General features: G+C 71.0%; 41 protein-coding genes. 17 read left to right on the forward strand and 24 right to left on the reverse strand.

Annotated features, from left to right (window positions below; genetic code table 11):
- From E1193_RS03720 to E1193_RS03740, 5 genes are all read left to right on the forward strand, one after another.
- A partial coding sequence (locus E1193_RS03720) for an arabinan endo-1,5-alpha-L-arabinosidase (RefSeq protein WP_207922544.1) occupies window positions 1-887 on the forward strand: 887 nt, incomplete at its 5' end.
- A gap of 265 nt (window positions 888-1,152) precedes the next feature.
- Window positions 1,153-2,556, forward strand: a complete 1,404-nt coding sequence (locus E1193_RS03725) for an RICIN domain-containing protein (protein ID WP_243707265.1) — start codon at window positions 1,153-1,155, stop codon at window positions 2,554-2,556.
- 63 nt (window positions 2,557-2,619) lie between these two features.
- A complete protein-coding gene (locus tag E1193_RS31700) occupies window positions 2,620-4,161 on the forward strand; it encodes a family 43 glycosylhydrolase (protein ID WP_207922545.1) in 1,542 nt (513 codons plus the stop codon).
- Between the two features lie 9 nt (window positions 4,162-4,170).
- The gene (locus E1193_RS03735) at window positions 4,171-5,763 is read left to right on the forward strand and encodes an RICIN domain-containing protein (protein ID WP_132180267.1); all 1,593 of its coding nucleotides are present in this window, start codon (window positions 4,171-4,173) and stop codon (window positions 5,761-5,763) included.
- Between the two features lie 229 nt (window positions 5,764-5,992).
- Window positions 5,993-7,330, forward strand: a complete 1,338-nt coding sequence (locus tag E1193_RS03740) for a S8 family peptidase (RefSeq protein WP_132180269.1) — start codon at window positions 5,993-5,995, stop codon at window positions 7,328-7,330.
- 208 nt (window positions 7,331-7,538) lie between these two features.
- Here the strand turns inward: E1193_RS03740 and E1193_RS03745 are convergent, their stop codons facing one another.
- The 12 genes from E1193_RS03745 to E1193_RS03800 form a co-directional block, all read right to left on the reverse strand.
- Window positions 7,539-8,366, reverse strand: coding sequence for an SAM-dependent methyltransferase (locus E1193_RS03745; protein WP_132180271.1), 828 nt, complete (start codon window positions 8,364-8,366; stop codon window positions 7,539-7,541).
- 201 nt (window positions 8,367-8,567) lie between these two features.
- Window positions 8,568-8,894 (reverse strand): hydroxyisourate hydrolase, encoded by a 327-nt coding sequence (gene uraH / locus E1193_RS03750; protein WP_132180273.1) that lies wholly within the window; start codon window positions 8,892-8,894, stop codon window positions 8,568-8,570.
- A complete protein-coding gene (gene uraD / locus E1193_RS03755) occupies window positions 8,891-9,403 on the reverse strand; it encodes a 2-oxo-4-hydroxy-4-carboxy-5-ureidoimidazoline decarboxylase (RefSeq protein WP_132180275.1) in 513 nt (170 codons plus the stop codon). The genes uraH and uraD overlap by 4 nt, the downstream gene beginning before the upstream one ends.
- Window positions 9,400-10,827, reverse strand: a complete 1,428-nt coding sequence (gene guaD / locus E1193_RS03760) for a guanine deaminase (RefSeq protein WP_132180277.1) — start codon at window positions 10,825-10,827, stop codon at window positions 9,400-9,402. Before guaD ends, uraD begins: the two co-directional genes overlap by 4 nt.
- Entirely contained in the window at window positions 10,824-11,675 is an 852-nt protein-coding gene (gene xdhC, locus E1193_RS03765; protein ID WP_132180279.1) for a xanthine dehydrogenase accessory protein XdhC, read from the reverse strand. The genes guaD and xdhC overlap by 4 nt, the downstream gene beginning before the upstream one ends.
- Complete coding sequence (gene xdhB, locus E1193_RS03770; protein ID WP_132180281.1) at window positions 11,668-14,097, reverse strand: xanthine dehydrogenase molybdopterin binding subunit; 2,430 nt, start codon at window positions 14,095-14,097, stop codon at window positions 11,668-11,670. Before xdhB ends, xdhC begins: the two co-directional genes overlap by 8 nt.
- A complete protein-coding gene (locus E1193_RS03775; protein WP_132180283.1) occupies window positions 14,081-15,604 on the reverse strand; it encodes an FAD binding domain-containing protein in 1,524 nt (507 codons plus the stop codon). The genes xdhB and E1193_RS03775 overlap by 17 nt, the downstream gene beginning before the upstream one ends.
- On the reverse strand, window positions 15,601-16,938 hold the full coding sequence (gene allB, locus E1193_RS03780; protein ID WP_132180285.1) for an allantoinase AllB: 1,338 nt from the start codon (window positions 16,936-16,938) through the stop codon (window positions 15,601-15,603). The genes E1193_RS03775 and allB overlap by 4 nt, the downstream gene beginning before the upstream one ends.
- Before the next feature lie 82 nt (window positions 16,939-17,020).
- Window positions 17,021-17,938, reverse strand: a complete 918-nt coding sequence (gene pucL, locus E1193_RS03785; protein ID WP_243707266.1) for a factor-independent urate hydroxylase — start codon at window positions 17,936-17,938, stop codon at window positions 17,021-17,023.
- 135 nt (window positions 17,939-18,073) lie between these two features.
- A complete protein-coding gene (locus E1193_RS03790; protein WP_132180287.1) occupies window positions 18,074-24,715 on the reverse strand; it encodes a non-ribosomal peptide synthetase in 6,642 nt (2,213 codons plus the stop codon).
- Window positions 24,716-24,828: 113 nt separating this feature from the next.
- Window positions 24,829-25,596, reverse strand: a complete 768-nt coding sequence (locus E1193_RS03795) for a thioesterase domain-containing protein (protein WP_132180289.1) — start codon at window positions 25,594-25,596, stop codon at window positions 24,829-24,831.
- Entirely contained in the window at window positions 25,586-26,920 is a 1,335-nt protein-coding gene (locus E1193_RS03800; protein ID WP_279433290.1) for an MFS transporter, read from the reverse strand. Before E1193_RS03800 ends, E1193_RS03795 begins: the two co-directional genes overlap by 11 nt.
- Before the next feature lie 188 nt (window positions 26,921-27,108).
- Here E1193_RS03800 and E1193_RS03805 point away from each other — a divergent pair, with 188 nt between their 5' ends.
- Window positions 27,109-31,347: a non-ribosomal peptide synthetase gene (locus tag E1193_RS03805; RefSeq protein WP_132180293.1), complete on the forward strand. Its 4,239-nt coding sequence runs from the start codon at window positions 27,109-27,111 to the stop codon at window positions 31,345-31,347.
- Window positions 31,347-32,678, forward strand: coding sequence for a condensation domain-containing protein (locus E1193_RS03810; RefSeq protein WP_132180295.1), 1,332 nt, complete (start codon window positions 31,347-31,349; stop codon window positions 32,676-32,678). The genes E1193_RS03805 and E1193_RS03810 overlap by 1 nt, the downstream gene beginning before the upstream one ends.
- Before the next feature lie 92 nt (window positions 32,679-32,770).
- Here the strand turns inward: E1193_RS03810 and E1193_RS03815 are convergent, their stop codons facing one another.
- Window positions 32,771-33,391 (reverse strand): helix-turn-helix domain-containing protein, encoded by a 621-nt coding sequence (locus E1193_RS03815; RefSeq protein WP_132180297.1) that lies wholly within the window; start codon window positions 33,389-33,391, stop codon window positions 32,771-32,773.
- A gap of 163 nt (window positions 33,392-33,554) precedes the next feature.
- Here E1193_RS03815 and E1193_RS03820 point away from each other — a divergent pair, with 163 nt between their 5' ends.
- Window positions 33,555-34,904, forward strand: a complete 1,350-nt coding sequence (locus E1193_RS03820; RefSeq protein WP_132180299.1) for a radical SAM protein — start codon at window positions 33,555-33,557, stop codon at window positions 34,902-34,904.
- On the opposite strand, the gene E1193_RS03825 is transcribed toward E1193_RS03820, so the two are convergent.
- Window positions 34,842-36,050 (reverse strand): MFS transporter, encoded by a 1,209-nt coding sequence (locus E1193_RS03825; RefSeq protein WP_165945623.1) that lies wholly within the window; start codon window positions 36,048-36,050, stop codon window positions 34,842-34,844. The two genes, E1193_RS03820 and E1193_RS03825, sit on opposite strands and share 63 nt — an antisense overlap.
- Before the next feature lie 161 nt (window positions 36,051-36,211).
- Here E1193_RS03825 and E1193_RS33650 point away from each other — a divergent pair, with 161 nt between their 5' ends.
- Both E1193_RS33650 and E1193_RS03830 read left to right on the forward strand, forming a co-directional pair.
- Window positions 36,212-36,340 carry a hypothetical protein gene (locus tag E1193_RS33650; RefSeq protein ID WP_279433291.1) on the forward strand — a complete coding sequence of 43 codons (129 nt, stop codon included), beginning with the start codon at window positions 36,212-36,214 and terminating at the stop codon, window positions 36,338-36,340.
- 441 nt (window positions 36,341-36,781) lie between these two features.
- Complete coding sequence (locus E1193_RS03830) at window positions 36,782-38,116, forward strand: NB-ARC domain-containing protein (protein ID WP_243707267.1); 1,335 nt, start codon at window positions 36,782-36,784, stop codon at window positions 38,114-38,116.
- Window positions 38,117-38,140: 24 nt separating this feature from the next.
- On the opposite strand, the gene E1193_RS03835 is transcribed toward E1193_RS03830, so the two are convergent.
- The 7 genes from E1193_RS03835 to E1193_RS03865 all read right to left on the reverse strand — a co-directional run bounded on the left by E1193_RS03835 (window position 38,141) and on the right by E1193_RS03865 (window position 46,771).
- Window positions 38,141-38,329, reverse strand: a complete 189-nt coding sequence (locus tag E1193_RS03835; protein WP_243707268.1) for an MbtH family protein — start codon at window positions 38,327-38,329, stop codon at window positions 38,141-38,143.
- A gap of 40 nt (window positions 38,330-38,369) precedes the next feature.
- Window positions 38,370-40,190, reverse strand: a complete 1,821-nt coding sequence (locus E1193_RS03840; protein WP_132180307.1) for a carbamoyltransferase C-terminal domain-containing protein — start codon at window positions 40,188-40,190, stop codon at window positions 38,370-38,372.
- A 10-nt stretch (window positions 40,191-40,200) separates the two neighbouring features.
- Window positions 40,201-41,679, reverse strand: coding sequence for an amidophosphoribosyltransferase (gene purF, locus E1193_RS03845; RefSeq protein ID WP_132180309.1), 1,479 nt, complete (start codon window positions 41,677-41,679; stop codon window positions 40,201-40,203).
- Between the two features lie 50 nt (window positions 41,680-41,729).
- Window positions 41,730-43,040, reverse strand: coding sequence for a Zn-dependent hydrolase (locus tag E1193_RS03850; protein WP_165945625.1), 1,311 nt, complete (start codon window positions 43,038-43,040; stop codon window positions 41,730-41,732).
- Complete coding sequence (locus tag E1193_RS03855; protein WP_243707269.1) at window positions 43,037-43,717, reverse strand: response regulator transcription factor; 681 nt, start codon at window positions 43,715-43,717, stop codon at window positions 43,037-43,039. The genes E1193_RS03850 and E1193_RS03855 overlap by 4 nt, the downstream gene beginning before the upstream one ends.
- 273 nt (window positions 43,718-43,990) lie before the next feature.
- Window positions 43,991-46,213 carry an ATP-dependent RecD-like DNA helicase gene (locus E1193_RS03860; RefSeq protein WP_132180315.1) on the reverse strand — a complete coding sequence of 741 codons (2,223 nt, stop codon included), beginning with the start codon at window positions 46,211-46,213 and terminating at the stop codon, window positions 43,991-43,993.
- Window positions 46,214-46,363: 150 nt separating this feature from the next.
- A complete protein-coding gene (locus E1193_RS03865; protein WP_132180317.1) occupies window positions 46,364-46,771 on the reverse strand; it encodes a RidA family protein in 408 nt (135 codons plus the stop codon).
- Window positions 46,772-46,840: 69 nt separating this feature from the next.
- Here E1193_RS03865 and E1193_RS03870 point away from each other — a divergent pair, with 69 nt between their 5' ends.
- Window positions 46,841-47,497, forward strand: coding sequence for a TetR/AcrR family transcriptional regulator (locus tag E1193_RS03870; RefSeq protein ID WP_132180319.1), 657 nt, complete (start codon window positions 46,841-46,843; stop codon window positions 47,495-47,497).
- A gap of 109 nt (window positions 47,498-47,606) precedes the next feature.
- Here the strand turns inward: E1193_RS03870 and E1193_RS03875 are convergent, their stop codons facing one another.
- The gene (locus tag E1193_RS03875; protein ID WP_132180321.1) at window positions 47,607-50,963 is read right to left on the reverse strand and encodes a S8 family serine peptidase; all 3,357 of its coding nucleotides are present in this window, start codon (window positions 50,961-50,963) and stop codon (window positions 47,607-47,609) included.
- A gap of 254 nt (window positions 50,964-51,217) precedes the next feature.
- On the opposite strand from E1193_RS03875, the gene E1193_RS03880 reads away from it, so the two are divergent.
- The 3 genes from E1193_RS03880 to E1193_RS03890 all read left to right on the forward strand — a co-directional run bounded on the left by E1193_RS03880 (window position 51,218) and on the right by E1193_RS03890 (window position 54,644).
- A complete protein-coding gene (locus E1193_RS03880) occupies window positions 51,218-51,565 on the forward strand; it encodes a hypothetical protein (RefSeq protein ID WP_132180323.1) in 348 nt (115 codons plus the stop codon).
- Window positions 51,566-52,113: 548 nt separating this feature from the next.
- Window positions 52,114-53,349 (forward strand): S8 family peptidase, encoded by a 1,236-nt coding sequence (locus E1193_RS03885; protein WP_132180325.1) that lies wholly within the window; start codon window positions 52,114-52,116, stop codon window positions 53,347-53,349.
- A 71-nt stretch (window positions 53,350-53,420) separates the two neighbouring features.
- Window positions 53,421-54,644 (forward strand): S8 family peptidase, encoded by a 1,224-nt coding sequence (locus tag E1193_RS03890; protein WP_132180327.1) that lies wholly within the window; start codon window positions 53,421-53,423, stop codon window positions 54,642-54,644.
- A gap of 227 nt (window positions 54,645-54,871) precedes the next feature.
- Here E1193_RS03890 and E1193_RS03895 read toward each other — a convergent pair whose 3' ends face one another.
- Window positions 54,872-55,087: a hypothetical protein gene (locus E1193_RS03895; protein ID WP_132180329.1), complete on the reverse strand. Its 216-nt coding sequence runs from the start codon at window positions 55,085-55,087 to the stop codon at window positions 54,872-54,874.
- 185 nt (window positions 55,088-55,272) lie between these two features.
- A complete protein-coding gene (locus E1193_RS03900) occupies window positions 55,273-55,650 on the reverse strand; it encodes a hypothetical protein (RefSeq protein ID WP_207922546.1) in 378 nt (125 codons plus the stop codon).
- A 41-nt stretch (window positions 55,651-55,691) separates the two neighbouring features.
- Here E1193_RS03900 and E1193_RS03905 point away from each other — a divergent pair, with 41 nt between their 5' ends.
- The 3 genes from E1193_RS03905 to E1193_RS03915 all read left to right on the forward strand — a co-directional run bounded on the left by E1193_RS03905 (window position 55,692) and on the right by E1193_RS03915 (window position 57,378).
- Window positions 55,692-56,225 (forward strand): TetR/AcrR family transcriptional regulator, encoded by a 534-nt coding sequence (locus E1193_RS03905; RefSeq protein ID WP_132180331.1) that lies wholly within the window; start codon window positions 55,692-55,694, stop codon window positions 56,223-56,225.
- Between the two features lie 364 nt (window positions 56,226-56,589).
- Window positions 56,590-56,721: a hypothetical protein gene (locus tag E1193_RS33655; protein ID WP_279433292.1), complete on the forward strand. Its 132-nt coding sequence runs from the start codon at window positions 56,590-56,592 to the stop codon at window positions 56,719-56,721.
- A 207-nt stretch (window positions 56,722-56,928) separates the two neighbouring features.
- Window positions 56,929-57,378: a hypothetical protein gene (locus E1193_RS03915; RefSeq protein WP_132180333.1), complete on the forward strand. Its 450-nt coding sequence runs from the start codon at window positions 56,929-56,931 to the stop codon at window positions 57,376-57,378.
- Window positions 57,379-57,671 lie beyond the last annotated feature (293 nt).

Genomic DNA, 57,671 nt, shown 5'->3' on the forward strand with positions numbered 1-57,671 from the left:
CCCCTGCCTCCTACCCCCAGCCGAGCCGGGTGTCCGGCGACATCGGCTTGCACGACCCGACCGTGGTCACCCGCCCGGAGGGCGGATACCTCGTCGCGCACACCGGGGGCAACATCGCACTGAAAACCTCCACCGACCGGGTGACCTTCCGCAACGCGGGCGCGGTCTTTCCCGGCGGCGCGCCCTGGACCACCACCTACACCGGTGGTTCGCGCGACCTGTGGGCACCGGACCTGTCGTACCACAATGGTCGTTACTACCTCTACTATTCGGCGTCAACCTTTCGCTCGAACCGCTCGGCGATCTTTCTCGCGACCAGCACCACCGGAGCCTCCGGCAGTTGGACCAATGAGGGCCTGGTCATCGAGTCCCGCACCTCGGACACGTTCAACGCGATCGACCCGAACCTCGTCGTCGACGACCAGGGCCGCTGGTGGTTGAGCTTCGGATCGTTCTGGTCCGGGATCAAGCTGGTGCAGCTCGACCCCGCCACCGGGCGGCGGCTCGGCACCACGATGCACAGCCTCGCCAACTACGTGCCCGGCATCGAGGCGCCCGTCATGACCAAGCGCGGCGCCTGGTACTACCTGTACGTCTCGTTCGACCGCTGCTGCCAGGGCGCCAGCAGCACCTACCGCGTGATGGTCGGTCGCTCCGCCAGCCCGACCGGGCCGTTCGTCGACCGCGCCGGCCGGGGCATGCTTGCCGGCGGCGGCACCCAGATCCTGGCCTCGCACGGCAGTGTCCATGGACCCGGCCACCCAGCCGTCCTCGCCGACCGCGACGGCGACCACCTCTTCTACCACTACTACGCCAACAACGGCGCATCGTTGCTCGGCATCAACCGGATCGGCTACGACGCCGCCGGCTGGCCCTACGTCTACTGACCAGCATGGCGCCGATCGATTCACGAATACCTCGCCGGCGACGACGTCCGCGAGCGGCGAGCCAGGCCGTCGACCCGGAAGCCACCCCACACCCATCCTTGACCGTCTATATGACAAATGCCATACTGCCCCCGGTATGTTGGCGTGAACATCGCCCTTTCGACGCCCTTATCATCACAACTCGACGAGATCGGTCAATACGATGGCACCTCACCCCCGTTCCCTCCGTCGCGTTTTAATCAGCGTTCTGAGCACGCTAGCCCTGGTGCCGGTCGCCGTCGTCGCCGGCGCCCCATCGGCCGGCGCCGACACCAGCCAGTTCAAGGGTGTGAACTGGGCCGTGCCGGGCGACAACTTCGTCGAAGGTCTGCTCGTCCTCGACGGGCTGAACCAGTCGGACAGTTACACGACCGTCCGGGCCAAGGCGGACGCCGTCTACAACGGGTTCGAAAACCAACTCGGCGTCAACACCGTCCGGTTGCCGATCAACACCCACACCGTCGGTTCGTCGTGGTGGAACGCCTATCGCGGCACCATCGACGCCGCCACCGCCAGAGGGTTCAAGGTCATTCTCGCTTACTGGGAGGACGGGGCGGCGTCCGGTGGCCGAATCACCAACACGGCCGCCTTCAACTCGATGTGGAACACCGTGACGGCCCAGTACGGCTCCAACGGCCTGGTCTACTTCGAGCCGATGAACGAACCCCACGGCTACAGCGCCTCCGAGTGGACAAACCTCGCCGCCTCGTGGATAAACGCCCGGGCGTCGGTCCCGCGTGGCCGGATCCTTGTGGGCGGCAGCGGCTACAGCCAGGACCTCAGGCCGGTCTGCGCCGACAGTCGCCTCGCCGGCACGCTGCTGTCCTACCACCACTACACCTTCTTCTACGGCACCAGGGACTATGCCGGCTGGGTCCAGAGCTTCCGGGAGCGCCTGGGCAGCTGCGCCTCACGCGCGGTCACGACCGAGTTCGGCGCTCAGATGGACTTCGGCCTGAACTACCACGACGCAGGCAGCACCAACAACTTCGTCCGGTACTTCCGTGCCGTCACCGACTCCATGCGGGACCTCCGCATGGGTTCGGTCTACTGGCCCGCGATCGGCGGAAAGATCAGCGAGTACGGCTACGACCGATACTCCATGTTCGTGCTCCAAGGCAGTGGCACCAACTTGTCCCTGAGTATCCGCAACTCCACCGGCGCCGATCGGCTCAGGCACGGCTGGGGCGACGGTGGGGGTGGCACCACCGAAACGTTCACACTAACGGCCCGGCATTCGGGCAAGTGCGTCGACGTGATCAGCGCGTCCACCTCAGACGGCGCCGAGGTCGCCCAGTACGGCTGCAACGGCAACAGCAACCAGCGCTGGGAGTTCCGAAACGCCGGTAACGGCTACTACCAGATTGTGGCCCAACACTCTGGCAAGTGTCTGCACGTGGATGGCGCCTCGACCGCCAACAGCGCCAGGATCATCCAGTGGACCTGTAACAGCGGGCAGAATCAGCAATGGCAGACGCAGGACGCCGGAAGCGGCCGTGTGCGCCTGGTCGCACGCCACTCCGGCAAATGCCTGGACGTGCCGAGCAGTTCCACCGCAGACGGCACCCGCCTGATCCAATACACCTGCGGCACCGGGCAGAACCAACAGTTCACGCGAAACGCGGCATGAGCCTTCCGCCTCAGCCTGGCGGTACCAGTGATGACGTGGCAATCTCCCGGAAGGAGCTCCTCCGTGTTCCAGTTCAGGGCTGATCGCCGATACCGGTATCGCGCCGGTGAGAACCGTCGCCGGGGAATCCCTCCACAGGCCGCGATCATCGCCGGAGCGGCCACGCTGATCGCCAGCATGGCCATCGCCGACGCCACCGTGCCGGCTTCGGCGTCCACCCGCGCCCAGGAGTCGTCGGCTCAGCCGCCGACTATCCAGGACACCGGCGCGTCCGGCGCGGGGGCCTTCGCCGCGACGTTGCCGACCGGCGCCCAATCGCTGGAGTCGGTCAACCAGCCGGGCCGCTATGTGCGGCATCTGAACTCAACCGGTCAACTCGCGCCGGTGACCTCCAGCAGCGACGCCGGGACGAAGCGAGACGCCACCTTCACGGTCGTGAACGGCCTGGCATCACCGGCCTGCTATTCGTTCCAGGCCAGGGATGGGCGGTTCCTGCGGCACCGCGACTTCCGGCTGCGGGTGGATGCCAACACCGGCGATACGACGTTCCGGGGTGATGCCACCTTCTGCCCAACGGCGGGGTCGGTTGCCGGGTCGGTGTCGCTGGTGTCGTACAACTACCCGAGCCGGCGGGTCCGGCACCGCGATGCCGCGCTCTGGTTGGACACCTACCAGTCCACGGCCCAGTTCCAGGCGGACAGTTCGTTCCGCGTTGTCGCGCCCTGGACGCCCAAGACGACCAGGGGGCCGGTCATCCCGGGGCTGTTCGCCGACCCGCACATCACGACCTTCAACGGCCGCTACTACCTGTATCCAACCACTGACGGGTACGCGAGTTGGAGCGGCACGTACCTCAAGTCGTTTTCCTCCGCCGACTTGGTGAACTGGACCGACCACGGGGTGATCTTCGACTACGGGCCGGACGTGTCGTGGGCGGACAACTCGGCCTGGGCGCCGGCCGTCGCGGCCAAAAACGGAAAGTACTTCCTGTACTTCTCCGGCGGGCTGGCCAGTGGCAACACCGCCAAGCAACTCGGCGTGGCCGTGTCCGACTCTCCGAGCGGGCCGTTCCGCGACGCGTTGGGGCGGCCGTTGATCCGTAGCGGTCAGTATTCCGGGCAGGCGATCGACCCGATGGTGTTCACCGACGACGACGGACGGTCGTATCTGTACTGGGGACAGGGCGCAGCGCGGGTGGTGCCACTGAACGATGACATGGTTTCGTTCGATTCTGCCCGAGTGCGGGTCATCACCCCGTCCGGGTACAACGAGGCGCCGTTCGTGTTCAAACGCAACGGCACCTACTACTTCATGTGGTCGGAGGGCGACACCCGTAGCGAGGACTACCGGGTCGCGTACGCCACCGGGTCCTCGCCACTGGGGCCGTGGACCAAACGTGGTGTCGTGCTGCAGAAGCGGCTCGACGTCGGCATCAAGGGCACCGGCCACCATTCGGTGGTCCGGGTACCGGGCACCGACACCTGGCACGTCGCCTACCACCGGTTCGCCGTTCCGGCCGGTAACGGCACCAATCGAGAAACCACCATCGACCGCATGGAATTCAACACCGACGGCACCATCCGCCCGATCGTGCCCACCTTGTAGGAGGCGCACATGTCCAGATTCCTCACCCGGCTGGGCGCACCGGTCACGGCCGTCCGCCTGCTGACCAGGCCGGGTCCCGACGCCGGTCCGCTGATTGCTCCCCGCCCGCGGTTCCGCCCCCGGGGCCTCGTCACCCTCGCCGTGGCGGCGCTGGTGGCCACTGCTGGCGCGCTCGTGGCGACCTCCGCCGCGGAGGCGGCGGTGATCGACCCCTCGGCTTACTACCAGGTCGTGGCGCGGCACAGCGGCAAGGCGGTCGAGATTGCCGGCCAGTCGAGTGCCGACGGCGCGGGCGTGCAGCAGTGGGCCCGCTCCGACCGGACCAGCCAGCAGTTCCAGTTCGTCGACGCGGGCGGCGGCTACTACAAGCTGCGCGCACGACACAGCGGCAAGGTCGTCGACGTGGCGGGCGGCTCCACGGCGGACGGCGCCGACGTCGTGCAGTACCCCGACAACGGCGGCACCAACCAGCAGTTCCGGGTCGTGGACACCAGCGACGGTTACGTCAAGCTGATCAACCGCAACAGTGGAAAGGCGCTCGACGTCTGGTCCCGCTCCACCGCCGACGGCGCGCGGGTCTCGCAGTACACCGACACCGGCGGCACCAACCAGCAGTGGCTGCTGGTCCGGGTCGGCGGCGGCCCGCCGAGCCCGAGTCCCGCCTACGCCGGCTACCTGTTCAGCTACATGCTCGGCGAAGGCTCCGCCAACGGTGAGCAGGTGTACTTCGCTCTCAGCCAGGGCAACGACCCCACCCGCTGGCGGCAGCTCAACGGCGGCCGGCCGGTGATGACCTCCACCGTCGGCACCCGCGGGGTGCGCGACCCGTTCATCATCCGCTCACCGCAGGGCGACCGATTCTTCCAGATCGCCACCGACCTGCGTATCTACGGCAACGGCAACTGGGACGCCGCGCAGCGCACCGGCAGCAAGTCCATCGTGGTCTGGGAGTCCACCGACCTGGTGAACTGGAGTGCTCCGCGACTGGTGCGGGTCTCGCCGGACACCGCTGGCAACACCTGGGCGCCCGAGGCGTACTTCGACGAAACCCTCGGTCAGTACGTCGTCTACTGGGCTTCCAAGCTGTACGCCACCAACGACCCCAACCACACCGGCACCACCTACAACCGGATGATGTACGCGACCACCAGCGACTTCCGCACCTTCAGCGCCCCGCAGGTGTGGGTCGACAAGGGCTACTCGACCATCGACTCCACGATGATCAAGCACAACGGCACGTACTACCGGTTCACCAAGGACGAGCGCAGCGCCTCCCAGTCGACGTGCGGCAAGTTCATTCTCGCGGAAACGTCGACCACCATTCTGAACCGCAACTACTCCTACCTGCGCGATTGCATCGGCCGCGGCTCTCTCTCGCAGGGCGAGGGGCCGCTGGTGTTCAAGTCGAACACCGAGCAACGGTGGTACCTGTTCATCGACGAGTACGGCGGTCGCGGGTACATCCCGTTCACCACCACCGATCTCAACAGCGGGCAGTGGAGCATGGTTTCCAGCTACACCCTGCCCGGCCGCCCGCGCCACGGCACAGTACTGCCGGTCACCCAGGCCGAGTACGACCGCATTTCGCAGCGGTGGGGCTAGCTGGTGTCCCTGCTCCTCGACCGGCGGCACCCGGCCCGCACCGACCCGCTCCCGTACCGGTCGGGCTAGGGACGCACGTCCCGTCGGTGGCTGCCGCGGATGAAGCCGCAGCCACCGGCGGGGCTCTGCCCGTCGCGCCCCGCCGGCGGATAGTTTCGCCTACCATCGATGTCTCCGTCGGCTGCGGGACGACGGGGACCGCAACGGGGATCGGCCGGGAAGGCAACAGATGAAGTCTCCACAGGTCAACTCGCACCGGAACACCACGTCGCGTCGGTTCGGCGCGCTGGCTGTGGCCGTCGCGGTCGCGGCGGCGTCACTGGTCGGCGTCGGCACGCCGGCGGCGGCCGAGCCGGCCGCGATCCTCGGCGCAGGCGAGCCGGGTGCGGTGCCGGGCTACTACCTCGTGGTGTTGAAGGACAGCGTCGTGCTCAGGGACAGCGGCGTGCTCACGCGGGACGGCCAGGTGCCGCGCGGCGCGCTGTCCGTCCCGGCCCGCCGGGCGGCCGCAGAGGCGGTGGACCGGACGGCGCGGGCACTGGCCGACCGGTACGGCGCGACGGTGGGGCACCGGTACAGCGCGGCGTTGCGCGGCTTCACTGTTCGGGCCAGCGAGGCGGCGGCCAGGCGCATCGCCACCGACGCGTCGGTGGCCTTCGTGGAGCAGAACCGCCGGGTACGGCTGAACGACGCCTCGACGCCCGCCACCACGCTGGGCACCCAGCCGAATCCACCGTCATGGGGGCTGGACCGGGTGGATCAGCGCAACCTGCCGCTGGACAACTCGTTCAGCTACCCGTCCTCGGGCGGCCAGGGCGTGCACGCCTACGTGATCGACTCCGGTATCCGCTTCACCCATCAAGACTTCGGAGGCCGTGTCGTCAACGGCATCGACGTGGTCGACGGCGGAACCGCCGACGACTGCTACGGGCACGGCAGCCACGTCGCCGGCACCCTGGCCGGCACGACGTACGGGGTGGCCAAGAACGTCACCCTTGTCGCGGTACGCGTCTGGGCGTGCGACGCCACCGGTGACATCGCCACGACCACCCAGGCGATCGACTGGGTCACCGCGAACGCCCAGCGTCCCGCCGTGACGAACATGAGCTTCGGCTGGCCGACATCATTCAGCTCAGGCGCGTTCGAGGCCGCGACCAACGGGTTGATCGATTCGGGGGTGACCGTCGTCGCCTCTGCCGGCAACGACGCCGGGGACGCCTGCGCCAAGACGCCGGCGTTCATCCCGGCGGCGCTCACCGTCGGGAACACCTGGTCCGACGACGGTGCTGCCTGGCTGAGCAACCACGGCCCGTGCGTGGACCTGTTCGCCCCCGGCCAGAACATCGTCTCCGCCGGATACGCCAACGACACCGCCGTGGCCGTCAAGAGCGGCACCTCGATGGCGGCACCGCACGTGGCCGGTGCCGCCGCGCTGATCCTGGCCGCGAATCCCACCTGGACCCCGGCGCAGGTGCACGCCCAGGTGCTCGGGAACGCCACTTCGGGCGTCGTGTTCAACACTCGGCCCAACACGACCAGCCGCCTGCTGTACGTGCCGTCCTCCTGAGGCCTCGGCGATCCCGGCGGGCGCCGGTAGGGATTGCCCAGGCCGCGATGGTGCCGACAGCCCACTGCCCGCTGGTCCTCGTGGCCGTCCGCGGAGAACCTGCCGTCGGCAGAGAGTCGGCTATGGTGGTGGTTGACCGTTTGGGTGCGGTAGCGGCCACCGGGAGGGGCTGGCCCTCCGCGAAAGCCCCGCTCGTTCGGAACCGGCTTCAGGTCTTGCGGGCGACGAGCCCGACAAAGGTCTGGTAGGTGTCGGTCTGCCTCGGGGTACCCTCGCCCGGCTCCGGCCGCCACTCGGCCAGCGGCACCAGACCCGGCTCCACCACCTCCAAGCCTTCGACGAAGGACAGGATCTCCTCGTCGGTGCGCCATCGGCCGGTGCCGAGCGACTGGTTGAAGATTCGTTCTACCTCCTGCGCCTTCCGGGAGGCGTCCGGGTGCCGCTCGCCGGGGTCGCGGAAGTGGGAGATTGCCACGTAGCTGCCGGAAGGAAGCGCCTCGCTCAGAGTCGCCGCCACCGCTTTCGGATCTTCGTCGTCCCGGAGGTGGTGCAGGATCGCGAAGAGCAGCAGCCCGATTGGACGGTCGAAGTCCAGGAACTTACGAACGTCCGGATGTTCCAGAATGGCCTGCGGCGATCGGACGTCCGCCTGGATCACCGTGGCCGTCCCGGCATGGGCCAGCAGCGCCCGCCCGTGCGCCAACACGATCGGGTCGTAGTCGACGTAGACCACCCGTGCCCGCGGGTCGTGACGGGTGGCCACCTCGTGCACGTTGCCCTGCGTCGGCAGGCCCGAGCCGAGATCGAGGAACTGGCAGATCCCCTCTTCGGCGACGAGGAAACGAACCACCCGGCGCAGGAAGGCCCGGTTCGCCTGGGCGGCCTGCGGACCGTCCGGCGTGATTTTGAGCGCGTGCTCGGCGACTTCGCGGTCGGCCGCGAAGTTGTCCTTGCCGCCGAGCATGAAGTCGTAGACCCGGGCCACGCTCGGCACGTTCATGTCGACGTCGGGCGCAGCCCCCTGCTGACTCGTCACTGTTCGTCTCCCCGTCCACACCGGAACGTCATCGTCCGCGCCGCCTCGAGTCGCGGTTGGACAGAGTGTAGCGATGCGCCGGCACAATTCTGCAGACACCTGTCGTTGGCGGTTGAATCGCCCACCAACCGCTGCGACGGCGAGCCCTCGACCAGAGATGCGCTACGAAGGATCGGGTTCGGAACCTCCGCCGTCCACCGTTCAGCTCCCCCGGTAGGTCGAGTAGCCGAACGGGCTGAGCAACAGCGGTACGTGGTGGTGCACCGCGTCGTCGTCGATCTCGAAGGTGACCACCACCTCCGGGTAGAAGGTGGGCACGTTGCGCTCCGCGAAGTACTGCCCGGTGTCGAACCGGAGCCGGTGCGTACCCGAGCCGGATATCCGGAGATTACTCACACGCCCGTCGGTGTCGGTACAGGCTTGGGTGACGTGTTGCCACGCATCGCCGAGACGGCGCTCGACCACCACCTGCACCTCCGACGCCGGCTGGCCCCTGCTGGCGTCCAGAACGTGAGTCGACAGGCTCATCGGTCCTCCGATCGTAGGAGCTTGCCCAGCCGCAGTCGATTGATCTTGGCAAGTTCGGCCAGCGAGACGGTCCGCTCCGCAACCGGGTCGTTCGTCAGCCGCACGCGGCAGATGTCAAGCAGATCCGTCGCCGGCAGCCCGGTCGCGCAGACCAGGTAGAGATGCCCGAAGCGCTGCTCGTACGCTGCGTTGGCAGCCGCGAGTTCTGCCCGCAGTTGCTCGTCCGCACCGGCGACGCCCGCCTGCTCCTGTCGCGACCACTGTTCGCCGTGGATTGGTACTCGCTCGCCGATTCGTGGGTGACCGGCCAACGCCTCGGTGAAGCCGGCCGGGTCGAGGGACATGGTGGCCGCGTCAGAGGCCACACCCAGCGCGTCCTGGTCGGCGTAAGGCCGTCCGGCAACGATCGCCGCCACCCAAACCCGGGCCGAGCAACATCGACACAGCGCCGACCGGAGATGGTCGTCGTCAGGAGCGGTGTTCAAGTGCTCCAGCGTCCAGATCGTCATCGGTTCAGACCACCATCGATTCCGGGCCGACGGAGGCGGCGCCTTCGCCCACCGCCTTCTGCACGGCGCGTTCGCTCGCCGCTCTGTCGTGTCCATGGTTGGAGACGAGTCCGAGGATGGGAAGGAAGAGCACGACCGACACGACCTGCCACCGGCACCCCATCGATCCACACCTGCGCCAGATCATGCGGTGTGGCCAGGGCGAACACCTTCGCAAGAGCCTCCTCCGGTCCATTCGAGTGGCGCATGCCGATGGCCAGCGGCGTGCCCGAGCGGGGTCGTATCCAGATCGCGTCGAACCGCTGGGCGACGCCCAGGTCGCCGATCTGGTCCCGCAGGCCCAATGCCTGCGCCCCCGCCGTGGTGGCCAGGTGCAACAGGTGCGTCGCGGTGAGCGGCACACCCTCCGCGCCGCGCAACCGTTGCATGAGGTACGCCTGAAGCCCCTCCTTGAAGAGGGAAAAGCCGGTGCCGGCACCCACGTCAGAGCCCAGCGCCACGTGCACGCCGTAGGCGAGGTGGCGGTCGAGTGGGAACAGGCCGCTGCCCAGTGCCGCGTTACTCGTCGGGCAGTGCGCCACACTGGCGCTGGCCTCGGCCAGTAGCTTGAGCTCGGTGTCGGCCGGATGCACGTTGTGCGCGAAGACACTGTGGCGGCCGACCAGTCCGTGCCGGCCATAGCAGTCGAGGTAGGTGTCCGCGCCGGACAACTGCCGAACCGTGGCGACCTCGTCAAGGTTTTCGTTGAGGTGTGCGGTGATCCAGCTGCCCGCCACGTCCCGGTGCAACTGCCCGCAGGCGGCGAGCAACTCGTCGCTGCACGACAGCGCGAATCGGGGTGTCACCGTGTACCTGCTGCGTCCGACGCCATGCCAGCGTTGTGCCAGCGCGCGGCCCTCGTCGTAGCTGCGCTGGGCGGATGTGTGCAGTTCCGGGCGCAGCATCCGGTCACCGACGACGAGGCCGCTGGTGATCCGCAGGCCGTACCCGGCGGCTGCCTGAAACAGCGCGTCCACCGCCGGGGCGAAATGAGAACCGAAGACCAGAGCCGTGGTCGTGCCCGCGCCGAGCAGGGCGGAGACGAACTCGGCGGCCACTGCGCGGGCGTAACCGACCTCGGCTGTCCGGGCCTCCTCGGGCAACGCGCAGCGTTCCAGCCACTCCAACAACGGCATCCCCAACGCCCCGATGACCCGAACCTGAGGGAAATGCACATGGGTGTCCACCAGGCCGGGCAACAGGATGCCGGCGGAGAGCTCGACCACCTGCGCCTCAGGATGCCGGGAGCGCAGCTCGGCGAAGGCGTCCCGTTCGACGATACGGCCGTTGTCGACCAGCAGACCCGCGTCACCGTCGTACCGCAGCGCACCGCCACGGAACGGGTCGTTCGGGGTGTCGATGACCTGAGCGCGGTAGAGGGTCATCGCTCGGCGTCCACGGATGCGGGGACGCCGACGGCGGTTCGGGCTTGTTCGATCCTGCACAGCAGGTCGGCGGCGACGCTGACGGCGATCGTCGCGGGCTCTTTGCCGCGGATGTCGGCGAGCCCGATCGGCGTGGTGACGCGGGTGAACGCCGTGGCGTCATGACCTTGGGCGGCGAGCTTGGCACGGAATCGGGCCCACTTGCCTGCCGAGCCGATGAGGCCGACAGAGCCGAAGTCGCCGCCGCGGAGGACCGCGTCGCAGAGGGCGAAGTCCTCGGCATGGTCGTGCGTCATGATCAGGACATGGGTGCCCGCGGGTAGCTCACCGAGCACGATCTCCGGCAGCACCGCCACCCGGTGGATGTGCACCTGCGCCACCGCGTCGGCGAGAACCGCCAGCCGGTCGTCGGCGAGCTGCTCCGGACGGGTGTCTATGAGGTGGAGATCGATGTCGTGCCGGGCCAGGACGCGGGCCAGTTCCAAGCCCACGTGCCCGACACCGAACAGCGCCACCGCCGGCACCACGGGCAAGGGTTCGAGCAGCACCGTCACCACACCGCCGCAGCACTGCACCCCGTGCTCGTACGGCGCCTTGTCCGACAGCGAGAGTGTGATCAGCTCCGGCGTGGCGCCTCCTGCGGTGAGCAGCGCGCGGGCCCGGTCGATCGCGACGGCCTCCATGTTGCCGCCACCGATCGAGCCCCAGGCTTGCGTCGCTCCCACCACGAGCTTGGCGCCGGCCGCTCGCGGCGCATGGCCACGCGCCGCCGCAAGTGTGACAAGCACGCCCGGCTCGCGGGCGTCACGCAGGTGGGTCACCGCGGAGAGCCAGTTCCGCTCAGGCACGGCTCACCGCCGGGTCGATCCGCCCCAAGTCCGGAGGCATGGCGGGTGTTTCCACCCCCGGCCGCAGGTCAGCCCCTGCCGCGCCGCCGCGCCCGTCACCGGCGCGCGCCCGCTCGATCGCCCAGAACACGGCCTCGGGTGTGGCTGGTGAGGCGAGGTCGACGCTGGTGCTGGCGGTCCCGAACGCCGCCGTGGCCTGGCGCAGCGCCTCGCGCACGGAGAAGGCGAGCATCAGCGGGGGTTCGCCCACCGCCTTGGAGCCATAGACCACCTGATCCTCCGCCGCATCGGTCAGCAGCATGACATTGAAGATCTCCGGCATTTCCGAGAAGCTGGGCAACTTGTACGTACTGGCCGCCTGCGTGTGCAGCCGCCCGCGCGCCGCTCCGGGCCCGGTGTCCCACCGCAGGTCCTCCAGGGTCAGCCAACCCGCGCCCTGCACGAACCCACCCTCGATCTGGCCGATGTCGATGAGCGGCGACAGACTGTCCCCGACATCGTGCGCGATGTCCACCCGCCGGGTCCGGTGCGCGCCGGTGAAACCGTCCACCTCGACCTCGGCGGCCGCCACCCCGTACGCGAAGTACTTGAACGGCGAGCCCTGCATCACCGACGAGTCCCAGTGCAGCCCCTCGGTACGGTAGAAGCCTGCAGCGAACAGCTGAACCCGCTGGAAGTAGGCGGCTCGGACCAACTCGTCCCACTCGATCCCCGCGGCGGCTCCGATGCCGCGTGCCACGCCGTCGACGATCCGAACGTCTGCCGCGCTGGTACCCAGCATCGTGGCCGCCACCGGGGCCAGGCGTACGCGGATCTGTTCGCAGGCGTGCCTGACCGCACCACCGTTGAGGTCGGCGCCGCAGCTCGCCGCAGTCGCCGAGGTGTTGGGCACCTTGTCGGTTCGGGTGGGCGCCAGCCGCACCCGGCGCAGCGGGATGCCCAGGGTGGTCGCCGCCACCTGCAACATCTTGGTGTGCAGACCTTGGCCCATCTCGGTGCCGCCGTGGTTTATCAACACCGATCCGTCCCGGTACACGTGCACGAGCGCGCCGGCCTGGTTGAACGCGGTGAGGTTGAAGGAGATGCCGAACTTGACCGGCGTGACGGCCAGACCACGTTTGGTATGCGGATGTGCGGTGTTGAAGGCGGCGATCTCCCGCTGCCGGGTGATGACGTCACCGGTGTCGAGAACCTGCCGCCAGAGCCTGTCCAGCCGATCCGGGTGCCGAACCACCTGGCCGTACGGGGTGGTCTGACCGACGCGGTAGAAGTTCCGTCGGCGCAGGTCCATCGGATCGATGCCGAGCAGGGGGGCGCACCGGCCGAGGATGTCCTCGATGACCATCATGCCCTGCGGGCCGCCGAAGCCCCGGAAGGCGGTGCTGGACGTCTTGTGGGTTCGCACGATGCGGCCGTTGAGCCGCACGTGCGGCAGCCAGTACGCGTTGTCGACGTGGCACAGCGCGCGGGCCAGCACCGGCTCGGACAGGTCGAGGCTCCAGCCGCCGTCCGCGGTCAGCGTCGCTTCGAGCGCCTGTAGCCGACCCGCCGCGTCGAATCCCACTCGCCAGTGGACGAGGAACCCGTGCCGCTTGCCCGACATGGTCAGATCCTGGGCGCGGGTGAGGCGCACCCGTACCGGGCGTCCGGTGAGCGTCGCGCCCAGCGCGGCGATGGCGGCGAAACCGTGCGGCTGCATCTCCTTGCCGCCAAAGCCGCCGCCCATGCGCAGGCACTGGACGGTGACCTCGTGGCTGGCCCGGCCAAGCACGTGCGCGACGATCTCCTGGGTCTCCGAGGGGTGTTGGGTGCTGCTCTGCACGAAGATCTGCCCGGCTTCGTCGACGTGGGCCAGCGCACAGTGCGTCTCAAGGTAGAAGTGCTCCTGCCCGGCGAACTCGAGCTCCCCACTGAACACGTGCCCGGCGTCGGCCAGCCCGGCCTCGACATCACCACGCACCAGCTGTGGGCTGGCGCCCTGGAAGCTGCCGGCGGCGATTGCCTCCCGTACCGTCACGTAGGACGGCAGCGGCTCCGCCTCGACCTCCACGGCCGCCGCGCCCAGGCGTGCCGCCTCAAACGTCTCGGCGAGCACCCAACAGACGGCGTGGCCGAAGAACATCACCTCGTCGGGGAAGAGCGGCTCGTCGTGCTTGACCCCGGCGTCGTTGACCCCAGGCACATCGGCGGCCGTGAGCACCCGGACGACGCCCGGCACGCGCAGTGCCGGTGCAATTCGCAACGCGGTGACCCGGGCATGCGCCTGCGGCACCTGCACGGGATGGGCGTGCAGCACGTCCTTGGTACGGTAGATCAGGTCGTCGGTGTACAGGGCGGTGCCGGTGACGTGCAGCGTCGCACTCTCGTGCGGCACCGGGGCGCCGACCCCGGGGCTCTCCGGTCGCTCAGACAGAGCGCTCATGTTGCGGACTCCTCTCGACGGCGCTCGCAGTGATCGCTGCGCTTGGTGTGCCCGCGCCTGCGGGCACCTCGTCCGGAGCCGAGTTCTCGGCGTACAGCTTGAGCAGACTCTGGCCGAGCATGGCGGCCCGGTACTCGGCACTGGACCGATGGTCGTCCAGGGGCGTTCCCTCGCCGCGCAGTACCCGCGCGGCGGTTGCGGCGGTGGCTGCGGACCAGGACCGGCCCTCCAGTGCCGCCTCGGTGGCCCGGGCCCGGATGGGCGTGGCCGCCACCCCACCAAGGCCGATACGTGCCCGGACGACCGTGCCGTCGACGACGTCGAGGGCGAAGCCGACGGCAACGCTGGCGATGTCGTCGAACCGTCGCTTCGCGATCTTGTGGAAGGCGACGAGGTCGGCGAGCGGCAGTGGGATCCGCACCGCGCGGATCAGCTCTTCGGGGTGACGGACGCTGCGCCGGTATCCGGTGAAGTAGTCCGCCAGCCGCACCCGACGCTCGCCGTCGGCGCTGACCAGGACGACATCGGCGGCGAGCGCGAGCAACACCGGCGGGGTGTCGCCGACCGGGGAACCGGTGCCAAGGTTGCCACCGATGGTGGCGCTGTTGCGGACAAGCCTGGACGCGAACAGGGGGAACATCTGGGCGAGCAACGGCACCCGGCCGGCGAGGCGGCGCTCGATCTCGCTGAGGGTCAGCCCGGCGCCGATCTCGACGCACTCTGGCCCGAACGTCAATTCCCGCAGCTCTGAGAGCTGGTCGATGGCGATGACCGACCCGGCGCGCGTGCCACGCAGGTTCACCTCCACGCCCCAGTCGGTCGAACCAGCCACCACGGTGGCAGCGGGCCGCTCGCGCAGCAACCGCAGCGCGTCGGGCAGCGAGGCTGGCCGGATGAACTCCCGGCCCCCGTGCTTCAGTCGGACCGGCCGGGGCGGCGCCGGAGGCGCCTGCCGGCGCTGCGCGAGCTGATCCTCGGGCGCGGGTGGCCCGAGTGCGTACGCGGCGTCGCGGATCGGCCGGTAGCCGGTACAGCGGCACAGGTTACCGCTGAGGGCGTGCAGGTCGAAGCCGTTGGGCCCGTGGTCGTGGTCGGTCACCGCGCCGTCCGGAAACGCCTCTCGGCCGGGACGGTAGTACTCGGCAGCCATGCTGCAGACGAAGCCGGGCGTGCAGTATCCACACTGGGAACCGCCGCGGACGGCCATCTCGTGCTGGACCGCGTGCAGGCGGTCCGGGCTGCCCAGGCCCTCGGCCGTGACGATCTCCTGGGCGGCGAGGGCGGCTGCGGGCACCAGACATGCGTTGATCGCCGCCCATTCCGTGGGAGATTCGACGCCGGGGCGGGCGACGAGCACGGAGCATGCGCCGCACTCACCCTCCCCACAGCCCTCCTTGCAGCCGGTGAGGCCCTGTTCGCGCAGCCATTCCAGTGCGGTGGTGTGTGGTGTGACATCCCCGAGCGGGACGTTCTGGCCGTTGACCCTGATCTCGACGGTGTCGGTCATCTGTGTCCCCTCGTCAGCAGCTTGCCGAACGGCCGGCCATCCGCACGCACACGCATCCCACGAAGCCAGGTCTGCCGAACGACGCCGACCAGCCGCCGACCCGAGTACGCCGTGACCTGGTTGCGGTGCAGCAGGCGTACCGGATCGACGACGAACTCGGCGTCCGGGGCGAGAACACACAGGTCGGCGTCGGCGCCGACGGCGATGCGACCCTTGTGCGCCAGCCCGACGCGCTCGGCCGGGCGCTGCGCCATCCACCGCGTCACCTCGGTCAGCGAGTGCCCGCGCGAGCGTGCCGCCGTCCAAACCACCGGCAGCCCCAGTTGCAGGCCCGCGATGCCGCCCCAAGCCCTGCCGAAGTCGCCCAGGTCGAGCAGCTTGAGCTCAGCCGTGCAGGGTGAGTGGTCTGAGACGACCATGTCGATGTCCCCGGCGGCGAGCGCCTGCCACAACCGGTCCCGGTTACCACCGTCCCGGATCGGCGGACAGCACTTGAACTGGGTGGCCCCGTCCGGGACGTCGGCCGCGGACAGCGTCAGATAGTGCGGGCAGGTCTCCACCGAGACATCGACGCCGGCGGCCCTGGCGGCGGCGAGTCCCGGCAGCGCGTGCGCACTGGAAAGGTGCAGCACGTGGGCCCGACCACCGGTCGCGCGGGCCACGTCGATCACCTGGTCGATCGCGCGCTGCTCGGCCAGGTGCGGGCGGGAACGCAGGAAGGCCGCGTACCCCGGCCCGGCCGTGGGCGGCGCCTGCGCGATCACCCCAGCGTCCTCGGCGTGCACGATCAGCATCGCCCCGAGGCGTGCCGTCTCGGCCATCGTCGCGGCGAAGCCCGAGGCGTCCAGCGGCGGAAACTCCGGCACCCCCGAGTCGAGCAGGAAGCACTTGAAACCGAAGACTCCAGCGTCGTGCAGGGCGGCCAGATCGGCGAGGTTGCCGGGCACCGCCCCGCCCCAGAAGCCCACGTCGACGTGCACCTGGGCGCGGGCGCAGTCCCGCTTGGCAGCCAGCGCGGCGGTCGTGGTCGTCGGCGGGATGCTGTTGAGCGGCATGTCCACGATCGTCGTGACCCCGCCCGCTGCGGCCGCCCGGGTCGCGCTGGCGTAGCCCTCCCATTCGGTACGGCCGGGTTCGTTGACGTGCACATGGGTGTCGACGAGCCCGGGCAGAAGCACCTCGTCGTCGGCGAGGGCGACCAACTCCCGGGCTTCCAGCGTCTCGTCGAACGGCGCTACGACGGCGATGCGCCCGTCGCGCACACCGACCACGCACGCCGCCTCGGCGCCATCGACGACCACGCGCCGACCGCGGAAGGCGAGGTCCAGCGTCATGATCGCGCCTCGTCGGGTCGCCCGGCGGTCCAACAGTTGGCAGGGCGGTGACACCCACAGTTGGTCATGTCGCTCTTCAGGCTCAGAGGAAGGAGGGGACGGCAAGCCAGGCGTCACCCGCGTCCGGCGCGTCGTCACGGGCCACCGTGGTCTCGATGAGCCCGTACGGTCGGTCGGCGCCGATGAACACCTCGCCGTTGTTCTCCAAGCCGAACGGGGCGAGGTCGACGAGAAAGTGGTGTCTGTTGGGTGCGGAGAAGCGGATCTCGGCGACCTCACCGCGGGCCTTGAGCACCTGCTCCCCCATCAGATAGAGAGTCTCCTGCAGGGCCCGGCTGTAGGTGGTGGCGAACGTCTCGAGCAGCGAGGCGCTGATGGTGCCGTATGCCGCGTTCCAGTCGACGTCCGTACCCGCGTAGCGCCACCGTGCGACCAGGGAAGTGGCGAGGATGCGATCGTCGGTCTCCTGCAGTGTCGTGTAGTCGTCGGTGAGGAAGCCCTTGAACTCCGAGCGGGTGGACTTGAGAAGGACCAGGTCACGCAGGCCGGACACCACCTGGATCTGCTGGTCGGCGTCCCGCCCGGAGAGCGTGACGGCACTCGTCCGCACGGCCCCGCCGCGACGGAGGAAGGCGTGGTCGTGCCCGGCCCCGCCGACGTCGATGCGGTCCCAGGCGTACTGCTCGACGCGCACCTGGACACCGGACGCCTTGGGGGTCGCCTCGATCAGCCGTCGACCGACCGCGATCGCGTAGTCCTCGACAGACGTGACGCCGTGCTTCTTGGCGTACGCGAAGGCGGTGTTCTTCTGGGTGTCCGTCGGAAGCACATCACACTGATCTCCCTCGATATGTGCTGCGGCGAAGTCACCGCGCAACGCGGTGGAGACATCGAGATCCCAGATCTCGTGTCGGGGGGTGTCCCGGTAGATGCGCACGACGCGGTTCTCCGCCTTGCCGTACTGGTTAAAGCTGAGCGAGGTGCCCATGACGTCCCTCATGTCTCGGTCGTCTTGCCGATGTCCGCTTTGGTGGTGGCCGGCCGGCGGGTGGCCACCGGGTCTCGCGGCCGTCGGGGTCGAGGTGGCCGGTGCCGCGTCGTCACCGGAGCCGGGAGCGACCTGTCAGATCACCGCTCAGCGCCGTCCGCCCGCCGCCGCCACGCGCTCCGCGAGCCCGCGCGTGGTCCGGGCCTGGTACACCGTGGCCAGCGGAAGCTCCACCGCGAAGTCGCCGTTGATCCGGGCCACGAGCTGCGCGGCGAGCAGCGAGTTGCCGCCGTACTCGAAGAAGTCGGCCGTACCGGGCGGTTCGTCGGTCTCCAGCAGTTCGGCCCACAGCTCCGCGATCGCCTGCTCCACGGCGGACGGCGGCGAGTCGGCGGCCTCACCCGCCGGATCCACGGCCGTCCTCGGGGCGGTCTCCGGCCGCACCAGCGCCGCCCGGTCCACCTTGCCGTTCGCGTTCAGCGGTATCTCGTCGATCTCGACCAGGGCACTCGGCATCAGGTGGCTGGGCAGCCGGTCGCTCAGGAACGCCCGCAGCTCCGCCGCGTCGACGGGCCGGGCCGCGACGTAGTACCCGACGAGCGCGCGCCGCTGCGGGTCGGTGCCGGTCACCGCCGCCACCGCCTGGTGGACGGCCGGGTGCTGGGCCAGCGTCGCCTCGATCTCGCCAGGCTCCACCCGGTAGCCGTTGATCTTCACCTGCTCGTCGATCCGGCCGAGGAAGTCAAGTTGCCCGCCGGGCAGCCACCGACCCAGGTCGCCGGTGCGGTACATGCGCGCGCCGGGCCGGTCGCTGAACGGGTCCGGCAGGAACCGCTCGGCGGTCAGGGCGGCGCGCCCCGCGTACCCGCGGACGACGCAGTCGCCTCCGATGTAGAGCTCGCCCGGCGCGCCCACCGGGACCGGGTTCAACGCCGCGTCCAGGACGTACATCGTCGTGTTCGGGATCGGTCGGCCGATGGGCACCAGATCCGTGGCGCCCGGCCCGTCGGCGTGGAACACACAGTTGCCCACCGACGCCTCCGTGGGACCGTACTCGTTGAGCAGCACCGTGTCGGGATCCAGCCGGCGCCACGCGGCCAGGGTGCGGGCGGGGAAGGCATCAGCCCCGACCGCCAGGGTGCCGGCCAGCCGCCGGGCCGCGCCCGGGCCGAGCGTGTCGGCGAGCAGGGCGAGGTGCCCCGGGGTGAGCTTGAGGAAGCTGAACGGCGCCAGCCGCTCCAGCCGCCGGCCCAGCGTGGTCGGATCGATGCCGTCGGGCAGCACGCACACCCGCTGTCCCATGATCAACGGTGTGTAGATGTTCGGCACGATCATGTCGAAGGCGTAGGACGAGAACACCGCCGCGCCGCCGTCACCCCGGCACGCGTACGCCTCCCTGGCCCAACCCAGGTAGTTGACCACCCCCCGGTGGGGCACGAGCACTCCCTTCGGCGTGCCCGTCGAGCCGGACGTGTACATGATGTACGCCAACCCGTCCGGGTGACCGGTGACCGCGGGAGCGGTATCCGGCTCGGCGTCGATGGCGTCGCGGTCGCGGTCCACCAGCACCGTGCCCCAGGCGCCGGTGGGCACCCGGTCGGCCAGCTCCGCCGTGGTCACCACCAGCGCGGCGCCCGCGTCGGCGAGCATGAAACGCAACCGTTCCGCCGGGTACGCCGGGTCCAACGGCAGGTAAGCCGCTCCGGACTTCAGCACACCCAGCATGCCCACGACCATGCCGGCGTCGCGGGGCAGGCACAGCGCGACGACCGTCTCCGGCCCGGCTCCGCGGGCACGCAGGTGCCGCGCGAGCCGGTTGGCCCGCCCGACGAGCTCGGCGTAAATCAGCGTCGTCCGGTCGTCGACCACCGCCACCGCGCCGGGCGTGCGCCGCGCCTGTGCGTCGACCAGTTCGTGCAGCAGGTGCTGGACGGGGTACGCGCGCGCCGGCCCGTTCCAGGCCACGAGCACCTGCCGCCGCTGCTCCGGATCGAGCGTGGCCAGGGTGTCGTGCCCGTCGTCCAGCCGGGTCATCGCCGCCAGCACGCGCAGGTACAGATCACGCATCGCCTCGGCCTGCTCGTCGGAGAGCCGCTCGGTGTAGTAGTCCAGCCGCAGCAACAGCTGGGATGAGCGCGGGTTGCGCAGGAACCCCGTGTTGAGGGCGAAGCTCGTCGGTTCCGAGCGGAACTCCGCCGTCGACTCAACCTTGTCGTCGAGAATCCCCACCCCGGCGCCCAGGACGTCAGCCAGCTGGTGGAAATGGTTGTAGAGAAACGTGTTGTCGAACACCTCCGCGCCGCCGCGGTCCCACTGGATCTGGGCGAGCGGATAGCGCCGGTGCGGCAGCAGCTCCTGCTCGGCGTCGAAGACCCGGCGCACGAGTTCGCGCCAGGTGCCCGGGGCCAGGTCGACGCGGATCGGCGGGACGTTGAGGAACATCCCCAGCACCTCGGTGCTGTCCTTCTCCTCCAGCCGCCCGTTGGCGGTCAGCCCCGCCACCACGTCGGTCCGACCGGTGGCCAGGCCCAGCACCTTCAGGTGCGCGGCGAGGAGCACGCTCTTGAGCGGCACGCGGGCAGTTGCCGCGGCGGCGAGCAGGTCGTCGCAGAGGCTGGCCGGCACCAGCGCTTCGAGCCCGCGGTGGACGGCGCTCTGGGTGGACGTGAGGCGCCAGTGCCGTACCCCGTCGACATCCTCGCCGGTGACGGAGGTGTCTCCGGCGTCGCTTGCGACGCCGGGCGGCGCCGGCCAGGCAGTCAGGAAGCCCGGCGTGAAGTCGGCCAGCTTGGCCCGCCAGAACTCGCGATCCGCCGGCGAGGTCAGGCTCTCCCGCTCGACCGCGATGAAGTCGCGGAACAGCGACGCGGGCGGCGGGTCGGCGGGCGCGTGCGGATCCTTGAGCAGTCGGAGGTACCGTTCCAAAACCTCGGACATGTTGGTGAACAGGCTCCAGCCGTCGAAGATCGCGTGATGTTCGGTCACCGTCCACTGGAACGTGCTGTCGGTGCGGGGGTGCAGCAGGTAACGCAGCAGCGGTGGGCATGCGATGTCGAAGGGGCGCCGCCGCTCCTCGTGCAGCAGCTCAAGCAACCGACGGTTCTGCTCCTCGGTAGACAAGCCGCGCAGGTCGCCGATTTCCATCTCCATTTCGGCCGCCTGGTGTACCAATTGCATGGGCTTGCTGAACCGCGCGAGGTCGAACCCGGTGCGTAGAATGTCGTGCCGCGCGACCACGTCCCGCACCGCCTGCCGGAAGACCTCTGCGTCGAACGGCGCCCGCACGTGGAAGCTGTTGACGTTGTGGTATGGCAGGGTCTCGCTGTCCAGCCGCATGTGGTAGACCATGCCGGCCTGCAGCACCGACATGGGGTACGCGTCGACGACGCCCTCCGGCAACCGCTCGCGGTCCGCGGCGGGCAGCAGGGCGAACGGCTGGCGCTCGACCGCCGCGTCGGACTCTGCCGCCGGCTGGGCGGCACCGGCCACCGCGGCGAGCTCGGTGACCGTCGGCCACCGGAACAGGTCCTGCAGGCTGATCCGCAGCCCGGCGTCCTTGGCTCGGCCGAGCACCTGCAGGCTCCGGATCGAATCGCCGCCCAGGTCGAAGAAGTTGTCCCGCGCACCGACGCGGTCCACGCCGAGCACCTCCGACCAGATCGCGGCGAGCACGGCCTCGGTGCCCGCTGCCGGCGCGACATACCGGTGCCCCAGCTCCGGCCGTGTGGTCGGCGGCTCGGGCAGCGCCTTGTGGTCCACCTTTCCGTTGCCCGTCATGGGCAGCGTGTCGAGGAACACGAACACGGCGGGCAGCATGTAGTCGGGCAGCGTGCTCGCCAGGAACTCGCGCATCTCTCCGGTGGTGAGCGCGGCGCCGGTGGCCACGTACGCGACGAGCCGTGGCGACGTGTCCTCGGCGCGCCACGCCACGACGGCCGCCCCGAGCACCTGCGGATGCCGGCGTATCGCGGCCTCCACCTCGCCGGTCTCGATGCGGAAGCCGCGGATCTTCACCTGGTCGTCGTTGCGGCCGAGGTACTCCAGCCGGCCGTCCCGCAGGCGGCGGCCGACGTCCCCGGTGCGGTAGAGACGCGCTCCCGGCTCCCCGGAGAAGCCGTCGGGCACGAACCGCTCGGCGGTCGTGGCGGGCCGGCCGTGGTAGCCGCGCGCGACACCCGCGCCGCCGACGTACAGCTCACCGGGCACGCCGGGAGGCACCGGATTGCCCGCCCGGTCAAGCACGTAGACGCGCAGGTCGGGAATGGGCACGCCGATGAGGCTGGGCCGCTCCGCGAGCGTGTGTTCGGCCAGCGGGCAGTGCGTCACGTGCACGGTCGTTTCGGTGATGCCGTACATGTTGACCAGTCGCGGAGCCGAGCTGCCGTGGCGCGCGAACCAGCGGGCCACGCTCGCCGAGTCCAGCGCCTCGCCACCGAACACCACCCAGCGCAGTGCGAGGCCACCGCCCTGCTCGCGGTCGACCTGCTCGAGCTGGCGGAACGCGGACGGCGTCTGGTTCAGCACCGTCACCCGCTCGCGCCGCAGCAGCGCGTGGAAGTCGCTGGTCGAGCGCGCCACCTGCCGCGGCACCACCACGAGGCGACCGCCGTAGGCGAGGGCGCCCCATGCCTCCCAGACGGAGAAGTCGAACGTGTAGGAGTGGAACATCGTCCACACGTCATCCGGGCCAAACCCGAACCAGTCCTGGGTGGACGAGAGCAGTCGACTCAGGTTTCCGTGCGTGACCTGCACCGCCTTTGGCCGCCCGGTGGAGCCGGAGGTGTAGATGACGTACGCGAGATCTCCCGGTCGCGGTGCGCCGGCGGCAACGCCCTCGTCCCCGTTGTCCACCCCACCGTCGTCCACGTCGTCGGCCGCGCCACCGGAGGCGTCATCGGCCACGTCGAGGAGGCGCCATGGTCCGTCCGGCACCCGATCGCGCGCGCCCTCGGTCGAGACCACCGTCCGCGCTCCGATGTCGTTCAGCATGTAGGCGAGCCGCTCGGGTGGATGCGCCGCATCCAGCGGAAGGTACGCCGCGCCCGCCCTGAAGACGGCCAGCAGCGCCACGATCATTTCGGCGCTCCGTTCCAGGCACAGCCCCACGACGGTCTCCGGACCCGCACCCGCTCGCCGGAGTCGGCTCGCCAACTGGCGCGCCCGCTGGTCCAGCTCGGCGTAGGTGACCTGGCGCTCTCCGTCGGTTACCGCGACCGCGTCCGGCGTCTCCACGGCGCGGCGCGCGACCAGCTCCGGCACGCTGGGCGCGGCGGCGACGGCGGCTGGGACGCTGCCTTCGGCGGCTGCCGCACCCGTTCCCACCGGCTCGCCGAGCACCGCCCTCCGGACGGCTTCCGGCAACATCGGCACGTCCGTGACCGGTGCCTCGGGCGCGTCCAACGCGGCCTCTAGCAGCCGCAGATAGCACGCCGCCATCTCGTCGACGGTGGCTCGGTCGAACAGGTCCGTGTTGAACTCGATCTCGATCCGTGGTGTGGGTCCCTCAAGAAGGGTCCAGGTCATCTCGAACTTGGCGGTGCCCCGCTCCACGTACACGTCGGTCAGCCGGGCATCGCCGAGCGGGTGCCCGGACGGCGCCGACTGCATGCCGAAGACGACCTGCACGAGTGGGCTGTAGCTGAGCGCCCGCTCGATGCCGAGCGCGCCGATCAGCTTCTCGAAGGGGACGTCCTGGTTGGCGTAGGCGTGCGCGGTCACGTCCCGGACCCGGGCGAGCAAGTCGGTGAACGTGGGCGCACCCGACAGGTCGGTACGCAGCGGCACGGTGTTGACCAGGATGCCCACCACGTCTTCGAGGTCGTCGAGGCCGCGGGTCGCGACGGGCGTACCCACGACCACGTCGTCGGTGCCGGCATAGCGCGAGACGAGGACGTTGAAGCCGGCCAGGTAGCCGACGAACGGGGTCACCCGGGCGGCCGCGCACGCCTGGCGCATCCGGCCCTCGATGGCCGGCGGCACCGGCAGGGTGACGGTGTGCCCGGCGAACGTCTGCATCGGTGGCCGCGGGCGGTCGGTGGGTAGGTCCAGCCGGTCCGGCGCGTTGGACAGTTGACCGCGCCAGTAGTCGACCTGCTCGTCGAGCACGCCGCTGGCCCAGCGTTCGTGCTCCCAGCGTGCCACGTCGGCGTACCGCGGGCCCGGTGCCGCCGCGGACGCCGATTGGCCCGCTCGGCACGCCCGGTACAGCTCGTCCAGATCCCGCAGGAGCACGTCGAACGACAAGCCGTCGACGGCGATGTGGTGCACGGTCAGCACCAGCAGATGGCGATCGCTGGACAGGCCCAGCAGCAGCGCGCGCACCGGCGTACCGGCGCCGAGGTCGAACGGGCGCCGCACCTCGTCCTCGGCGGCCGTCAGGGCGGCGCCCTCCCGGCGCGGGGCCGGCAGATCCCCGAGGTCCCGCGTGACGAGCGGCACGCGCCCGTCGTCGACGATCACCTGCACCGGCTCGCCGCCGCGGCTGACGTACCGACTGCGCAGCGCCTCGTGCCGAGTCGCGAGCGCGTCCAGCGCCTCGCCCAGCGCGTCGGGATCCAGCGGTCCGTCCACCCAGTACGCCGAGGCCACGTTGTACGTCGGGGTGCCCGGTTTCCACTGCTCGAAGAACCACACCCGCCGTTGGGCGAACGACAGGGGTGCCTCGATGCCGCCGGTACGGGGAATCGACTCCTCGCCGGCGGGCGCGATTCCCTGCTCCCGAAGCACGATGTCGAGCGCGTCCCGAAACTCCAGATGATCGTCGCCAACTCGGTGCGGGATAAAGCTCATGAGCCGCGCCCTCCATCACAGTCGCACGGGGTTGCAGTGACTAGAGAATATTCACGCGGTAATGCGATTTCCCCATTCTTGAGTAGGGGGAACCGTTCGCGGAAAGAACAGGGTCACGCGGCGTCCCGATGCGCGGCGGCCAGCATCCGGCCCACCGCCTGCCCGATCAGGGTGCGGGCCCGCAGGCCATGTACGAAGAAGTGGCCGCCGGACACCGGCGTGATCACGAAGTACCGGGTGGTCTGGGCCGCCCAGCCGACCATGTCCGCTCGGGACACCCACCGGTCATGCGTGCCGTGAAATGCCTGGATCGGCACGGCCAGTGGGGGTTCCGGCCGGTACTGGTAGCGTTCGGCGAGGGTCAGGTCCGCCCGGAGCGCCGGAAGGAACAGCCCCCGTGCCTCCGGATCGTCGAGGACCCGGTCTGTCACACCGTTGCGGTGCCGCAACTCGGCCACCAACCGGTCATCCGGCAGCGCGTGCACGGGCCGGGCGGGCGGCGGGGCGGTCGGCGCGGCGCACCCGGACACCAGCAGGGCGGCGGGTGCCCGGGCGCCTCTGGCCCGTAGCGCGCGGGCCAGGTCGAACGCCATGCGGGCGCCCATGCTGTGCCCGAAGAGCGCGTACGGCCGGTCGATGCGCGCTTCGATCGCGTCGGCGAGCTCCTCGACCAGCACGCGCATGTTGGTCATCGGCGGCTCGTCGAGGCGGCTCTCCCGGCCGGGCAGCCGCACCGCGAACGGCTCCACCGTCTCAGGTAGCGCGGCCGCCAGAAGCCCGTAGGCGTGCGTGCCGGCACCTGCGTAGGGGCAGGAGAACAGCCGCATCCGGGCGGCCGGGCGAGGCGCCAGGCAACGCAGCCACTTGTCGTCAGCGTTCATGATCGCCGCCGGTGCCGCTCGGCGGGAGCGTCGGGCCGGCCGAGCCGGCGCGTGCCACCGGCGCGGCGGGTTCAACCGGCAACGCGCTCTCGACCGGCCCAGCGGGCTCGCCCGGCGTGGGTCGCCCGGCCTGCGCCGCGGACTCGGGGCGCAGCCGGATGGTCAGCGGCACCAGGCTCAGGACCACCACCGCCAGCACCGCGAACAGGCGCCCCGGGGTGAGGGCCTGGGCGACGATTCCGCCGGCGAGCGCGCCTACCGGCCGGGCGCCGAAGGCCAGGAACCGGAAACCAGCAGAGACCCGCCCCAGCAACCGCGACGGCACCAGCGACTGGCGCAACGAGGTGTTCACGACCGCGGACACCGCGGTGGCGAAGCCGGACAGCAGCAGGGCGGCCCCGACCGCCACGGCGTTCGGCACCGCGAACGGGGTGACGAAGCAGATCGCCAGCGCCAGCACCGCACCGGTCAACAGGTGCCGCGGGGGCACCCGCTCGGCCAGTCGCCCGGCGGCGGCGGCTCCGGACACCGCACCCACCGCCGCGACGATGATGAGCACGCTGTACCCGAAACCGGAGAGCCCCAGCGCGGAGCCGGAGCCGACCGCGAAGACCACGAACACCGCGAAGAACGCGGTGTTGACCAGGTTGGTCACCACCGCGTACACGGTCAGGCGGGCGATCGTCCGGTTCCGCACGAGTGTTCCGATGCCTTCCCTGACGTCGGCCAGCACGCTGGTCCGGGTGGTGCGGACAACGGCGTACCGCCCGCGCACGGTGAGGAGCACGCCGGCCGCGGCCAGATAGAGCCCGGCCGGAGCGAACACGGCGACCACCGTGCCCGCGGCGACCAGCAGCGCGCCGACGGGCGCGCCGACGAAGTCGTTCATGACCATCTGGGTGCCGAACAGCCGGCCGTTGGCGCGGGGCAGCCGCTCGGGTTCGACGACCATCGGCACCAGGGCATGCGCCGCCGTCTCCGAAACGGTCTCGGCCACGCCGACGAGGAGCGCGGCCACGTAGAGAAGCGGCAGGTTGAGGCCGGTGACGGCCGCCGTCACGGCGATGCCGAGCAGGGCCACACCGCGCAGCGTCTCCGCGGCGAGCATGAGACGGCGCCGGTCGACGCGGTCGACCAGCACACCGACGAACAGCCCGAAGAGGAACCAGGGCAGGGTCTGGGCGACCCGCAGCCCGGCGATCAGGGCCGGCGAGGAGGTGACCGTCACGGCGATCAGCGGCACCGCCATCAGAAAGAGTCCGTCCGCGAGATTCGTCATCGAGGTGGCGGACCAAATACGGCTGAATTGCGATCGGGTGTCCACTGCGTCACCGCTCTCCGTATCAGTGGCTGCAAATGCTATTGGCCGCTCTCTTCGACCGTCAAGGCCCGAAGAAAAGGGGAATGGCAGCCTATCCCTGAGTAGCAGGACGGCCCACTACTCCAGCCGGGGGTGGGGCACCGACACCGGGCCTAGGCTCGCTCTCAGGCTCGTCAGACTGGAGTAGCGAGATGACTACGGGGCACGGCTTCTCCCCTATCGGCTCCTCCCGTGCCGGCTTCGCCGCCGGGAATTCCACGGTCACGCTCCGACCGACGCGTCCCGCGCCCCCTGTTCCCGGCTTCGTCCGCGGCCGCGCGGCGTCGACCGTCGGGGCCACGCTCACCGCGCGACTGGCCGGCGCCAGTCGGTCCGATGTGGACAACTTGCTCCTCAGCGCGCTTGTCGCCCTCCTGAGCCGCGCCTCCGGGACCACCGAGGTGTCGGTCGGCGTGGCCGACGGGGGCCAGGCGCGCTCGACCCAGCCGGTACGGGTGGTGGTCGACGCCGCCGGCACGCTCGAACAGGTGCTCCGGCTGGTCACCTCGGCGCGGGCCGCCGCGGCGGTCGCGCCGTGCCCGGAGGCGCGCGTCGTGGTCGTCGCCGACGCCCCCACGGCGGCGCTTGAGTCGCTTCTCGACGGCCAGGTGGACCGGGACCTCGCCATCGCCCTGGATGACGGGGCCAGCCCGTGGACGTTGCGGTGCGGCTTCGACGCGGAACGGTACGACGAACCGGCGGTGACCGCGTTCCTGACCGCGGTCCGTGCGGCGCTGACCGGCCTGGTCCGCACGCCCGGCCTGCCGGTCCACGACCTGAACGCGGCGATCGAGGCACCGACCGTCGAGGTGGCGGCCATCCAGACGGCCGCCACCGACGAGCGGACGACGGAGCTGGCGTCGGCCGAGCCCTCCGGGACGCCGCTGGGCGCAGTGGCACGCGTGGTGGCCGACGTGTGGGAGCAGGTCCTCGAAACGCCGGTACGGCGCGGTGACGACAACTTCTTCGTTCTCGGTGGCGGCTCGCTGCAAGCCCTCCAGGCGCTCGGCCGGCTGCGCGACAAGTTCGCGATCGAGCTTCCGGCCGACCTCATCTTCGGCGCACCGACCGTATCGGAGGCGGCGCGGCACGTGGAGCGGGCCCGGGAGGACCGAAGCCGGCTACGCGTCGAGCCACCTCAGCCGCGCGGTGATTCGCCCGCACCGGCCTCCTTCGCGCAGGAGCGGATCTGGTTCTTCGAAAACCTACGGCCCTCCTCCGCCCTCTACCACATGCCCTGGGCGCTGGACATCGACGGTCCGGTCGCCCCCGACATCCTGGCCGCCGCCGTACGCACGGTCGTCGCCCGGCATGAGGCGCTGCGCACGTCGTTCTCGGTGCGCGACGGCCTACCGGTGCCCGTGGTGCACGCCGCGGTCCCGGTGGAGATCGGTCACGACGACCTCAGCTTGCTGCCGGCCACCCGGCGGCGGGCCGCCGCGGACCAGCTGCTCGCCGAACGCGCGCGGCTGCCCTTCGACCTCTCCCAGCCGCCGCTGCTACGCGCCCACCTGCTGCGGCTCACCGAACGCCGCCACATCCTCCTGCTCACCCTGCACCACCTCGTCAACGACGGCTACTCCACCGATCTGCTGCTGCGGGAGCTCAGCGCCGCGTACGAGGCGCACGCGAGCGGCCGGCCGCCGGCGCTGTCCCCGGTCAGCGTCCAGTACGGCGACGTGGCCGCCTGGCAGCGCCGGGTGCTCCGCGACGACGCGCTGGCCGACGCCCTGCGGTTCTGGCAGGACGAGCTGGCCGGCGCACCGGCCGCGCTCGCGTTGCCGACCAGCCGGCCACGTCCGGCGGAACCCAGCTTCGCCGGCGAGACGCACGCGTTCCGGTTGCCCGAGCGGCTCACCTGGGAGCTGCGCCAAACCGGTCGGGAGCACGGCACGACGCTCTTCGTGGTCCTGCTCGCCGGCTTCCACGCGTTGCTGCGCCGGTACACCGGTCAGACCGACGTGGTCGTCGGCACGACGTCGGCCAACCGGGACCGCCTCGCGCTGGAGAACGTGCTGGGCCCGGTCTTCAACACCCTTGCGCTGCGCGCGAACCTGCCCGGCGACCCCACGTTCGAGGAGTTGCTGGCCCACATGGGCGACCGGGTGCGCGGCGCGCACGCCAACCAGGAGGTGCCGTTCGACCTCCTGGTGGCGCGGCTCGCCCCGGAGCGCGACCCCAGCCGGTCGCCGATCTTCCAGGTGCTGTTCGAGCTGGGCGATCCACCGGGCGGGCCGGCGCCCGACGGCCTGCGGTGGACGCCCCGTCTCGTTGACACCCGCACCGCCAAGTTGGACCTCGCGGTGACGCTGACCGACGAGGGCGACGCGCTCACCGGCCTCGTCACCCACAGCGCGGACCTGTTCGACGCCGCGTTCGCGCGCGGCCTGGTGGCGAACTTCGTCTGCCTGCTGGAAGCGGTCTGCGCCGACCCGGGCAGCCGGCTGTCCGCGCTCTCCGTCGTCTCCGCGGTGGACCGGCGGGCCATCGCGGCGGTGAACGACACGGCACACGCGTACCCTGTCGGCGCCTGCCTCCACGAGCTGGTCGAGCGCCAGGCTCGCCGGGTACCGGACCGGGTAGCGGTCCGCTGCGGGCCGGCCCAGGTCACGTTCGCCGGCCTCAACGCCCGGGCCAACCAGCTCGCCGCGCGGTTGCGCGCGCACGGCGTCGGGCCGGAGGCGCGGGTCGGGGTGTGCCTGGACCGTTCCATCGACATGGTGGTGGCCCTGCTCGCCGTCCTCAAGGCCGGTGGCGCGTACGTGCCCATCGATCCGGACTATCCGGACGAACGAAAACGGCTCATGATGTCCGCCGCAGACGCCGAGTTGCTGGTCGGGCAGCGCGTCGCAGCCGGCGGGGGGTGGCATGACGGGCCGGCCGTCTGGTTGGACTCCGGCCTCGCGGGCGAGTCCGTCGTGGACCCGCCCGGCCGGGCCCACGCCGGGAACCTCGCCTACGTCATCTTCACCTCCGGTTCCACCGGCACTCCCAAGGGGGTGCTGGTCGAACACGGCGGGTTGGTGAACTACCTGCGGTGGTGCCTGGACACGTACGTCGCCGACCGCACCGGCGGCGGCGCGGTCTTCTCCTCCTTCGCCTTCGACGCCCTGGTGCCCAGCCTGTACGCGCCGCTCATCAGCGGCCAGACGGTCCACCTGCTGCCGCCCGACATGACGCCCGGCGAACTCGGGGAGCAGTTGTCCGCGGGCGGGCCGTACGCGTTCGTCAAGCTCACGCCGAGCCACCTCGACCTGTTGGTCGAGCAGGTGGACGGCGACGCCGCGGCCCGACTGTGCGGCACACTCGTCGTGGGCGCCGACGCGTTCCGCGCCGCCAGCCTCGACCGCTGGCGCCGCCTCGCGCCGGACACGCCGGTCATCAACGAGTACGGCCCGACGGAGGCATCCGTCGCCAACTGCGCGTATCCGGTGCCGGGTCCGGTGTCGCAGGCACTCGTACCGATCGGCCGCCCGATCGCCAACACCACCATGTACGTCCTGGACGAGGCGATGCGGCCGCAACCGGTCAGCGTGGTGGGTGAGCTCTACATCGGCGGCGACTGCGTGGTGCGCGGGTACGCCGGACGGCCAGCCCTCACCGCGGAACGGTTCGTGCCCGACCCGTTCGGGGCGAAGCCCGGTGCCCGGCTCTACCGCACCGGCGATCTCGGCCGGCTCACCCCGGACGGGACCTTCGAGTTTCTCGGCCGCGTCGACGCCCAGGTTAAGATCGACGGATACCGGATCGAGCCGGGCGAGATCGAGGCCGCCCTCGTCGCGCATCCCGCGGTCCGGCAGGCGGTCGTGGTACCGCACACCGGCCCGGCGGAGCGCCGGTTCCTGGTGGCGTACGTCGTCGGCGAGCCGTCCGCCGGGGCGACCGAGCGGGAACTCCGCGAGTTCCTCGGTGGGCGGCTGCCGGAACACCTGGTGCCCGCCCGCGTCGTCGGCGTACCGGCCATCCCGCTCAACGCCAATGGAAAGCTGGACCGCACGGCGCTCCCGGCGCCGTCCGAGGTCCCGGCCGGAGCGCCGCCGGCGGCCGGTCCCGCGGACCCGCTGCAACAGTGCCTGATCGTGCTCTGGGCGGAGCTGCTCGGGCACCCCGCGGAGAACATCGGCGTGGTCGACGACTTCTTCACTCTCGGCGGGCGTTCCCTCGACGTGATCCGCCTCATCTCGCGGATCCGGGAGACGCTCGGCGTCCGCCTGTCGCCGGTGCAGGTTTTCCGGGAGCCGACCGTCGCCGCCATGGCCAAGGCGGTGGTGCGGCACGAGAGCCGGCCCGGCCGGTCCGACCAGATCGCGCGGGCGGTGCTGCGGCTGCGCGCCATGAGCCCCGCCGAGCGGCGGCGCCTGCTGCCCGCCGGCGTGCGAGAGGAGGACTGATGCGTACGGTGGCGGTGGAGTACCGGGGTGCGCGGGGCGGCACGGGGCCGAGCACCTGGGCGCAGCGCGAGCATTGGGCGACGCTGTTGGCCAACCGCCCCCACGACGCCCGGTTCAACATCGGGCTGCTCCAGCCGGTACCCGCGACCGCGTCGCTGAACGCCGTGCTGATGGCCGTTCGGCGGCTGGTCGAGCGGCACGAGACTCTGCGAACGACGTTCGAGGACGGCGCGGACGGCGCGCCCACGCAGATGGTGCACGCGGGGGGCGAGCTGGCGGTGGCGGTGGTCGAGGCGCCGGGGCCCGCCGAGCCGGACGCGCGCCGGCTCGTGGCCGAACTCGCCGCCGCGAGGTTCGAGCCGACGACCGAGCTGCCGGTACGGTTCGCCGTGGTGGTTCATGCCGGCCGGCCCGCCTGGCTGGGTACGGTGATCTCGCACCTGGCCGCCGACGCCGCGGCCGTCGACCTGCTCGAACGCGACCTGGGCGACCTGCTGGCCGACCCGGACGCGCCCGGCCCGGCGCAGGGCCGAGCCAGCCGGCCCTCGTGGCAGCCGCTGGATCAGTCCGCGTACGAGCAGTCCGAAGCCGGCCAGGCGGTGTTACGCCGCTCGTTGACAGCGTGGCGGGACGGACTGACCAAAGCACCGGCCCTCGTCACCGAGCCGACGGCCTCCGATGAGGAGCCGCGGTACCCCGCCACGATCCTGCGGGCCGCCGGGCTGGGCGAGGCCGCGAGCGGGCTCGCCGCGACGCTCGGGGTGGGCGTCTCGGCGGTCTTCATCGGCGCCACGGCCGCCGCGCTGTCGGCGGCGGCCGTGACGACGGAGTGCTCCCTGGTCGTGACCTGCGCGAACCGCATGACGCAGCGCACCGCGCGATACGTCGGCACCATCGCCCAGCAGGGCCTGCTGCGCGTGGACACCGCCAGCCCCTCCCTCTACGCGGTGGTTCGGAACACCTGGGCGGGACTCTTGCGGATCTACGAGAGCAGCCGGTACGACCCGGTGGCGCTGCGTGCGGTGCGCCGCGAGCTGACCGGCAGATCCAACGGGGACCACTACGTCAACTTCGTCGAGGAGCGGACCCCGCTGCGCCCGCGTGACGCCTTTGCCGCGCTCACCCCCGGCTGCTACGAGGTGACGGCCGGCACGCCGGTGCCCTCGACGTTCCTTGACTTCGGCCTGACGCTGCTGACCGACTCGGTCGACGCGTCGGTGCGGATGTTCGCCGACCGCCGCCGGATCCCGCCGGCGCGGGTTGAAGTGCTGCTCTCAGGCGTACGGGAGCTGCTCGACCGGGCAGCGCACGGCGACGTGGCCTGGCGGTGACCCGGGCCGAGCGCCGCGACGAGTAACACGTCCGGCACGTCGCGCCCACACCGTGAGGAACGCCTGGGCCGTGGCGTGGTGCCCCCCGGCCGCTACGTCCGGCCCATCACTGGTTTGTCGACGAACGGGAACGCGTGCGCGAACAGGAAGACCTCGGCCCGGCCCGGAGCGCCGTCGCCACCACGACTTTCGGTCCGCGTCGCGCGTGAGTGCTCCGACCACTTCTTCAGCACCTCGTCGAGTTCGGCGCCGAGCCGGCGCAGCTCCTCGGCGTCGAGGTACAGGACTGTGTCGGTGCTGTACGCCGCGCCGGCCCACTCGGAACCCCACTGGCCGGTGCCGTGGTCCTGCCACTCCCGCAGCCGCTCGACGTGCCGGGCGGTGAGCACGGCGTGCGCCGCCGCCATCGCCTCACGCGCGGCCGGGCTGTCCGGGAAATCGGCGGCGGACCAGCGCACCCCGCCCGGAATCGCGCGCCACCATCGCTCCCGGCCGTCCTGCCCCAGATCGGGAGCCTCCTCGATGTAGCCGTAGCGGGCCAGCTGCCGCAGGTGATAGCTGAGCGAGCCGGGCGCGGCCGGCACCACCTGGGAGAGCTGGGTCGCCGTCGCGGGCCCCATAGTGGCGAGCGCCTCGTATAACTGCAGCCGCGCCGGGTGCGCGATGGCCCGAAGCGTCTGCATATCAGTGATCTTCTTCGTTTCCTGAGCCACGCACCCACCCTAGTAACACAAGATAATTTGCTCAATAGCCCTATTGCAAACGTCGTTGCACATACATTGATCAACACGTATAGTTTGGAACGATTCAACTCACCCCCGCTCGCCGCCCGCCCGCCCACCTGCAGGCACCATCGCGACGCCCGGAGGATCCTTGATGACCTCTGCTCCCGCTCCGCTGCCCCTCGGCCCGACAACCCAGCGCCAAGCCCCGCCCCGCTTCTCCGCCCGCCCGGCGGGGGAGGCCACTCTGACGCGACAGCCGGCACCCCCGCCCGGCACCGAGGTGCGGCTGCTGCGGGGCCGAGACTCGTGGTGGGCGGTGCACGGCAACCGGGTGGCCCGTCTTCCGCTCGCCGCCGTCCACGGCGAGGGTCCCGCGCCCACCCTGACGCCGCAGGCCCGAGCCGCGCTCGCCGAAGGGCGGTTCTTCGCGTCACCGAACGCCGACACCTACGCGGTCACCGTGCTCACCGCCACCGCGTGCAACCTCGGCTGCTCGTACTGCTTCCAGAACACGGCGCTCCCGCCGCCCGGCAGCAGCGCACCGCCGCGCATCCGCGCCGCGACGCTCACGTCCGACCTGATCGCCCGGACCACCGCATTCGTTCAACGGCAGATGTCCCGTTTCGGGCAGGGCCAGGCCAGCCTGCTGCTGTTCGGAGGCGAACCCCTGCTCAATCCCGTGGGCGCGGTCCGCATCCTGCGGGCGTTGCAGCCGCTCAACCTCGTCGACGCCGACATCGTGACGAACGGCGTGCTACTCACCCCGCGGCTGGCCGGGCAGCTCACCGCGGCGGGGCTGCGCCGGATGCAGATCACCTTCGACGGCGCCCGCCCCGACCACGACCGGATCCGCGTCACGCGCGACGGCCGGGCCACGTACGACAAGATTCTGCGTAACGTGGCCGACGCCGTCCGCAGGACGGACCTGTCGTGGACCTTCCGGGTCAACGTCTCGCACCGCAACATCGGCGACCTCGACCGGCTGATCGAAGATTTGGCCAGCGTCACCGTGCCGGGGCGGACCAGCCTGCACCTCAGCCTGGTGGACGACGTGGGGCTCGGCTACGACAACGCGGTCGGATACACGCCCGGGCTCGCCGACCGGTTCATCGCCCTACACGCGCGGGCGATCGAGTACGGGATGACCATTCCGGTTTCCAAGCCGCTGACCGCCTGCCCGTACTGCTCGACGTTCGGCGGGGACGGCGGCGCCGTGATCAACGCCGACGGCCACCTCTACAGCTGCTGGGAGACCGCCGGCCGCGAAGGCTGGTCGGTCGGCGACGTCACCGATGGATACCTGCCCGCCGAAACCATCCGGTCCCGCTGGGTACCGTGTGACTACGACATCCTGCCGCACGGTAGCGACGAGCAGGCCCGGGAGTTCTTCGACCGGGTCGACGCCACGGCGTTGGACGGCATGTACGCGGCCGGTCGGCTAGCGGCCCCCGCACCCGGGCGCGCCCCCGCCGTCGAGCCGCGCTCCGCGCACCGACCGTAGGGTGAGCGCGACCGCCACGGTGACGGCCTCCGCCGCACCGCACACCACGAAGGCGCCGGCCAGCCCGACGGCGACGGCGAGCGCGCCAAAGAGGAGGTACGCGACGGGGGCGAGGCCGAGGGCCGAGAAGGCTGCCAGCGCCATCATCCGGCCCTGGTACTCGGGTCTCGTCCGGGCCTGAACCAGACCGATGAGCAACGCGCTCGCCGATCCAGAGCAGACACCGAGCAGGACCGCCACCACCACGGCCGCCGGCAGGCTGGAAAACCGCGGCAGCAGGGCCGTGCAGAGGCTGCCCGCGCCAACGGACAGCACTCCGGCCGCGCCCACGGCAGCCGGACGGCACACGGACAGCGCAAGCGCGCCACCGGCCGCTCCGGCCGCGAAACCGGCGACCAGCCAGCCGAGGCCGGGCGGTCCCCACCCGCGGTGGGCGGCCAGCATCGCGAGGCCGACGTTCAGGGGGCCGGCCAGCGTAAGGTTCAGGACCGCGACCACGACCAGGGTGGGCCCGACGACCGGTTCCGCCGCCGCGTAGCGAAGGCCGCGCCGCAGCAGCCGGAAGACCCCGTCGGGCGGCCCGTCGGCCCCGGGGGCGGACGCGGCTGCGACCGCCATCCGGGCTCGCAGGCTGCGCAGGACCAGCACCGCGACGGCGAAGAGGACGGCGTTCACCGCCGCGGCCAGGCTCAGCCCGCCCAAGGCGACGATGAAGCCGCCGCAGGGCGCGCCGACCACGCCCATGGCGCGCTCGAGCGTCTGCACCGTGCCGAGCCGCGCCGGCAGGTCGCCGGGCGCCACGAGCCGGGGCGGCAGCGCGGAGGCGGCCGGCAGGTGCGCCGCGTCGAGCACGCCGACCAGCAGTGCCGCGACCAGCAGCAGCCAGCCGTTCTCGCCGGCGGCCAGGACGCCCGCCGCGAGCCCGGCCATGACCACGGTGCGCAGCGTCTGGCTCATCACCACCACGCGGAGCACACCGTACCGGTCGGCGACCGCACCGCCGAACAGGACGAGGATCGTGCGCGGCAGCGTGGCGACCGCCAGCACCGCGGAGGCCCGCAGGGGATCGTCAAACCGGCTGGCCGCCCAGCCCAGAGCGACGAACCAGATCTGACCGCCGAGCAGGGAGAACCCGAATCCGACCAAATAGGTGGCGAAAGGATGGCCACGATCCGCCGGGCGCCGATCCGGCGGTCTCCGCACCTCGATCGACGCCACACTCTCACTGTAATGCACAACAACATTTCCTCAAGATTTTTGCGCGAAAAATGTTGTGTATATCGGCGGCGGGTTCGTAGGCTACCGGCATGAGGAATTCGTCTGGATGCCGAGCGCAGGACGGCCGGACACGGCGCGACACACGGGAAGGCAAGCCCGCCATGACCATCGAAATCTTCATCATCAGTGACCGCGACGTGTGCGGCATCAAGGGCTGACCGCCGCGATGGAGTAATCCGCACCGCTCCGGCGCCAGATCGGCGCCGGGGCGGTGTCTTGTGACCTGCCGGGAGCGAGCCATGACCGCCGCGCATCGACCGCAGACAGCCATTCTCGCCGAGATGTTGCGATCTCTCCGCCGGGCCGCGGGGCTCACGCAGGAGGAGGCGGCAGCGCGCTCCGGCCTCAGTTCGCGGGCTATCCGCGAGCTCGAGGGGGGTCGCAGCCGCAGGCCGCAGCGCAAGACCGTCGAACTGCTGGGCACCGCCCTCGAGTTGAACCGCCACCAGCTCGCCGAACTGATGGATACGGCCGGGCATCGCCAGCCGCTCCACCGCCGAACCGCGACCATGCCATCCGTTTCCGACACGCGTGCATCCGTATCCGACACACGCGGTCCGGATGCCGACCCTGCCGCGCCGATCGCCGGGCCGTGCGAGTTGGCCGGCGAGCCCAGCGCGTACGTCGGACAAACCGACGCCGCCACGGAGGCCAGCCAGTTCCTCACCGCGGCGAGCGCGCTCGCCGCGGTCGTCGGCTCATCCTCAGCACGGCCCGTGGTCGTGCTCGGCCAGCCCGGCGCCGGTAAGACAGCCTTCGTCACGCACGTGGCACACCGCCTCCGCGACCGCTTTCCGGACGCCCAGCTCTACATCGAGGCGCTCAGCGACAACGGTCAGCCGGCCGCGCCGGCCGAGGTGGCCGCTCGGATACTGCGCTCCCTCGGCATGCCACCCGACGCGGTCCCGGCCGCCTTCTCCGAACGCGCGGCCGCGGTCCGCGCCCACCTGGCCGCCAGGCGCGTCCTCGTCGTCGTCGACGACGTGGTGGACGAGGAACAGGTGTGCGCCCTGCTGCCGGCCTCCGGGCACTGCGCCGTGCTGATCAGCGCGCGCCGGCGGTTGGCCATGTTGGACGGCGCCGAAACGGTCGAGCTGCGTCCCCTCTCCCCGGCGCAGGGGCTGGCGTTTCTCAGCTCCCTCCTCGGACCGCAGCGGGTCATGGCGGAGCCAGCCGCCGCCGAGGCCGCCGTAGCGCTGTGCGGCGGGCTGCCGCTGGCGCTCCGCGCGTTCGCGAGTCGCCTCACCGCCCGGCCGCATCGCGCGATGCGCCCCCTGGTCGAGCGGCTGGCCGACAGGAGCGAGCAGCTGCCACTGCTCGCCTTCGGCGCCACCGGGATGGCACGCAGCATCGACCTGAGCTACCGCCTGCTACCCGACGACGCGCGGCGGCTGATGCGGATGCTGGCGGTGCTGCCCGCTGCGGCGTTCGGAAGTTGGATCGCGGCGGCGCTGCTCGACGCACCCCTTGAGGACGCCGAGGAAGCGCTCCAGCGCCTCGTGGACGCCTGCCTCGTCGAGGTGACCGCATACGGCGGCCCGGCCGGGCCGCGGTACCGGCTGCACGACCTGCCCCAGGCGTTCGCGGCCGATCTGTTGCGGGGGCGAGAGGCCCTCGACCAGGAGGAAGCCCTGCTCAGGGTGCTGGGCGGTTGGCTGGCGATCGCGCAGGAGGCCCAGCGGCAGGCGTTCGGCGCCGCCGACCAGTCACCCCACGCGTGGCTCCCCCGCGACCGGCGCGGTTCGGTCGCCACCGACGCGCTCCGCAGCGGCCCACCCTACTGGTACGCCGAAGACCGGCGGTCGCTCTCGATCGCCCTCGCCGGAGCCCACGACGGCGCGCTCGCAGCAGCGGCGCGCGACGTGGTAGAGGCGATGCGTCCGTTCCCCCACCTCCATGACCAAGGCGTCCCTGACGTCGCTAGAGCGATCTGAGGAACGCCCTGGTCATGGACCCGGTCACCCCACGCCGAGCCGTTCCCGGACGCTGCGCGGGCGCATGTCCGTCCACACGCGATCGATGTGCTCCAGGCACTCCTCGCGCGTGCCCCGCACGCCCTCGTCGCGCCAGCCGCTCGGGTTCTCCCGATGCGCCGGCCAGATCGAGTACTGATCCTCGTCATTGATGACCACCTTGAACGTCTCCACAACCCTCTCCAATCCGTGGTGGGTGCCCTCTCGCCGGCCGTCAGACCGGCGCGGCGGTATCCTGATCTACCGGCGCGCCGGCGCCGTCGTGCCCGTCCTCCTCGACCCGGCTCACCACGTGACGGCCGAGCACGAGGCGGTCGATTCGTGAGCCGAGGAAGGTGCTCAGCGCCGTCTCGGGATCGCGGATGATCGGCTGCCCGCGCAGGTTGAGCGAGGTATTGAGCAACACCGGCACACCGGTACGGGCCCCGAACTCCTCGAGCAGCTGCCAGAGCGCGTCGTTGTGACCCCGCCGCAGGACCTGGACCCGTGCCGTTCCGTCCACGTGCGTGACCGCCGGCAACGCGGCCCGGTACTCGGTGCGGGTGTGCCCGACGAAGAGCATGTGCGCATGTCGCTGGTGAGCGCCGTCGGGCAGGTCGAAGAAACGATCCGCGTCCACCTCGCGGACCACCGGCGCGAACGGGCGGAAGCCCTCGCGCTGCTTGACGATCGCGTTCAGGTGGTCCCGCATCGTGGGGTCCCGGGGGTCGGCCAGGATACTGCGGTTGCCCAACGCGCGCGGGCCAAACTCCATCCGGCCCTGGAACCACGCCACCACCTTGCGGTTGGCGATCATCTGGGCGACGTCGCGGGCGAGTTCGGCCTCGGTGCCGTACCGGCGGCTGCGGCAGTCGGGCCGGCCGGCCAGCGCCCCCGCCAGTTCCTCCGGCGCGTAGCCCGGCCCCCAGTAGGGCATGGTCATCGGTCCACGCACGTCGACCTCCGCCCGGCTCACGTGGGCGTACAGGGCCGCGCCCAGCGCCGAGCCGTCGTCTCCCGCCGCCGGCTGCACGAAGATCCGGTCGAACATCCGGCTGCGCGAGATGAGCCCGTTGGCCGTGCAGTTGAGCGCCACACCACCGGCGAGGCACAGGTTGCGCTGCCCGGTGACGGTTCGGAAATGCCGCAGCACATGCAGCAGCGCGGCCTCAACGCCCGCCTGCACGGCCGCCGCCACGTCCATGTGGCGCTGCTCCAGGGCGTCGCCCGGCTCCCGGGGCGGCCCCAACAGCTCGGTGAGGCGGCGGATCGTGCCGGCATGGCTCTCGTGCTCCAACCACGACCGGTTCTCGGCAAGTGCCGGCACCGTGTACGAGCCGTCCGGCCCGAGCCGGATCAGCCGCATGATCTCGTCGAAGTACCGGTGCGGATCCCCGTAGGGCGCGAGACCCATGACCTTGTACTCGTCCATGGCGAACTCGAAGCCGAGGTAGAGCGTCGCCGCGCCGTAGAGCGAGCCGAGCGAGTGCAGCGCGGGCACCTGGCGCAGCACCTCGACATCCCGACCGCGTCCGGTCGCGACGGTCATGCTCTCCGTCTCACCCATGCCGTCGGCCACCACGATCAACGCGTCGTCCATGCCGCTCAGGTGATAGCTGCTCGCGGCGTGGGCCAGGTGGTGCGGCACCGTCACGAACCGGCGTCCCCAGTCGACGTCCGCCCAGTGCCGGGCGAGCAACGCACGATGCACATCCGGCGCGTAGACCTGCTGGTAGCGTCGGCGGGTGAACTGGTTGAGCTCGTGCGCCGGCGACGGTCGGTAGTCGAAGCCGTGCGCCACGAGGTCCACATCCGACATGGTGAGCCCGGCCTCCCGGAGGCAGTACTCGACGGCGTTGACGGGGAACGCGCCGGTGGTCTTCACGCCGGTGAACCGCTCCTCCGCCGCGGCGGCCACCACACCCTCGTCGGTCACCAGGGCCGCGGCCGAGTCGAGACCCTGGACGATCCGGTAGGCACGCGGGTCCAGTCCGGGCAGCTCGCGCCGTTTGAAGGCCAGTCCGTCGTGCATCCCGCTGATTCCGATGACTCGCATGCCAACCCCTTCAGCTCCGGTAGTCCGAACGTAGTTCCTGCCACGGTCGCCGGTCCCCCGTCGTGAGGAGGGTCGGCGTCTTCGTCTTGGGATGGGGGCGGCCGGTGGGCGTGAGCGCCAGCGGCCGACCCGGCACGAGCCGCGTCGGTGGGGAGACCGGCACCGGGTACGCGCCGGTGAAGCACCCGACGCAACTCTCGGCGCCGCCGACAGCCTCACGCAACGCCTCGACCGAGAGGTACTCCAACGAGTCCGCCCCGACCATCCGCCCGATCTCCGCGGGCGTGCACCGGTTCGCGACCAGTTCGGTCCCCGTCTTCATGTCGACGCCGAAGAAGCACGGCCACCGGACCGGCGGCGAGGCCACCCGCACGTGCACCCGGCGCGCGCCAGCCGCCCGGAGCATCGCCACCACCTGTGTCATGGACGTCGCGCGCACGATCGAGTCATCCACCAGCACGACCGCGCGCCCCGCGACGACCTCCGCGATCGGGTTGAGCTTGAGCAGCACCGCGGCCCGGCGCACGTGCTGTTCGGGCTGGATGAAGGTGCGCCCCACGTAGTTGTTCCTCGCCAGGCCCTCGTCGTACGGGATACCGCTGGTTTCGGCGAAGCCCAGCGCGGCGGGGCGCGCGGTGTCGGGCACCGGGATGACGACGTCGCCGGTGGCGGGCGCCTCGCGGGCCAGGGCACGGCCCAACGCCCGCCGCACCTGCTGCACCCGCCGGCCACCGAGCACGGTGTCCGAACGGGCGAAGTAGACGTGCTCGAACGAACAGGCCGCAACGCGAGCCGGTGCGGCGAACCGGGTCGAGCGCGGACCACCGTCGTCGATCAGCAGCACCTCGCCGGGCGAGACCTCGCGCACCAGGGTGGCGCCGAGCAGGTCGAGGACCGGGGACTCGGAGGCGACCACCCAGCCGCCGCCCGGCAGAGCGCCGAGGCAGAGCGGCCGGAACCCGTACGGGTCCCGAGCCGCGTACAGCCGCTGCGCGTCGCAGGCCACGATGCTGTACGCACCGCTGGTGCGCGCCAGCACCGCCCGTAGCGCGGCGTCCAGTGGCCCGTCCTCGTCACCGATCTGCGCCACCAGGAGCCGGGTGTCCGCCGTGCTGTCGCCGGGTACCCCGACGCCGGCCACCGCCGTGATGTTGCCGTTGTGCGCCAGAGCGAGCGAACCGCCCGGCGGCATCCGCCCCAGGAGCGGCTGGGCGTTTTCCACCGTGGAGTCCCCGGTTGTGGAGTACCGGACGTGCCCGATTCCGAGGTGTCCGGTGAGGCGGGTCAGCGCGGCCGGCTGGAACGCGTGGCGTACCTCTCCCATGCCCACGGACCGTGCGATCCGCTCGCCGTCGGCGACGGCGATTCCGGCCGATTCCTGTCCCCGGTGTTGAAGCGCGATGAGTCCCTGGTACACGGCGGGAGCGACATCCGTACCCGGCGCCCAGATGCCGACCACGCCGCACTCCTCGCCAATGCCGTCGAGCATGGCGAAACCCCGTCCAGTCTGTGTCGAGTAGGATGCTTTCCCGTGCCGGCCTACTGGTGCCCGCGCATGACCTCCGGGTCATAGCCCAGGACCGTGTGCAGCAGCACGTTCGCGCCGGCCACGATGTCTTCCGGCGCGGTGCTCTCGGTCGCGACGTGGCTGCGTCCGCCCTGGCTCGGTACGAAGATCATGGCCATCGGCGCCAACCGTCCGACAATCTGCGCGTCGTGTCCCGCCCCGCTGGGCAGGTGGTGGTATGGCAGCCCAAGCGCGTCGCTGGCCGCGCTGATCAGCCGACGCAGTCGTCCGTCACACGCCATCGGTTGGACCACCTGGGACGGCGCCAGCTCCACGACGGTGCCGGTCTCCGCCCCGATCTTCTCAGCGACGCGGCGCAGCGCCTCGACGGCGGCGTCGAGAGACTCCTCGGCGACGTCGCGCAGGTCGGCGCGCAGCCGCACCAACCCGGGTACCACGTTCCAGGCGTCCGGCTCGACCGTACAGCATCCCACGGTGGCGACCCGCACGATGCCGTCCTCGCCGGCGATGTCGCGCACCGCCAGCACGAACTGGGCGGCCGCGACCAGGGCGTCCCGGCGCAACGCGATGGGCGTCGTGCCGGCGTGGTTGGCCTGGCCGCGCACGGTCACGTCGATGGTCACGCGACCAGTGATGGCGGTGACCACGCCGATCGGGTACCCCTCAGTTTCCAGCACTGGGCCCTGCTCGATGTGCAGTTCCAGGTACGCACCCACACTGCCGTCCGGCCACGCGGCGCGCGGCACGCGACCCGGGTCGCCTCCGGCCGCCCGCAGCAGGTCGCGCACCGGCTCGCCCCGGCTGTCGACGCCGGACAGCCAGGTCCGGTCGAACTGGCCCGCGAACGCGTGCGAGCCCCACATGCCCGGCGTGCCGAACGCGCCCTCCTCGTTCATGAACCCGATCACCGCGACGGGAAAGCCCATCTCGACCCCGTGTTCGGCGAGGACGTGCGCCACCTCGACCGCGGCGAGCACGCCGTACGCTCCGTCCAACGGACCGCCGTCCGGAACCGTGTCGAGATGCGACCCCAGGACCAGCCACGGCCGGTCGGGTCGGGCACCGAGCCGGCGTCCGATCAGGTTGCCGGCCGGGTCCACCTCTACGCCCATCCCGGCCGCCCGCAGGTACGAGGCGACCAGTTCCCGGCCCCGCGTGTCGTCCGGGGTGAACGCCAACCGGCTCACCCCGCCCGCCGGTGTGGCGCCGACCGCTCGCAGGCGCTCGATCCGGGCAAGCAGCCGCGGGCCGTCGACGCGCAGGTGCTGGCGTCGCGCGGCGACGCCGGGTGCGGGGCTGACGGGCACGCGCCCGCCGGTCACCATCGCACCAAACCATTTCGGTAGGCGAACGCGGCCGCCTGTAGCCGGTCACGCAGATGCAGCTTCCGCAGCAGCTGGGAGACGTGGTACTTCACGGTCGGTTCGCCAACGAAGAGCCGCTGCCCGATCTCCCCGTTGGACAATCCCTCCGCGACCAGGCAGAGCACCTCCTGCTCGCGCCGGGTCAGGGTGGCCGCCGCGGCCCCGACACGGCCCGGGTCGCGGCCGGAGATGCGATCGATCACCGGCCGGACGATCCGCTGGGCGAGGAACCCCTCCCCCGCCATGGTCGCTCGAATCGCGTTCACCACCTCGTCCGCGCCGCAGGAGCGCAACAGGATGCCGGACGCACCGGCCCGCAGGGCGTCGAGTGCCTCGTCGTCAAGGTCGTCGATCATCAGTACGACGGCCGGACGCCAGGCCAGCGGTGCCGCGCCCTTCCGCTCGGGGCTGGCCGCGCCCTCGCCGAGCAGCCGTCGGGCCAACGTCATACCGCCGACCCGGGAGATCGCGGCATCGGCGAGCACCACGTCGGGTCGGAGGCGCTCGGCTGTCCGGGCCGCCTCCTCGCCGGTCTCGGCTTCGCCCACCACCTCGATCGTGGGGTTTCGGTCGAGCACGGCCCGCAGGCCGATCCGGGGCAGCGCCCGGGGATCACATAGCAGTACGCGGGCCACCATTACCTCCCGTGACTCATCGTCTCGGCGACCATCCGCTTGGAGCGTTTCAAAGCACAACATCGACATCAGTGAATCACCAGGAACAGGCACCGGCACTGCGCGGGAACTCTTCCGGTGCTCCAGCGCGTCCAGCCCGCACCGGCGGCGCCACGCGGTCTGCGAGTGCCGGTATTCCTTCCGGCCGGCCACCGCCTCGAACGCGTCCGGTACGGGCTGCGCCGGCTCAGCGCGGAGCGTCGACCGCGCTTCGCGCGGGACTGCTGGGCGTGTCTACCGGCCGGCGGTGAGCCGATGGTCAAGGGCGGTGTGGCGGCGGCCGGCGCCGACGGTGCGTACGGCGGCGGCGAGGGCGCGGCGGGAGCCGACGAGGACCACGAGTTGTTTGGCGCGGGTGACGGCGGTGTAGAGCAGGTTGCGTTGCAGCATCATCCAGGCGCTGGTGGTCAGGGGGATGACGACGGCGGGGTATTCGGAGCCCTGCGAGCGGTGGATGGTCATGGCGTAGGCGTGGGCGAGCTCGTCGAGTTCGTCGAAGTCGTAGTCGATGGTCTCGTCTTCGTCGGTGCGGACCGTCAGGATCTGCTCTTCGGTCGAGAGGTGGGTGACGATGCCGAGGGTGCCGTTGAAGACGCCGGCTTGGCCCTTGTCGTAGTTGTTGCGGATCTGGGTGACCTTGTCGCCGACGCGGAACACCCGCCCGCCCATGCGCCGCTCGGGCTGCCCTTCCCGGTGCGGGGTGAGCTTCTGCTGGAGCAGCGTGTTCAGGGCGCCGGCGCCGGCGGGGCCGCGGTGCATGGGGGCGAGGACCTGCACGTCCCGGCGCGGGTCGAGCCCGAACTTGGTGGGGATGCGGGTGCAGGCGACGTCGACGGTGAGGGCGGCGGTGGCGTCGGTGTCGTCGCTGGCGAACAGGAAGAAGTCCGGCAGGCCCTGGAGAAGGGGTGGGCGGCCGGCGTTGATGCGGTGGGCGTTGGCGACCACGCCGGACTGGGCGGCCTGGCGGAAGATCTGGGTAAGCCGGACCCGGGGGATCGTGGGGGCGGCCAGCAGGTCCCGCAGGACTTCCCCGGCGCCGACGGAGGGGAGTTGGTCGACGTCGCCGACGAGCAGCAGGTGCGCGCCGGGTGGGACGGCCTTGACGAGTTTGTTGGCCAGGATGAGGTCGAGCATGGAGGCCTCGTCGACGACGAGCAGGTCGACGTCGAGGGGGTTGTCCCGGTCGTAGGAGGCGTCCCCGCCGGGCCGTAGTTGCAGCAGCCGATGCACGGTGGCGGCGGGATGCCCGGTCAGCTCGGACAGCCGTTTGGCGGCGCGTCCGGTCGGGGCGACGAGAGTGACCTTGGCTTTCTTGGCGGCGGCGAGTTCGACGATCGAGCGGACGGTGAAGCTCTTGCCGCAACCCGGCCCGCCCGTGAGCACCGCGACCTTCGAGGTCAGCGCGAGCCGGACCGCCTGCTCCTGCTCGGGGGCCAGGTCGTTGCCGGTGCGCGCCCTCAGCCAGGTCAGGGCCTTGTCCCAGTCGACGTTCGTGAAGTGGGGCAGCCGGTCGGCGCGGTCGTGCAGCAGCCGCGTCAGTGAGGAAGCGAGGGACTGCTCGGCGCGGTGCAACGGCACCAGGTACACCGCCTGCACCGGCTCCCCGCCGCTGCCGGGCAGGGTTTCGCGGACGACGCCCTCGTCGGCGACCAAATCGTCCAGGCAACGGCCGACGAGGTCGCCGGGCACGTCGAGGATCTTCGTCGCGTCGGCGACCAGCTCGGCTTCGGGCAGGTAACAGTGGCCGCTGTCGGTGGCCTCGGACAGGGTGTACTGCAGTCCGGCCATGACCCGTTGCGGGCTGTCGTGCGGAATCCCCACCGACCGGGCGATGGTGTCGGCGGTCTTGAATCCGATGCCCCACACGTCGGCGGCCAGCCGGTACGGCTCCTTCGTCACCACCTCGGTGGACGCGTCGCCGTACTGCTTGTAGATCCGCACCGCCAGGGAGGTCGAGACGCCGACGCCCTGGAGGAAGACCATCACCTCCTTGATGGCCTTCTGCTCCTCCCACGCGGCGGTGATCTTCGCGGTGCGTTTCGGACCCAGCCCCGGCACCTCGACCAGCCGCGCCGGCTCCTCCTCGATGATTCGCAGGGTGTCCAGCCCGAAGTGCGCCACGATCCGTTCGGCGAACACCGGCCCGATGCCCTTCACCAGTCCGGAGCCGAGGTAACGCTGGATGCCCTGGATCGTGGCCGGCAACACGGTGGTGTAGGAGTCGACCTCGAACTGCCGACCGTGCTTCGGATGCGACGACCAGCGCCCATGCAGCCGCAGGCTCTCCCCCGGCTGCGCGCCCAGCAGCGCACCCACCACCGTCAACAGGTCGGCGCTGCGGTCGGTGGCGACACGGGCGACGGTGTAGCCGGTCTCCTCGTTGACATAGGTCAGCCGCTCCAGCACCGCCTCGAGTGTCGCCAGGGCGGGACGAGGCGCACGGGTCACGCCAGCCATCCTGCCGCATCCCAGCGCCAGCGCCAGAAGGCAGCCCAGCCCGCCCCGCTCCAGCGGATCATCCCCGCGTTCGCCCTCGCCGGTATGACCCTGGTCGCCTCCGACCGGAACCTCACCCTCGGCGCCGGGCCACGGGGTGGGCGCAGGTGGTCAATCGATGACGGCGGTGGCCTCCACCTCGACCAGCAGGTCGGGCTCGCCCAGCGCGGCGACGCCCAGCAGGGTGATCGGCTTGACCGGGTCGACACCCAGCTTCGCGGCCGCCCTGGCCACGCCTTCACCCAGCAACGGCATCTTGTCAGCGGTCCAGTCGACGACGTAGATGGTCAGCTTCGCCACATCGTCGAACGAGCCGCCGATTCCGGCCAGGGCGGTGGCGATGTTGAGGTACGCCTGCTCGACCTGGGCCGCCAGATCCCCTTCGCCGACTGGATTCCCCTCGGCATCACGAGCCACCTGCCCGGCCAGGAACACCAGCCTCGATCCGGTGGCGATCGACAACTGCCGGTACACCTCGGGTTTCGGCAGTCCGTCCGGGTTGACCAGTTCCACGGCCACGAAGCACTCCTCACGACGGGGACATAGGATCGACTGCCTGAACATAGCATCGCTATGTATTGTGACGCGATGGTCCGAACGAAAGACCCGGTGGTCCGCACCCTGCTGATCGAGCGGGCCGCGCAGATGCTGCGAACCCGCGAACCAGTCACCCTGCGCGCGATCGTCGCCGGCACCGGCGTGTCGACCATGGCCGTCTACACGTACTTCGGCGGGATGGACGGCTTGTGGCAGGCGACGCGTCAGGAGGGATTCACCCGGCTGGCCGCCAAGCTCAAGGCGGCCCCGCAGACGGCAGACCCGGTCCGGGACCTCGCCGCGCTGGGGGCCGCGTACCTGTCCAACGCCCTGGCCAATCCCGACCTCTACCGGGTCATGTTCGACGCCGGTTTCGAACTGGGAGATCCCGCAGCGGCCGACGAGACCCTGCACTGCCTGGTACGCGACATCGACCGGGCCAAGGCCATCGGACGCTTCCGCCGCGACGTCGACTCCCTGGCCCTGGCCACCCAGAGCTGGGCGATCGGCCACGGACTGGTGTCACTGGTGTCCACCGGCCCTCTACCACGCCAGGCACTCGACCACGGCGCGCCCATGCTCACCGCCCTGTTCACCAGTTGCGGCGACGACCCAGACACCTGCCGCCGGTCGGTCGAACTCGGATGGCACCCAGAGCCGGGCCGCGAAACGGCCCCGGTAGACCAGCCGCCACCCGCCAACACCTGACATCCGCTGCGGATTCGGTCGGGCTCGTGCGACCAACAGGTGGCACCTGGCCCTCCGCCCCGCGCCCGCTGGCGGCGGGGCGGGGCGGAGGGCGCCGGTCGGACGCCGGTCAGGCGGGCGCGATGCGGTAGGCCCGCGTCACGGTCTGCTCCACGATGTTGCCGGCCCAGTCCTCGGCGCGGGCTCGCAGTGACACGAACCCGGTGGTGTTCGGGTGCGTCACGCTGGCCGTGCCGACGCCGTTCGTGGCGGACACCGTGGCACTCTGCCAGGTTGCGCCGTCGTTGACCGAGTAGTCGACGGTCAGACTGCGCAGGCTGCTGGTCGCCGCCCCCGGCTGCGCGGACGCCCTGAGCGGGATGACGAAGGTGCCGCCCGCCGGCGCGGTGCTCTGGGCGTCGAGGCTCGGACTGAACGTCACCGCCCACAACGGCAGCCGCAGCTTCGCCGTCGGGGACACCGTGTCCGAGATGAACGTCCAGGCCGCGCTCACCTTGGTCGACAGTGTCACCGGCGCCCCCCGCTCCACCGTCGCTTCCAGCCGGTACGTGGCGTGGCCGGCCGGCACGGTGAACCGTCTCCATTCGTACGCCGGGTAGGCCAGCTCACCGATGGTGACGCCGTTGCGCTTGAGCACCAGCGTCCCGTTGGTCGTCGCCGGATCCGGCAGGCCCGCGTGACCGTCGCCGTCGCCGAACAACGGCACGCTGGCGGTGATGACGTCGCCGGTGCGGGTGACCCAGTTGTCGTTGTAGATCGACGAGGTGAAGGCCGGACCGTACACCGGCCTGTTCCAGGTCTCCTGCGAGGTGGTGCCGCCGACGTACGTCTTCACGCCCGAGTTGAGGTAGTTGATACCCGGCCCGAGATAGTAGGTCGCCTCCAGGAAGGCCGAGTGCCACCGGATGCCGCCGTCGGTGTTGTACACCTCGGTGCGCGAGGACGGGAGGTTGAACGACAACCCGACGCCGGCCACGTGGCCGACCTGGGTGCCGAACAGCGTGCCGCCGGGGTGCGCGTACGCGGCCTTGGTCCCCACCGTCCCGGGAATGTGCCCGGCGTAGTGGGTTTCCACGGTGGCCAGGTCGCCAGTGGCCACCGTGCGGTTGAAGCCGGTCGGCAGACGCTGGTCGGTGAACCACGCCAGGTGGTAGACCCTGGGCGAGTTGAACGAGCCGCCGCCCGGACCGGGCCGGGCCAGGGTGAAGCCGACCTTGGAGAAGAATCCCCACACGAACTGGCTACCGAGCTGCCCGATGTAGGTCGTCCCAGAGCCGACGCGCTGGGTGAAGTGGGCGCTCTCCCCGCTGCCGTTCATCTGCACGCCAACCTCGGTCACCACCACGTTGGCCTGCGGGTCCGGCACGGCGACGCTGACCGGCTGTGCCAGCCTGGCGTCCATGACCAGGCTGCGCGCCTGGTTCATCTCCACCCGTGGCGCGGCAAGCACCGTCGTCTCCGGTCCGGCCGGGCCGCCACCGTACACCGCGCTGGTCACCAGGTACGTGCCGGCGGGCAGGCGCGGCACGGTGACCGGCCCGGGGCCGCCCACGATCCAGAATCTGCTGCCGTCGGCGCTCTGGACGAGGCCGAAGTACGACGCGGTGGGGTTGCCCACGCGGTCGAGGTGCTGCAGCGTCAGGTCGTACGCCTCCCCCGCCCGGTCCACCGCGAACGGCGTGCTGACCAGCACGCTCGGGCCGGTGGCGGTGAGGTGGCCGGTGTAGTATCCGTCCGAGGCGGTGACCCTGGTGTCCGTGGTGAGTTGTACCGACGCCTGGCCACCGGCGGGCACCTGCACCGAGCTGGCGCTGAGGGCGAACATGCCGGCCGGAGCCGCGCCGCCGCCCGGCCCCGAGGTGGTCAGCGCGAGGTTCAGGGTCAGCGGGCTGGTGCCGTGGTTGCGATAGGTGACCGTCCTGGTGAGCACCGGGTCGTCGCCGTGTGGCCACTGCTGCCGGCCGAGGCTCAGGCTGGGCGGGTCGGCGACCACCAGTTGCTGGACGCTCCGCGCGACGTCGAGTCGCCCGGCTCCCTGCGCGAAGGCCCCCAGCGTCGGGTGGCGCACGGCCGAGCCCATCAGGGCCGCCTTGATCTGCGTCGGCGACCAGGTCGGATGGCGCTGCGCGAGGATCGCCGCAGCGCCCGCCACATGCGGTGTTGCCATCGACGTGCCGCTGTTGTCGATGTACGGCGCGCCCGGCGTGCCGATCGGAGCGGTGGAGCTACGGGCCGCGGTGATGTCGACGCCGGGCGCGGTGATGTCCGGCTTCAGTGCCGCGTCCTCCGGCCGGGGGCCCCGGCTGGAGAAGTTCGCCAGGTTGTTCGAGCCGTCGACGGCTCCCACCGTCAGCGCCGCGTCCGCGCTGCCCGGCGAGCCGACCGACTCGTCCGCGCCGTTGTTGCCGGCCGCGATGACGAAGAGCGTGCCGCTGCTGGCGGTCAACTCGTTCACCGCCTGCTCCAGCGGGTCGACGCCAGGCCGGTCGGGGCCGCCGACGCTCAGGTTGACGACGTCGGCGCCCTGGGCCACCGCCCACTCCATTCCGGCGATTATGGCCGAGTCGGGGCAGTAGCCGGAGGCGTCGCAGACCTTGCCGTTGAGCAGGGTGGCTCCCGACGCGACGCCCCGGTTCGCGCCCTGCGACGCCGCGCCGGTGCCCGCGATGGTCGAGGCCACGTGGGTGCCGTGTCCGTTGAGGTCGCGGGCGTCGGGTTCGGTGGTGAAGTTCTGGGCGGCGGCGACGGCGCCGGTCAGGTCGGGATGGGTGGCGTCGATGCCGGTGTCCAGGACAGCCACCGTCGCGCCGGTGCCGTCGAAGCCGGCCGCCCAGGCGGCGGGCGCGCCCACCTGCGGGACACTGGCGTCGAGCGTCGTCTTTCGCAGCCGGTCCAGCCACACCCGGTCCACCGCGGAGCGCAGCACCCGCCCCTGGGGCGCGGCGGTGGTCAGCTCGCGCCACAGGTCGGATGCGGTGTCGTGGTCGGTTCGCACGGCGAGGCTGTCCACGCTGGACAACTCCCGGCCCACGGTGGCGCCACCGGCGGCGAGGTAGCCACGGGTGGCGGCCTCGCCGGTCGAGGCGTAGGTCACGATGATCGGGAGACCACCGCCGTTGGTGCCCTGGCCGGCGGCGAGCAGCGCGGTCACGTTGAACAGCTCGTGGTCCAGCTCGCCGGCGGTCAACGCGGGCAGCGCGTCGGACGGGAGGACGTACGTGTGCCCGTCCCGGCGGTAGTTGGTGAACCTTACGCCGCTGCGGTCCGGGTCGTGCTCGACGACGACCTGGCCGTCGTCGGCGATGGTGAGCCGGTCACCGGTGATGAGTGTGACGTGGTTGTCGGAGGGCGGGCGATCGGCCGAGTCCGTGACCGCGGACGAGCTGGCGGACGGAGTCCCGACGACGAGTGATCCCGTCAGGGCCACCGCCAGCAGGGCGCGGGTCACTCTTGCACTGATGGACATGTTCCTCCCCGTTCGATGGCGGCCTACCTGAGCCCCGGAGCCGGGACATGGCCACCTCTCGATCTCTGGCATCATCGTGACACCCGGTGATCGAATCAACACGCATGTGTGACTCGACCGACAGGTGCTTGCACTAGGCGTCGGCAGCGCCTACCCTCCCGCACTCGAACTCCATTGTGGACGACGAGGGCCGTCGAGAGAGGGCCGTCGAGAGACCCTTGACCCATCGTGACAGGGGGGTAGCATTGCGATACATGCAGATGCGTAGGTTTTTCTGCGTCCCGGCCGGCGCCGCCCTCGGCGTCGCGGCAGTCCTCGGCGTCCTGCTCGGGCAGCCCGCGGCCGCGGCCGCCCCAACGCCCGTCAGCTCGGATCGATCGGCCGCCACCACCACGGGAATCGCCCTCCGGGGCATGGTCCAGCAGGTGAGCCTGAGCTGTAAGGTCCTTCGCACCGACTGGGGCAGCTACGCCCTCCTCGGCGGAGACCCGGCCGTCGTCCGCCCCGGCGCCTGGGTGGAGGTGCACGGCAACCTGCACATCGGGGCCACCGTGTGCGCGTACGGCGCACAGCTGCAGGTAACTGACGCCCTACCGATGTAGTTCGTCACCGGATTCCCTCGCCCCGGACGGTCGAGCACGGCAGGACGGTTCCACCAGGAGCACCGCTGAGCCATGCTCCGGGTCCGGCCGGTGACAGGCACTCCGGCACCGGAGGTCGCCGGCGCGGCGAGGGCGGGACACGGAGGCCCCTAGTGGTCGCGGGCGTCCTGGATCGTTGGGTTCGATCGTGGACGGCCGCTACGGGCAGCACGCCCGGTCAGCCCGGAACGTCGGGGTGCCGCGACGGCGACCGAGCACGCCGGGCGCGACGGTGAGCCGCTCGACGCGGTACGACCCCCGCCAGCGCGGCAGCCGCCCCGCGGCCGAGGCCGGGTGCGGCCGCGCTTCGCCGTGATGAGCACCGAGGAAGCTGGAAATCCTTCGCACGCAAGCCATTCACGGCAACGTTCATCAATATCATCCTCAGATCATGAACAGCCACTACATACATGACCATGACTGCGGCCGCTACCGTCCTCCTATAGTCAGGCCGCCCCCGGAAATGAGCACCCCTCGTTCGGGAGGCCCCACAGTAGGAGGACCGGGAGATGACACTCCCCCGCACTCACCGGCGCACCTTCGCCGCCGTCGGCGTTCTCGCCAGCGCCGCCATGGTCACCGCCATGGTCGGGAACCCGGCAACGGCAGCCTCGGCGACCGCCGAGATCCGCAGCGCCGGTGGCGCGACGGCCGTAGCCGACAGCTACATCGTGGCACTCAAGGACAGCAGCGTCGGCGGCCGCGCCGGCACCCGGCAGGCCGCAGTCAGCAGCACCGCCAGATCCCTCGCCGCCCGGTTCGGTGGCGCTGTGGGGCAGGTCTACGGCGACGCGCTCAACGGCTTCGAGGTGCAGCTGTCGGAGCGTGCCGCCAGGCGCCTCGCCGCGCACCCGGCCGTCGACTACGTCGAGCAGAACCACACCATCTCGATGACGGCTACCCAGACCAACCCGCCATGGGGGCTCGACCGCATCGACCAGCGGAACCTCCCGCTCAGCCGCACGTACACCTACAACAGCAGCGGCACCGGCGTCACCGCGTACATCATCGACACCGGCATCCGGACCAGCCACGTCGACTTCGCCGGCCAGGCCGTGGACGGCTACGACGCGGTCGACGGCGCGCTGCCGGCCGCCGACTGCAACGGTCACGGCACCCACGTCGCGGGCACCGTGGGCGGCAACACCTACGGTGTCGCCAAGGACGTCCGGCTGGTGGCCGTCCGGGTTCTCAACTGCTCCGGCAGTGGCACCCTGGCAGGGGTCATCGCCGGTATCAACTGGGTGACCTCCAACCACCAGGCGGGCCAGCCGGCGGTGGCGAACATGAGCCTCGGCGGCAGCTACAACTCCTCCCTCAACGCCGCCGTCCAGAACTCGATCAACGACGGGGTCACCTACGCCGTGGCCTCCGGCAACTCGAACGCCAACGCCTGCAACTTCTCACCTGCCTCGGTCCCGGCGGCGCTCACGGTCAACGCGTCGCAGAGCAACGACGCGCGGGCCTCGTTCTCCAACTGGGGTAGCTGCACGGACATGTTCGCCCCCGGCGTGGGCATTCTGTCGGCCTGGTCCACCAGCGACACCGCCACCTCGTCCATCAGCGGCACCTCGATGGCCGCACCGCACGTCGCGGGCGCGGCCGCCCGGGTGCTCAGCGTCAACCCGAGCTGGACGCCCGCCCAGGTCCACTCGTACCTGGTCAGCCAGGCCACGCCCAACGTGATCACCAACCCGGGCAGCGGCTCGCCGAACCGGCTGCTCTACCTCGCCCCCACGTTCTGACAACCCGTCGTCGCACCGGCCCCGAGGCGTCTCCGCCCCGGGGCCGGCCCCTTTCCCACGAGGAGAAACAGATGACCAAAACACGTCTCGGGAGCCGGCTGCTCGCGCTCGCCCCGTTGGTCGCCCTGACCGCCGCGCTGGCCCCGGCGGGCAACGCGTCCGCCGCCGTGGGGACGATCCGCCACGCCGGCAGCGCCGATGCCGTGCCGGGCAGTTTCATCGTCGTGCTCCGTGACGAGCTGGTGCGCCCGACGCCCGGGGTGAGCGCCCCCGCCGAGGTCGCCCGGGTGGTGGACCGGCTGCGGGTCCGTCACGGCGGGACCGTCGGCAGCGTCTATCGCCACACCGTAACCGGGTTCGAGGTTCGCATGCCGGAGCAGGCAGCCCGCCGCCTCGCCGCCGACCCGGCGGTGGCGTTCGTCGAGCAGAACCGGACGACACCCCTCATCGGTTCCGGCGTGCAACTCAACCCGCCCTCCTGGGGGCTGGACCGGATCGACCAGCGCAGCCTTCCGCTGGACGGCCGGTACGCCTATCCGAACACCGCGCACAACGTGCACGCCTACATCATCGACACCGGTATCCGGAGCACACACACCGACTTCGGTGGCCGCGCGGGGGGCGGAGCCGACCTGGTCGACGGCGCGCTGCCGGCCGACGACTGCAACGGCCACGGCACGCACCTCGCGGGGACCGTCGGAGGAACCCGGTACGGGGTCGCCAAGGAGGTCCGGCTCCATCCGGTACGGGTGCTCAACTGCTCCGGCAGCGGCAGCTACGCGACGGTGATCGCCGGGGTGGACTGGGTCACCGGGAACGGTGTCCGGCCGGCGGTGGCGCTCCTGGCGCTCGGTGGCGCGGCCAGTTCGGCCCTGGACGCCGCGGTGACCCGTTCGATCTCCTCGGGCATCACCTATGCGGTGGCGGCGGGCAGCTCGGGTGGCAGCGCCTGCAACTACTCGCCGGCGCGGGTGCCGGCTGCGCTCACCGTCGCGGGCACCACGTCGTCCGACGGCCGGATGCCGAGCGGCAACTACGGCAGCTGTCTGGACATCTACGCCCCGGGGGCGAACATCTCGTCCACCTGGCACACCGGCGACGCCGCGGTCACCACCATCAGCGGCAGCTCGATGGCCGCCGCGCACGTCGCCGGATGCGCCGCGCTCGCCCTCTCGGCGAATCCGACCTGGGCCCCGGCCCAGGTCGCCAGCTATCTGACCAGCCGGGCGACGGCCGGCGCAGTCGGCGGAGTCGTCGCCGGCACGCCGAACCGTCTCCTCTACTGCGGCGCCTGAGCCGTCCTCGCCCTGTCGAGGCGACGCAGGGTGGGGCGTCGCGGGCGGGATCGACGTCGTTTGCGGCATGGTCGGGTGTCGGGTGGCTGGGATAGCGCCATCTGGCGCAAGTGGCGTGCGCCCCGCCACCCGGCGTCGCCCGCCGGCACCGGACGGCGCCGCACGCACCAGGCAAACCGTGAACCAGGCGTCCCACCCGTCGTGAGGACGCCTGGTTCACAGGGTGGTCAGTGCACTTCGACGCCGTACCAGGCGAGGCCCTCGTTGAGTGGCTGCACGTACGTGCGGCAGTCCTCCGGGATCCCGCCGGAGACGAGGCCGAGCGCTGCGTCGCCGTGGAAGACCGAGCCGCCGCTGTCGCCACCGGCCGCGCAGAAGCTCGTGTAGTCCAGCCCGGTCACCCGACCCTCGACATAGATGGCCGTGGTGTTCTTGGCGAGCACCTCGCCGCAGCGAGAGAGATGTGCTCACGTACTGCCTTCCGGAGCAGTGTCAGGGCGTCTCACGCTAGGACCTTGTGATCATCGATGCAGAGAACAGAGAATGGCATCGACGTGAACCATCCGGACCCGCAGTCGCACGGGCCCAGACGGCAGTTCAGGCAGCCCGCTGTCGGCGCTCGAAAGCGTCAGGGCCTGGCGGCGAAGATGTCGACCAGGCTGGTGAAGCTGTCTCCACCGCGCCCCGCTGCCTCGCCGCGCCGGAAGATCTCCAGCACGGCCTGCGGCAGTGCGGGGTCGATCCCGGAGTCCCGCGTGGTGTGCACGACGTGCTCGATGCTGGCCACCCCCATGGCGAGCCGGTCGACGTCGCCGGGGTGTTCGGCAGCGTCGATTCGGTCGGTGTAGAACTCCAGGAAGTACCGTAGATCGAGCGCGGATGTGGCGTAGGGCAGCAGTTCCTCGGCGGTGATGCCGTTGGCCCGGGCAACCGCGAGGGCGTGTAGCCAGCTCAGCATGCTGGTCCAGAACATGTCCATGTTGAGCTGGTAGTAGAGCGCGGCCAAGCCCGGGTCGTCGCCCCGGTAGTCGCACCACCTCCCGGCTGATGCAACGGCAGGGCTACGACGGCACCGGGATCAAACAGATCTCCAAGGAGGCAGGGGCTACCCTCGGGTCGGTCTACCACTTCTTTCCCGGCGGCAAGCAGGAGCTGGCGGTCGAGGCGATCCGGCACGGTGACCGGGAGTTCGCCGAGTTTCTGACCCGAATGCTGGCCGGCGCGGACGATCCGGCCGAGGCGATCGAGGCGTGCGCCCGCACCCTCGGCCAGGACCTGCGCCGCTCGGACTGGGTCGACGGCTGCCCGGTCACCGCCACCGCGCTCGGCACGGCCACCCGGGCGCCCGAGATCCAGCATGCCGCCGCCGAGGCCTTCGCGCGCTGGCGGGGCCTGGTGGATGCGAAGCTTCGTGCGGCGGGCTTCGCCCACGCCGACGCTCGGGACCTGGCCCACACGGTGATCAGCACACTGGAGGGAGCCGAGCTGGCTGCCCAGGTCTCTCAAAGCGAGACACCGCTACGGCTGGCCGGGACGCATCTCGCCCGACTGATCCGTCTCTACCGGAAGGCCACGCCCTGACCGCGGACGCGATACCGCGCCTCGGCCGCTCACTCAGAGTCCTCGAACCGGCTGGAAGGTCACCTGCGGAACCATCCGCTACGCGGCGGCCTTCGGTGTCTGGCCTACAACACCTCCGTCAGGTGCGGGGCCGGCCGGGTCGCCGGAGCAGACGGACTGGCCACAGATCGCGGCACTGCACCTGTGGCTGCAACGGCTCCAACCGACCGCCCCGGTACGGCTGAGCCGGGTCGTCGCGGTCGCCAAAGCCCACGGGCCGGACCGAGGGCTGGCGCTGCTCGACGACCGCAACCGCCGCTACCGCCTGGACCAGGAACCACTGACCCGGCAACGCGGACGCGCCGTCCGTGCTCACCTACTCCAGATGACCGGCGACACGACCGGCGCGGCAGTGCTGTACCGGGAAGCAGCCAGCCTGACCAACGACCAGGTCGAACAGCGGTACCTGCTCGGTCAAGCCCACCGTCACCAGCACGAGCGCCAGGTCGGACACTGACTCCTCCCACCGGACGTTGGCTCTCGTGACCGCCCACGTCCAGATGCCTGATGACCAGGACGTTCGGAGCGAGGAGCGCCGCGAGCACCTCGGCTGGCCGCCGGTTCGATCAGGATTCGAGAAGCGCCAGAGGGCTGGTCGGCCCTAGCCTTCCTTTCAGATGGCCGGCACCACGCCGAGCCTTGAGGGTCGAAAGGCAGCCTGGATATGCCCGCGAAGAGTCCCACGAACGAGTCCGACGGCTTCAGCGCCGAGGAGCGTGCCGCGATGAAGGAGCGCGCCGCCGAGCTGCGCGCCGAGGGCAAGAAGGGCGCCAAAAAAGCCGAAGGACTTGAGGCGGTCCTCGACCGGATCGCGCAGATGGCGCCGGAGGACCGTGCGCTCGCCGAACGCGTACATGCGACGGTGACCGCTACCGCCCCGGAGCTGTTGGCAAAGACCTGGTACGGGATGCCCGCATACGCGAACGCGGACGGCAAGATCATTCTCTTCTTCCAGGATTCGGGCAAGTTCAACTACCGATACTCGACCCTGGGCTTCCAGGAAACCGCCAACCTCGATGACGGGGACATGTGGCCGGTGTCGTACGCGCTCCAGAAGTGGAGCCCCATGGTAGAGCAAAAGGTCGTCGAGCTGGTGACGGCTGCGCTCTCCTGACCGTTGCCGCAACCAGGCGCGGCGCTGACAAAGCACGTCTCCATCTGCCATGCACCGAGCCCTCGTCCACATCGATGGACGGGGGCCCGGCACGTCAGGTGCCGGCCGCCCGCTCGGCGGCCTGTCCCGTCAGGGCCCGGGAGCGGAGGCGACCAGCCGCCGCCTGCTGGAGTTGGCGGCTCCGCTCCCCGAACGTCCCCGCGTGCTCGACCTCGGGTGCGGCACCGGACCCGCCGCGCTGAGGTAGGCGCCGGCTGACCGGGCACGACCCGCCGTCGGCAGAGCGGGGCCGG

The organism is Micromonospora sp. KC606 (assembly GCF_004348675.1).
Classification (GTDB): Bacteria; Actinomycetota; Actinomycetes; order Mycobacteriales; family Micromonosporaceae; genus Micromonospora.

What these genes read in the sequence shown, in the direction of transcription:
- E1193_RS03735 (WP_132180267.1), top strand. Translation starts at nt 4,171, where the DNA reads ATGTCCAGATTCCTCACCCGGCTGGGCGCACCGGTCACGGCCGTCCGC.
- E1193_RS03740 (WP_132180269.1), top strand. Translation starts at nt 5,993, where the DNA reads ATGAAGTCTCCACAGGTCAACTCGCACCGGAACACCACGTCGCGTCGG.
- uraH (WP_132180273.1), bottom strand. Translation starts at nt 8,894, where the DNA reads ATGAGCCTGTCGACTCACGTTCTGGACGCCAGCAGGGGCCAGCCGGCG.
- uraD (WP_132180275.1), bottom strand. Translation starts at nt 9,403, where the DNA reads ATGACGATCTGGACGCTGGAGCACTTGAACACCGCTCCTGACGACGAC.
- guaD (WP_132180277.1), bottom strand. Translation starts at nt 10,827, where the DNA reads ATGACCCTCTACCGCGCTCAGGTCATCGACACCCCGAACGACCCGTTC.
- xdhB (WP_132180281.1), bottom strand. Translation starts at nt 14,097, where the DNA reads ATGAGCGCTCTGTCTGAGCGACCGGAGAGCCCCGGGGTCGGCGCCCCG.
- E1193_RS03775 (WP_132180283.1), bottom strand. Translation starts at nt 15,604, where the DNA reads ATGACCGACACCGTCGAGATCAGGGTCAACGGCCAGAACGTCCCGCTC.
- allB (WP_132180285.1), bottom strand. Translation starts at nt 16,938, where the DNA reads ATGACGCTGGACCTCGCCTTCCGCGGTCGGCGCGTGGTCGTCGATGGC.
- pucL (WP_243707266.1), bottom strand. Translation starts at nt 17,938, where the DNA reads ATGAGGGACGTCATGGGCACCTCGCTCAGCTTTAACCAGTACGGCAAG.
- E1193_RS03790 (WP_132180287.1), bottom strand. Translation starts at nt 24,715, where the DNA reads ATGAGCTTTATCCCGCACCGAGTTGGCGACGATCATCTGGAGTTTCGG.
- E1193_RS03795 (WP_132180289.1), bottom strand. Translation starts at nt 25,596, where the DNA reads ATGAACGCTGACGACAAGTGGCTGCGTTGCCTGGCGCCTCGCCCGGCC.
- E1193_RS03805 (WP_132180293.1), top strand. Translation starts at nt 27,109, where the DNA reads ATGACTACGGGGCACGGCTTCTCCCCTATCGGCTCCTCCCGTGCCGGC.
- E1193_RS03810 (WP_132180295.1), top strand. Translation starts at nt 31,347, where the DNA reads ATGCGTACGGTGGCGGTGGAGTACCGGGGTGCGCGGGGCGGCACGGGG.
- E1193_RS03820 (WP_132180299.1), top strand. Translation starts at nt 33,555, where the DNA reads ATGACCTCTGCTCCCGCTCCGCTGCCCCTCGGCCCGACAACCCAGCGC.
- E1193_RS33650 (WP_279433291.1), top strand. Translation starts at nt 36,212, where the DNA reads ATGAGGAATTCGTCTGGATGCCGAGCGCAGGACGGCCGGACACGGCGC.
- E1193_RS03840 (WP_132180307.1), bottom strand. Translation starts at nt 40,190, where the DNA reads ATGCGAGTCATCGGAATCAGCGGGATGCACGACGGACTGGCCTTCAAA.
- purF (WP_132180309.1), bottom strand. Translation starts at nt 41,679, where the DNA reads ATGCTCGACGGCATTGGCGAGGAGTGCGGCGTGGTCGGCATCTGGGCG.
- E1193_RS03860 (WP_132180315.1), bottom strand. Translation starts at nt 46,213, where the DNA reads ATGGCTGGCGTGACCCGTGCGCCTCGTCCCGCCCTGGCGACACTCGAG.
- E1193_RS03870 (WP_132180319.1), top strand. Translation starts at nt 46,841, where the DNA reads ATGGTCCGAACGAAAGACCCGGTGGTCCGCACCCTGCTGATCGAGCGG.
- E1193_RS03875 (WP_132180321.1), bottom strand. Translation starts at nt 50,963, where the DNA reads ATGTCCATCAGTGCAAGAGTGACCCGCGCCCTGCTGGCGGTGGCCCTG.
- E1193_RS03880 (WP_132180323.1), top strand. Translation starts at nt 51,218, where the DNA reads ATGCAGATGCGTAGGTTTTTCTGCGTCCCGGCCGGCGCCGCCCTCGGC.
- E1193_RS03885 (WP_132180325.1), top strand. Translation starts at nt 52,114, where the DNA reads ATGACACTCCCCCGCACTCACCGGCGCACCTTCGCCGCCGTCGGCGTT.
- E1193_RS03890 (WP_132180327.1), top strand. Translation starts at nt 53,421, where the DNA reads ATGACCAAAACACGTCTCGGGAGCCGGCTGCTCGCGCTCGCCCCGTTG.
- E1193_RS03905 (WP_132180331.1), top strand. Translation starts at nt 55,692, where the DNA reads ATGCAACGGCAGGGCTACGACGGCACCGGGATCAAACAGATCTCCAAG.
- E1193_RS33655 (WP_279433292.1), top strand. Translation starts at nt 56,590, where the DNA reads ATGACCGGCGACACGACCGGCGCGGCAGTGCTGTACCGGGAAGCAGCC.
- E1193_RS03915 (WP_132180333.1), top strand. Translation starts at nt 56,929, where the DNA reads ATGCCCGCGAAGAGTCCCACGAACGAGTCCGACGGCTTCAGCGCCGAG.